Below are 57671 nucleotides of genomic sequence, written 5' to 3'. Positions count from 1 at the left end.
TTAACCACGTCAATAATAATATAACCAAAGTTACCAGGGAAGGCTCGCAGCGTTGGCTTAATGAATCACAAATTCCGAAATTCTGGATAATGAACTAAACCTACAATGGTGCCGCTGCAACCCGAACATGCTTCATGCGGTAATCAGCAGGAGACATGCCGGAATATTTTCTGAATACATTCCGGAAAGCATTGGTATCCGTATACCCTACGTCAAACATGATCTCATACACTGATTTGTGGCCGTTTTCTAACTCGCGCTTTGCACCTTCTACCTTTACCCGTTGAATGTATTCGACTACGGTGTTGGACGTAGCCTTCTTAAATCTTCGTTCCATTGTCCTTCGGACAAGGTTAAATCTTTCGCACAAGGCCTCTACCGTCATTTTATCCTGATAGTGAGATTCAATAAAATCCTGAACTTGTTTTATTTGCCGATCTCAATGATCTTTCTGCCCCGTAAAAATGATAAAGGGAGACTGAGAGTTCCTGCCCCTGTCTATTTGAAATATTTTGGAACAATATATTGCGGCTTCTTTTCCTACTTGTTTTTCTATTAAATATAAAATCAGGTTGGCAGATGAAAAGGCACCTCCACCGGTATAAATTCCATCTTCATCTGTAAGTATTTTGTCTGGAACCATATTTATTTCAGGAAATAGCTTTTTAAAATCCGGGGCTGCCCGCCAATGAGTTACACAACTCTTGCCATTAAGTAAGCCGGTGCATCCCAGTATAAATGCTCCTAGACATAAACTGGCCACCTGTGCGCCCTTGTCACGCTTATCCTTTATCCAGGGGAAAAAGCCCTGATTCTTTTTCAAAGCTTCCGAAGTTAAATCCTTTTGAACTGGCGGGATAAGGATCATATCTGTCTTCTGGACTTCATTCAATAACCTGTCAGCTTCGATGGTGTATAGACCACGGTCTATACTGACTTTACGATCCTGGCCCACAATCTCCACGTCAAACATGGGTGATTGACCTTGCTGCTCTAGAAAAACATTTGCCTCAAGGAAACCCTGACGTGCATTCTCCATTCCCGCCAGATTTACATGATGCAAAAGCAAGATTGAAACATGTTTCATCGGTTTATAGATTTATGATTGACTTTAAATTTCCACATAACTTGTCCAGATCCTTAACGGGTAGAATCCCGCATGATTCATAATTATCCTGCCTGCAGTTGGCAGGCTCGATCTCATGACGCAAAATAACTATATTCTGTCGCATTCATCCCTTTTCTTTGTCGTTTTTACACGCTATAATCCTAAAGGAGAAAACCTATTTTTGCATAGTTAGCGGGTAAAAATAATCTGTTATTAATTTCCTTAAATCCGCAGGCGGATTTAAGAGATCAAATAAAAAGTTGAAACCTAACGATTACTGTGAATATGAAAAATAAAATGCTTTTGATCATAAGTCTACTTTTCGGATTGATATTTATCAATTCAGGGCTCAATAAGTTTTTCTATTACATGCCCATACCGGAGGACCTGCCTGAAAAGGTCCTACAAACCATGGAAGCTTTCAACAGCATTGGATGGTTGAATCCATTGGTGGGAGTAGTAGAGATCCTAGGAGGGCTTTTCTTTATACCGAAGAAGTCGCGGGCACTCGGTGCTATTTTGATTTTTCCTGTAATGGTAGGAATTATTGTCCATCATCTGGTGGTGGCTCCTTCAGGACTTGCGGTACCACTCGTGTTGTTCGGCATTTTGCTTTGGGTAATCGTTGAAAACCGTGAGAGATACTTACCGATGGTAAGATGATGAGTTTCACTAAAACTTCCAAAAACACCAAATGGTAGAAGTCTTTAAAACCAATGTAAACAATCCAAAAAATGCCAAAGTGCTAGTCGGGATAATTCACCGGCATTTTCCTGCTTACAGCGCCAATTTTGACCTTGAAGATTGCGATAATATCCTCCGTGTGGAATGTACCGGAACGCAACCTGATGCCGTTTGTATTATTGAAGCACTTGAACGGAGAGGTTACCATGCCGAAGTGTTGGTGGATAACATGGGAAATCCTGAAGATGCCAATAATTTTGATGATCATTCTTATAGAAACAAAACGCTGTCCTAATCCCATAACCTATTATGAGAAAAATAATTGTTTTATCATTTGTTACCCTGGATGGCGTCATGCAAGCACCGTGCGGGCCTGAGGAAGACAGATCCGGTGGTTTTAGATATGGCGGTTGGATTGCGCCTTTTTTTGATGAAACCTATGCCCAGGTCATGGAAAAGCAGATGAGTCCCTCAGACCTTCTTCTGGGCAGAAAGACATTTGAAATTTTTGCCGCTTACTGGCCGGAGCGGAGCGATCAATGGCCGGGTATCAATGAGGTGACAAAATACGTGATGTCCACAACCCTGCAAAAGTCAGGTTGGCAAAACTCGGTTTTCCTCAGTAGCCTAAAGGACATCAAGCGGCTTAAAAACACCGAAGGACCTGATATACAGGTACACGGCAGCGGGGAGCTTACTCAGTTATTGTTAAAACACGAGCTGGTGGACGAACTCTGGCTCAAAATTCACCCCTTGACCCTTGGGCAGGGTAAAAAGTTATTTGGCAAGGGTGCGATCCCAGCCGCATTTAGACTAACAGGAAACACAGTCACACCCAGCGGGGTAATCATTGCCAATTACAAACGAGCTGGTGAAGTGGACACGGGTACGGTGGGAGCGTAGGTCATCATTGGTATATTCAAGAAGCCGTTGAAGTGGAAAAATCGGGCTTAAAGGTTGATTTCAAAAAGAAGCAAACACCTATTCCTGATGAACTTGAAAAGAAATTTGAAGAATTTCCTAAACTAAAGAAAGCATTTTATAAACTGACACCGGGCCGGCAAAGAGGGTATATGATTCACTTTTCTCAACCCAAACAATCCAAAACACGGGCATCAAGAATCGAAAAGTGTATGGATAAGATTCTCAATGGAGAAGGATTGAACGATCGAAACAAATGATTAGGATTAAAGTAGGACAGAAAACATTTGGTGCGGCTTCGCGGTTACATTAGCTGTTGAGTGGCAAAAGAAATAGACAAACGACTGGAAGTAACCTGGTGGGGGTAAGGTTCTCATTCTTTGGAAGCTTACATTCGGGTCTTTGCTTTTATTCCAATTTTTTCCACAGCACTTTCCTCCAACGAAATACTGGAGGAAATTCTTAAAGGCCATATGCTCAACTACAAAGACAAAGAATATCTGGTATTTGAAGTCGCCTCAATAAAAGAGCCGGACCAGTTTGGTAAAATCCATACCACCTATATCAGCAAAAAGGAAGCTTAAAAAATTTACAATTCTTTATCCGGAGAATCAATGGGATCAGGCAAATAGCGCAGCAACCAAAATGAGGCCACTGCTAAAATGGTTGAACCGATAAAAGTGGTGAGTGCAAAATTAAAATTTTCCCTCAGTGCATTGTTCAGGGCGCCAAACAAGAACCATATCTGTATGCTGACAAAGAGTATGAGCAGCACAAGAATTCCTGTCATCAGTGCATTGGTTTTATTGGGGTGCGCCTGGTTTTGTGATCTTCTGTAATTACTCATGGCTAAATGAATTTTTCCTGATCTTTAGCTTTTACGTAAATTTGTCCTTCTTTTACTACCACGGCCAGTTGTGGCAGTGGTCTTGGGGGGGGACCCTGAAGGACATCTCCTGTTCGGGGATTAAAATACCCTTTGTGGCAGGGGCATTCTATCTTATCTATATCCGCTCTATACCGTACGGCGCAAGCCAGGTGTGTGCATTTCTGTTCGAATGCCCTCCACTCATTATCCTCCAGGTGGATAAGGATATAGGGTACCACTGCAGTACCCTCTATTTCAAATTGAAACATTTCCCCTACAGGTACATCAGCCTGATTGCACACAAAATGTTCTCCTTTTAATTCTTCTTCCGGAAAGTAAAGGGATTTAATTACTATTGCTCCATTTCCTAAGGCAAGTGTGCCGGAAAACAGACCCAGGTATTTGGCAAATTCCCTGCGGCTCACATGAGTGGCCTTTTTTTTATCTATCGGAAAATCACTTTTCCAATTGGGAATTTTACCAGGTTTTTTTTCGTCCATTTTAATGAATTGTTTATTCAACGATTAATGTGTGGGTGCCTTTTGGCATCATCACATTTACTTTGGTTTTTACCTCCTGATTTCCAAATTTAAAGGAGTTGACGGGCACACTGTCAGGCCTCATTTCTTCTATTTCCTTTACCGTGCCATAAAAGAGGGCCTGGCTTGGGCATACGGTCGCACACATTGGTTTTTTACCCACGCTGGTTCTGTCATAACACATGTTACATTTCATCATCAATTCCGCTTGCTCTTCCTTTTTAGGCACTCCAAATGGACAGGCCAACACGCAGTTAGAGCATCCGATACACCTTGAAGTATTGGCGGTATGTACTACGCCAAAATCATCCTGATGGATGGCGTCAGCCGGACAGACATTGGCACAGGTGGGGTCCTCACAATGCATACAGACCTGAACGGTGGTCTGTGTGCTTACTGCACGGTTGACGTAATTTACATGGATCATGCTTTCCTGCCCATTGGTTTCACATTCAGCACAAGCCATTTCACAGGCATGACAACCAATACATCGTTGCATGTCAACAAAAAAAGCCATTTCGGGATTGTAGTTGGTTTCAGGCATAATTTCAGGTTTTAGAATTTCAAATTCGGTTTTTCTCAATGTTCGATTTTATCACTTTATACTTTATGAATAGCTTTGGTAAGCTGTGTCAGTAAGTTTTTGTGTCGATTTTTTTCCTGTAACGATTAGCTGACAGGCACATACCTTGAATTCTGGTATTTTTGAGACTGGATCCAGTGTGCCAATCGTAAGCTGATTAGCGGATTGTTTCCCGCCCCAATGGTAAGGAATAAAAACAGTATCCTCCCTGATCGTTTCTACAATTTGAGCAGGAAATTCCCCTTCACCTCTTCTGGTGATTACCTTTATCATGTCCCTATCCTTTATTCCATATTGGAATGCCAGTTTTGGGTGAATTTCCAGTAGAGGCTCAGGGTATTGGTCTACCAATTTTCCGATTCTGCGTGTTGAGGTTCCACTCAGGTATTGGGATACAACCCTTCCCGTCGTCAGTAAAATAGGATACTCTTCATCGGTTCTTTCAGCAGGAGGCCGGTAGGAAACCGGATTAAAATGGGCTTTGCCATCTGGCGTTTTAAATTTCCGGTCTTCCCAAAGGCGAGGCGTCCCCGGATGATCTTCTGATGGGCAGGGCCAAAAAATGCCCATATTATCGACAATCTTTTTATAAGTTATCCCAAAGTAATCAGCAGTACCTCCCTTTGAGGCCACCCTTAATTCATTGAATATGTCCTCGCTGGTAGGATAATTGAATTTGTCTCCGACGCCAAGGCGATCGGCGATCTCCATTAAAATCTGACCATCTCTACGCGTATTTCCTGGAGGAGAGACAGCTTCATTGATCCTTACCACTCTTCCTTCGGCAGTAGTTACCGTGCCGTCTTCTTCTTCATGAAGCGAACCGGCCATGACAATATCCGCATGCCGGGCAGTTTCAGAAAGAAAGGTATCTATGCAAATGTAAAATTCGAGCTTTTCTAAAGCTTCCCTTACAAAATTATTGTTAGGCAATGAAACCAGCGGGTTGAAGCAAATAGAAATCATACCCTTTATTTCACCTCTATGAATGGCTTCTATCTGCTCATAGGCCGTTAAACCCTTACCGGGCATGTCTTTTTCGTCAATTCCCCAGACTTCGGCAATGTATTTTCTATGTTCGGGATTGGTGATATCCCTATTCCCAGGCAGCTGATCACATTTATGGCCATGCTCTCTTCCTCCCTGTCCATTGCCCTGTCCGGTTATGGTACCATATCCACAGTAGGGTTTTCCTATTCGACCTGATGCCAATACTATATTGATACAGCTCAATACATTTTCTACACCCTTGGAGTGGTGCTCAATTCCTCTGGCGTGAAGTAAAAAGCTGGTTTTGGCTTTACCCCAAAGGGTGGCTGCGGCTAAAATCTGTTGCCTCGGAATTCCTGTTGTCTCTTCGGCCCATTCCAGATCATAGTCTTTTACTGCCTCAATGGCTTCTTCGAAGCCGGAAGTATGATTGTTGATAAAATCATGGTCAATCCAGTCATTGTCCACCATGATTTTGAGTATGGCACCAAAAAGAGCGGAATCACCTCCGGGTTTAACGGGTAAATGTATGTCGGCAGTTCTTGCCAGGGGGATAACCCTGGGGTCAACTACAATTAGTTTCGCTCCTTTATCCCTGGCCTGCCAAATATAATGGGTTAAAGTGGGGAAGGTTTCGCTGATGTTTGCCCCGGCGACCAGAATTACTTCAGCATGTTTTAAATCCGCCCAGCTATTGGACGCCCTGTCCAATCCAAATGCTTTTTTATTCCCTCCCCCCGCACTTACCATGCAAAGGCGTCCATTATAATCCAGATTGGCAGTCTTAAGGGCTACACGGGCAAACTTGCCAATCATGTAGCTCTTTTCATTGGTCAGCGACACACCGGACAACATGGCAAATGCATCATTGCCATATTTGGCTTGAATGCGTTTGATTTCGCTAACGGTTTTACTCATTGCCTGTTCCCAACTTATCGGCTCAAAACCGGCACCTTCTACTCGCTGTATCGGGTCCATCAGTCGGTCAGGATGGTTGTTTTGCATGTATCGTTGTACCCCTTTTGGGCAAAGCCGTCCTTCATTAAAGGGAAATTCCATCCAGGGTTCGAATCCTGCAATTTTATTATCTTTCACTTTAAGCTGAATCCCACATTGCATGCCGCAATAGCAACAATGCGTTTTTACCAATTTATCAGGCTCATGGCTACCTTCAAAGCCACTTTGTGGGGGATAAGCTTTGTGAGGTCCATATTTATCTATTATTTTATCAACTGATGCGGGTAGTTTCGCCATTCCTTTACCTCTTTATATTTTTATCCAAAGAATTTTCCTGATTCTTTTCTTGCCTCAAAATGGGCTTTTGCCAAAGCCGAACGCTTGCCTTCAGGGCTAAGGTCCAAATGATTTCTTCCATCCTTTTTATCATAATCAAATCCCAGATCCTTGGTAAGGGTCTTGAGGTCATTCACGTGCAATTGGGTGGCAAACTCCTTACCAGTGTGTTCACAGGTTGCCATTCCTCTGCGCTCCCCTTCATGCTTGTACAAGTTTGCACCCAGCTGGGCAAGGCGCTGGAAAATATGAAAAAACTTTCCAAAAGGAAGCCATACCAGCCATAAAATAACCACAATCGCATGCGTAACGGCCATAAACTGGTAGGTTTTGCCCTGCAGAAACGTATAATCGTAGGATATGCCAAGCCCTGTCACTGAAATAGCGATAAGTAAGATCAACGGAAGTAAATCTTCGGAAAATGATTGGGTAGCTATAAGGCCACCATCAGTAACCCTCCGCTTCATCATCATCACCGAACCGATGATGACTAAAATGGAGCACCAAACCAGCCCGTGGAATGCTACAAATGCCTGAACCGACCCCAAAGGAAAAGTTCCTGCTTCAAAACCAAAAACCTTGGCATAATAGGTTACGTCATCCCCTGGTCTTAGCTCAAAGTGAATCCATCCGAAGGTAAGTGGGATGGTAATAGCAAATGCCAATAAACAGCCAATGGCCATTAGAAAATGCCCGGCCCAACGGGTTTTACTCCGATGGGCAATGAATCGTTGAAAAATAATATTTTTAAAAAATAGCTTCAGGGATCGTAAGGCATAGGAAATGAAATCTTTGCTGAAGAGAAAATTCATACTCCTGCGCCAGTAAAGGCGGGTTGGAGGTCTTTGTAACCAAACCGAGTACCGGTAGGCAATGCCGAAAACTGCAAATAATGTACCTATCAGGTAGGCAATTAGTGCTGGATCAAAATTTTGAAGATCACGGGACCCCAGCAATACCAGAAAACCAACGATAACTACAGCAATTGTGGCTTTGATCACCGCCACTCGGTTTAGGGTTTGAAATAGTCTCAGCATAAGTTGGCGCTTATTTATTTCTCAATTTAGGTGAAGATACCAATATCATTTAGTTTTACCTTATGAAGCCAATTTTTTTTGATTAATTCTCAGGTATTTTCCACAAATATTTCCGGGAAAAGTATTTTAACTACATTATAATTATTTGTAACAGGATGATTACTTCCCAATAGATCAGCTTATTCTTGTTTTACGCAATTGCCCTTCTCTTTCATTTGGAGGTTACCAATCCTTGGAAAATATTTCGCAAGAAGCCCACAAATACTGCAAGCCAGGCTGAAACCGCTAAGTAAATAAAATACTGAGGGATGATTTGTAGGAAATCAAGCCCTAATGCTTGGCTAAGCCGGTACGTGCAAACAGTATACATTCCCAAGGGAAAAACCATGCCCCAATAGCTAGGATGATACCCTGACGATGAAGAAGGCACAGGCACTCTCATTTTAAGGTGTCTCCACGCTCCCAAGATAAGGAGTAGTGGGATCCACCAGGTTCCCCCTGCCCAATAAAAAAGGGTAAAGGCTTTTGTAAAAGGAAGGATCTCCTTTAAAAGCGGCATTTCGTTGGATTTCAAAATCAATAAACTTCCAGCAAGCGTGGTGATAGCCGTGGCGCCCATATTGATCCAATAAGGTGCGCCCAATTCATCCGCCTTAAGTTCAAAAAAAGATAATCTGTATACAATCAGAGACATAATGTATAAATACAATAAAGCGCCTGTGAAAAATAAACAAAGGGAAATAAACAAAAAGATTTCCGGGTTGAAATAGCTTAGGTCTGCTACCAATGTGAATAAAGTGGATAAAGCCTGTGTAGCTACTATGATGATGAGCCAGGTGCCACTGATTCCCTGTTCCAGGCCTTGTTTATTTTCAGTAACCGTTATGAAGTAAAAAAAACCATAAGTAATTAAAATCCAGGCAAATAGAGCCGTGATAAACAATGCAAGAACCCATTGATTCACATCGTAGAATAGTGCGATTTGATTAGCCAGGATGGCTGCTGCTGCAACAAATGTGAAAAATCCCGGCCCTTTTTGATACGATTTTAAATCACTTAAGACAGAGGGAAAATAAAAGATGATACGAGTCAGAAGTAAAATAAATAAAACCGAAAAGAATCCAACATTAAGCCAAAACAATCCCCTGGAAAAGCTTTCAAACTCTAATAGATGCAGGGCAATTGAGACAATTCCCGTAGCCATTACCAAAGCAAAATAGGTAGGCAACAAGTTTTTAATCATTGCTTTTCCGTTGGATATCATTTTTAATCATTTTTTCCCCCAAACATTATTTCCATAAAAGGTAACTGAAATCTGAAAAACGATCAGGTGTTTGTTTCTTTAATACCAATAACAAGCATTTTGCTGGGAAAACCTGATCTGGATTACATTTTTTTTACAGTTGACTATGAGATTTTAATCGGGATTTATGGAGAAAATGTGCCCCGATCATTCTTTTTTTGGGTATTTAATTTCAATGCATAAGCAATTATTGCACAAAGGACGCTGAGAATAGCAATGACAATGAAGCCCCTTGCATACCCAATCTGACCATAAATGTCGACAAATGCACCTAAAATCGGAATAATAAGAAGCGTACCAGCACCCCCAACACCTCCGATCCATCCTGAGGCACCACCCACGGCATCCGGTATATATTTGGGCACCAACTCAAAGATAGCTGCATTGGCGATGCCCATACCCGTACCGATAACGATCATGCCAAAAAAAGACACATAGGCATCTGATGTGATGGTCAATACCAATGCACCAAAAGCCATTGTTACAAAACTCAGGATCGCAACGTTTTCTCCACCAAATTTATCACTCCACTTGCCTCCCGGGATTCTAATCAGGGAACCATAAATGGTGAATACTGCAGCGATTAATCCTGCACTCATCAGCCCCATGCCGTGAAAAAGGGTCCAATATGTGGGAAACCATGCAGTTAATGCAGTGAATCCACCACCAAAAGAAATGGTATATAGAAATACCAGAATCCAGGTGCGATAGTTTGAAGCTGAATGTTTAAGCGAAATCCAGGTTCCCCCTGATGGAAATACATCTTGTCCTAGATCTTTAGCAATACTTTTTGCATTCTCATGATTTACATCCTTTTTAACAAGTTGAAAATAATAAGAGTCTACTGCAAAAATGGCGAATATGACCGATGCTGCTATTAGAAATACCAACCAACTTAAATAAGCTGCCGCTAAACCGATTGCTCCAATTAACAAGGGTATTACATAATTCAAAACACCAGGACCAATATTTCCCAGACCTGCATAAATGCCGAGGGCATGGCCTTGCTTTTCCTTAGGAAACCAATAAGAAGTTTTAGGTACGCCAACGGAAAATGTGGCACCCCCGGCACCTCCTAAAACACCAAATAAAAGAAACAACGGAAAAAGGCTTTCATCAAATTCATTTGGATAGTACAGATACAGCATTCCTGTAATGCCTGCTAATCCTAATATGCTACATCCTAGAAGAATCAAAAATGGTTTTTTCCCGCCCACCTCGTCCACCCAGGCACCAAAAGGTACTCTTAGAATTGCTTTACTAAGGTGGGGAGAGGAAATAAGTACGCCAAGCATTGCACCAGAGAGCCCTAGCGATTCTTTGAATTCAGGGCCGGCAACTCCATACAGCACAATAGTTGTCAGACCTGCAAAAAGCCCCAGTGTTGAAGTCCATAAACCTAGTTGAGGATAACCAGTTAATCCGTATTTATCTTTACTCGGTTGAAGCATCAATTTATATTCAAGTCCAAAAGTACTGATTATTTGATAAAATGGTTTAGGTTTCTCATTTCTATCACTCTGATGTTCCCCTTTAGTTTTATAAAAATAATAGAGACATTTTGAGGCCTAACATCAACAATTTAATTACCGATAATTTTGTCGTAAATAGAATTTCGCTTACTTTTGTTGAAAATAACTGACCAATATCATGTTTTCCAAATCCTGTGAATACGGCATCAAGGCCATTATCTATATCGCCACCAGATCGCTGGAGGGCGAAAGGGTTAAAATAAGAGAGGTGAGCAAAGGAATTAATGCTCCTGAGGCCTTCACGGCCAAAATCTTAACTTCCTTAATTAAAGAGAAAATCCTGGAGTCCAGAAAAGGACCCTATGGAGGTTTTATCATTGGCATACAAAGGATAGCAGAAATTAAAGTCAGTGATATTGTATCCGCAATTGATGGAGAGGATATTTACAAAGGCTGTGGCCTTGGTCTTGAGGAATGTAACAATAGTCAACCCTGTCCTATGCACGGTAAATTTGTCAAAATAAGGGAAGAACTTAGAGAGATGCTTGAAAGTACTACTATTCTTGAATTGGCCACTGGTTTAAAATCCGGCAAGGCCCTTTTGATCAGATAAAAAAATTTCAACCTATTTCCGATAATTTTATCCAAAATGTATATCAGAAAGTTTTATATCAGTCTATTAGCTGTTTTTTCCCATTTTCCAAAGGTGGTATTCGCTCAACCTACTCCAAACCCGGATACCTCGAACTGGCTGGCAAGCCCTGGAATAATAGGTACTATTTTGCTGATAGTAATAGTGCTTGTCATTGCCATATTCATCCTGACCGTGAAGGCTTCGGCATATTTCACCCAGCTTCAATCCAGGACAGAGAGAAATAAGAAAATTGAATTCGGTGAACGGCTTCTGAAAATGGACGAAACGGAGATTGACACCGTTTTGGAAAAACGCAAGAAAGCAGTTTCCTATCGATTGTCCGGAGATGAACTGGGAAGCAATCTGGAAGTGGATGACAGCAGGGGAATCATTGCAGCGATAACTCATGAGCCAAGCAATCCACTTGTAGATGAAAAGAAAAAGTCCCCCATCACCATTGATACACCCTTCCACCTAAAAAAAATGATTACCTGGTATATCGGAGCCGCTGTTTTTTGGTTGGTATTCGGTACGCTAATCGGTCAATATTTGGGGATGAAATTTATTTGGCCCGAAATGGATACCATTTCCTGGCTTTCATTTGGAAGGTTGAGGCCGGTACATACCAATGCGGTTTTTTGGGGTTGGGCTTCCCTTGCCATGATCGGATTGGGATATTTTGTGATCACAAGGACGTCCAATACCAAATTATACAGTTATAAACTTGCTTGGTATGCCTGGTGGTTGATGAACAGCAGTGTTGCAATAGGCACCCTGTTGTTAATGTCGGGCATTAATAACGGTGGAGGTGAATACAGAGAATATATATGGCCGGTGGCATTTCTTTTTGCCATTGGTATGGTTTTGACGTTCTACAATTTCTACCAAACGGTAGCCCATCGAAAAATAGATGAAATCTACGTGTCAAACTGGTACCTGTTGGGAGGATTGGGCTGGACGATAATTCTGGTTATAATCGGCTATCTACCCATGTATCAGGATGGATTGGGAGAGACTGTGATCCAGGGGTATTACATGCACCAGGGGGTGGGCATGTGGTTTATGACCTTTACCCTGGGCCTGATTTATTATTACCTCCCATCATCTCTTAATAAACCGATTTATTCCTATTCACTGGGCGTTCTGGCCTTTTGGACGCAGATGTTGTTTTATACCCTTATCGGTACCCATCATTTTGTTTTCAGTCCTTTGCCATGGTGGCTTCAGACAGTGGCCATTGTATTCAGTGCCGGCATGTTGATACCGGTAGTAGCCGGTACAACCAACTTTCTCATGACAATGAAAGGAAGCTGGAATGAAATTTCCAAGAGCTATGTCCTTCCCTTCTTTTTGGTGGGGGTGGTATTTTATTTTGTCGGTTCCGCTCAGGGAAGTCTCCAAGCCTTTCGGTTTACGAATTTCATATGGCATTTTACGGACTTTAATGTGGCCCATTCCCATATGACCATGTACGGCATCATCACCTTTATCCTTTGGGCTTGCGTGTACGCCATTCTTCCCAAAATAACAGGTAGAGAACCTAAGCAAATCATGGTAGGAATGCATTTCTGGATGGCATTTATTGGCCTTTTTGCGTACATGGTATCACTGATGGTAGGGGGCACCATGAAGGGACTCAGTTGGATAGAAGGTAAACCGTTTATTGAATCTGTCATCCTGATGACACCTTTCTGGCTTTGGAGGGCTATCGGTGGAACCCTCATGTTCATCTCTCACCTGCTTTTTGCCTATAATTTCTTCTATATGACCGGAGGTCAAAGGAAAACAATGTTAAATCCAAAAATAAACAGGCCAGATCCGGAAAATCGCGGAACAATTTACCAAGACGCAAGAAACGAAACAGTCACCTTTTAACTGAATTTGAAATGTTAGATTTTCATAAGAATCATAAACTTCTCGTTGGTACGGCGCTATTCGGATTTTTGATGCTGAGTACTTTTGTTGCACTGGTACCTGCCTTTCAGATCCAACAAACCCAGCCCCTCCCCAGTATGGAGACCTTCTCGGAGGAGGAATTGAAGGGCCTGCACATTTATGTTCAGGAAAATTGTATGTCATGCCACACCCAACAGGTAAGAAATATAGAAATGGACAATACCTGGGGAAACAGGCCTTCTATTCCATCAGATTATTACTATAGCAAGCAAAGACAGGATGTTTGGCGGCAATCTCCTTCACTTTTGGGAAGTGAAAGAACCGGTCCCGATCTCACTGAGGTAGGGCAAAGACAACCCGGAATGGAATGGCATTTACTTCACCTATACAATCCCAGGATTGTAGTCAAAGAATCCATCATGCCATCCTACCCCTGGCTATTTGAAGTTAAGGAGAAATCCAAAGTGAAAAATACCGACCATTTGGTTCCCGTTCCCGAGGAATTCCTGCATTCTTCTGGCAAACAGGTGGTGGCTTCCCAAGAAGCGCTGTATCTGGTAGCCTATCTTCAATCTCTTAAACAAGCTGAAATGCCTCAAAATCCTGCTGTCAGCTTTATTCCTTCGTCAAAGGAAAAGGAGCCTGTGGACAATTCAGTTGGAGAATTACTTCCGGATGGCCAGAATTTGTACATGAACAATTGTGCGGCCTGTCATCAGGCTGATGGAAGTGGTTTGTCAGGTGCCTTTCCTCCTCTGGCCGGGAGCCCCATTGTCAATGATGAAAATCCTGAAACGTTGATCAGAATCATTATGGAAGGCTACGATGCCAGAGCAGAATATGGGGTAATGGCCGGTTTTGAGTCCACCCTCTCTGATGAGGAAATTGCAGCGATTGTTAATCATGAACGCTCAAATTGGGGAAATTCCGCCAACGCTGTCACCGTCGACGAAGTAAAGGAAATCAGAACATTCGTTAACTCACAAAAATAAATATATCATGGAAAAGAAAGAAATCTATCTGGAATCATTGAAAACAGCTACTCCTCAGGAGGGCCGGGAACTGGCTATCAAACTGGCCCGTAAATCAGTGGCTGCCATCCAAACTGATGGTGAAATCAGGAAAAAACTCAGAAATGACTATGCTCAGGATACCGCACAGCTGATTGCGTCATCGCAAGTAATTGCCACGGAGTTTCAAACCATTGCCATGGCCAATAATTTCTGGAAATGATGCGGAAATTCAAAACCATACTCATTAGTCTTGTCCTGTTCAGCTATGCACCTTTTGGTTTTGCATGCGAGGTCTGTAAATCCAATCAGCCAAAAATGCTGGAAGACATTACCCACGGGCAAGGGCCCCAGGGTAATGTAGATTTCCTGATTACCTGGACAGCAGCGATTTTGGTTGGCTTTACTTTGATTTTCAGCGTCAAATTTCTGGTCATGCCCAAAGAAAACAGGCCTGACCATATCAAAAACATTATCCTGGAATAATAATCGTTAACACCATGGAAGATAACAGAACAGTAAAAATATTCCTTGATTCGGACTCAAAACCATTTGCCGAATTTGCGCCCCCGGTGAAATTTGTTTTGGACACCACCAAAATCCCTGACGGGAAGCACATGCTCAAAATCATCGCCAAATCCACTTCAGGGAAGGAGGGAGTCAAGACAATACCTTTTGAGGTGAGAAACGGACCGGATATTTCCGTTCTTGGTCTAAAGGAGGGAGAAGTTGTCAACCAACAAATTCCGATTACAGTAAATTCCTATGGAAGTGAGCGCAACGATTTCTTTATGATAAGAGGCTCGGAAACCCCCCAGGCTATCCCGGCCTGGGTTTGGGCACTCATCATTTCATTTGCAGGTTTTGCTGTATTTTATTTTACGATGTTCTGGAACCCGGAACTGTATAAATCCTTTTTCTGATGCAGAATAAAAGAGAAATTACCAGCATTGAAGACATTAAGCTAATGGTGGATATCTTCTATGAAAAAGTCCGAAATGATAATCTTCTTAAAGATATTTTCAACGAAAGAATCCAGGAAAGGTGGCCAGAACATTTGGAAAAAATGTACAGGTTTTGGCAAACTGTCTTATTGGAAGAACATACCTATTATGGAAGCCCCTTTGTTCCACATGCAAAGTTACCGGTAGACAAACAACATTTTAACCGCTGGGTCGGGCTATTCTCCGAAACTGTTGATGAGCGATTCTACGGTGAAAAAGCAGAAAGGGCCAAATGGCAGGGCGAAAGAATGGCGGATTTATTCCATTCCAAAATCAAATACTATCAAAATAATCCGGCTCGACCGATTTTATGATTAGAGACAAGGGTAAAAATATTCCGGGCCATTTCTGCAATTTAAATAAAGGTAACTTGAGGTTTTTCATTAGGGAAAAGGCCTAAAAACCATTAGAAATAGTAAGCCATGAATATCATCGATAAATTGATTGAGCACATCAATAAACCTGAAGTAGAAACAAAAAACAAAGCTCCTGAAGGTCTATGCCCGGTTTGCTGGGGAATTCAGGAATATGATGGAAAAGTCAGGGTCCTGGTAAAGGACAGGCAAATTGAAATCAACAACCAGCAAAAAAAGGACATGCGTTTAAAGGCTTTTGTAAAAGAACATATTGAGGGTATACGATTGCAAGAGGGTGAGGTCCTTACCTGTCCAAATTGTTCAGAAAGAATGAAAAGGACTGAATAAGAGGTATAAAATAATAAAGGATAAATTTGTCCTTTATTATTTTATACCTACCTTTGTATTCATAAATAAAGGGTTTGAGGTCGAACCAACTCATACCTGAGAATGGAAAAATGTATGAATAGTTTTTAGGGTATTAATATATTAAAGTACCTATAGAAGCGACAATAGAATTAGAGGATGGAAACGGCGCAAAAAATTACAATCGGAGAGTTGGTGGCCAGAGATTATAGGGCTGCCACGGTGTTTGAATCATTTGGTATTGATTTCTGCTGCAAGGGCAACCGCACAATCGAAGAAGCCTGTGAAACAAAGAAGGTCAATGTGTCTGAAGTGAAGATAGCATTGGATAATTTGCTGGACAATGCTACAGATGATCGTCATGATTTCAACTTCTGGCCTTTGGATATTTTGGCAGATTATATTGAGAAGAAACATCACCGCTATGTAGAGGAAAGAATCCCTCTTTTGTTACAATACCTTAACAAACTTTGTAAGGTACATGGAGAATCACATCCTGAGCTTTTCGAGATTACCCGGCTTTTCAGTACAAGTGCAAGTGAACTGAGCGCCCATATGAAAAAAGAGGAATTGATTTTATTTCCATACCTTAGAAAAATGGTGAAAAAACCCATTCGAAGCAGTGGTGTAAAGGCTTCTAATTTCAGGTCTGTGAAACTTCCGATCCACATGATGATGGAAGAACATGAGACAGAAGGGGATAGGTTTAAAAAAATAGCTGAGCTGACCAATAATTATAATCCTCCTGCCGATGCTTGTAATACCTATAAGGTTACCTATTCGCTGTTGGAAGAGTTTGAGGGTGATTTGCATAAGCACATCCATTTGGAGAATAACGTTTTGTTTCCCAGATCAATAGCTCATGAGGCTAAAATACAGCAATTGGAATTAAAGTAAACCAGGTGAATGGTTACTTGCTTACTTAGCCAGCAATGATAAAAAAGTTATGGCCGGTCACGGCTTTTGCCCGAAAATAATTCGCGGCAGCTCGGGGCATTTGTCCACCACTTCTGTGCCGTCCGCTGCAGTTCCGGCTGCGATAGTCTGCACCTTCAGGCCATTGGAAAATGAAAAGTCAACTTCCCTGAACAAACTATATCTCATCAATGCTTCCCGCGATAGCTTGATCCCAATTTCCTGAAATACCGGGATGCTGGAGCATTCCTCCGGCGAAGAAACGTACATTTCACTGGTTTCAAGAACAGTTTTCAACAATTGGGGTGGCAGCGAATGCGGCTCAAATTCGTTTGCCCCGGCTTTGTACAGCGTGTTGTTGCTGCCGTTGCCATTATTGCTCACTTCTACTTTTACTACCATATCCACGCCTTCCTGATTGCTGCCGGAAACGATCTGATGGCTGTTCAGTCCAGTACTCACCTTATTATCTACATCCAGTAGCACCCAGTAATCGGTCTTTCGCTCGTTAAAGAGGCCGTTCGTTCCTATCAGCACCTCCAAATGGCCTTTTTCGGGAAGGTGGTTGAATACCAATGTTTTGTACAGGTCAATGGATTTATCTGCTGGTGCATAATTTTCGCCTCCTTCGTCCAAAATAGAAGCAATGCTGGTATAGGTGCGATCGTGCGGAAAGAATAGATGGGGGTAACGGGTACGCGCAATATCACACTGCTCAACTTCGAGCGTTCGACTGTTGACCGAACTTCCGGCACCGGACATCAGGTTATCAAAGGTATTGAAATCGAGAAAGCCGCTGTTGCAGGCCACGCCCTCATCACCATTGGCATGGCACAGGCCCAGAACATGTCCCAGCTCGTGGGCCAACACTCTCTCGGTATTGCTGTGCAACGCTCCACCGGTGGAAGGAAAGAACTCCAGATCGCCAATAAACAAAAAAGGCCGGGTGCCGGAATTGGCAAATGCAATACCATTGATCGGACTGTCTGTCCCATCAGTATTGATAAATTCCCGGATAGCGATTGCGGTTATGCCGTTGGGCTGCATATTCCAGTGGTTGTCACAGGGGTTGGCTAGCTCTTCCATTTCCTGCGTTAGAGAAGTATTATTGACCACTAAGTCCCCTGGAGCACCAATAGAGAGGTTAGGGTCGTCGAACAAACCGTAGTTAGCGGTCGGGCCGAAAATGGTGCCTACAAGGATTTTACACTGGGTCCAATTACATGTTCCTGCGCGCAGGTGCCTGTTCAGTAGCACCTCTTCAACGTTATCCTCGCAAACCAGCGAAGGATCCTCAACGGAGGGTACTCCATTTAGCGCGCACCATTTCATTTCCAGAGAATTGAATGGAGTGTCTCCCGGTAAAATTGACGATAGCTGTAAATCTTCAGCACAATGCGGACAACCCGGAGAGGGGGTGCCGCAATTATTGGTGAGCAGAATGGCCATGGCACAAATCCAAGACCTGATGATCCAAAAGGTGTTGCGTATCATGGTATGACAAAGTTAGATGAGAGATGTCATGTGTTTGTAATTTCCTTTCAGTGGTCATATTTTATTCCGTACAGAAGGTTGGAATACCCAATGCGAGCCTGCCTGAAATCATCCATATACTGCATTTTGTGGAGTATGTCACAGGAGTAAACATTTAAACGATTGGTTATCAGTTCTGAAGAATCAATTTAGTAATAAAATATCCAAAATTTAATAGAAATTTCCTTTTCTGATTTTATGGTTTAAAAAATCTAAAAATAGACAGGGACATCCATCAAATGATAATAACGCTCAATGATTTATTATTTTAAAGTACTCCTTTCCAGGGCTGTAAAATTACCATTTCAATGAATCCGGGATAAATACTACGTGACTTAATTTAAGACAAAAAAGTATGATTTAAATCACCAAATAAAATAGAAGATAAAATTGTCTTTTATTACCCCTGTGGGTAGTTTGCCACTGTTTAAACCTTAAAGATCCCGATCTCTCAACTCATGGAACACTACGTAATCAAAAGAAATGGTGAATTTGAACCTTTCAAGCCTTATAAAATTGAAGATGCCTTAAAGAAGGGTTTCAAAAGTGTTGACGCACCCTATACCACTTCTCTATTCGAAAAAATTTTATTTCGATTGCAAGCCAAAACCACCTGGGCCGTAGAGGAGATTCAGGACATCATCGAGCAGGAGCTTTTTGAAGCTGGGCTATTTGAAGTCATGCGGTCTTTTATGCTTTACCGGCATACCCGAAAAATGCAGCGGGAGCATGTAGCAGGCCTCAATGAAGATACTACCTTCGTGGACAGTACACAAACAATCGAGGAATATGTCATGCAAACCGATTGGCGCATCAATGCCAACGCCAATACTTCATACTCCAATGCCGGTTTGGTCAATAATGTAGCGGGAAAAATTATTGCAAATTATTGGCTTGACAGGGTGTACAGCAAAGAAGAAGGGTATGCCCATAGGAATGGTGATCTCCACATCCATGATCTGGATTGCCTTACCGGATACTGTGCCGGCTGGAGCCTCCGGGTATTGCTCAATGAAGGTTTTAATGGAGTTCGTGGCCGGGTAGAAAGCAAAGCTCCATCGCATTTCCGTGAGGCATTGGGACAGATGGCCAATTTTCTTGGCATCTTACAAAGTGAATGGGCTGGTGCCCAGGCATTTTCCTCTTTTGATACTTATCTCGCTCCCTATGTGTTTAAGGATGGTCTTTCTTTCGAAGATGTGGAAAAAGCCATTAGGTCTTTTGTGTATAACCTCAATGTACCAGCCAGGTGGGGGCAGTCCCCATTTACCAATATTACATTGGATTGGGTGGTACCTGAAGACTTAAAAGAGCAAATCCCCACCAAAAATGATCTCCATTTTTTCACGGGCATCAACGAGCCGGAATTATTGCAAAGAGCAAAAGAAAGGGGCGTCCAATCCCTTGATGCTCTCAGCTATAAACATTTCCAAAAGGAAATGAACATGATCAACAAGGCCTACTATACGGTCATGACCCAGGGAGATGCCAATGCACAACCGTTTACATTCCCCATCCCTACAGTCAATATTACAGAGGACTTCGATTGGTATGGAGAAAATACTGACCTGCTGTTTGAAAATACCGCCAAAATTGGCTCTTCCTATTTTCAGAATTTTATAGGAAGCCAATACAGCTATGATGAAAATGGGAATAGGGTAGAAAACCCAATGGCCTATAAACCTAATGCAGTCCGGAGTATGTGCTGTCGCTTGCAATTGGATCTACGTGAACTTCTAAAAAGAGGAAATGGCCTCTTCGGTTCTGCTGAGATGACTGGAAGCATTGGGGTAGTCACCGTCAACATGGCAAGACTTGGGTACCTCTTCAGAGGCAACAAAGCTGGATTATACCAAAGGCTGGACCAGTTGATGGAAATGGCCAAATCTACCTTGGAGAAAAAAAGAGTTTTTATACAGGAGATGTACGATAGGGGGCTTTATCCCTATACCAAGCGCTATCTGCAGCATTTTCGTAATCATTTCTCTACTATCGGTGTCAATGGGATGAACGAAATGATCCTCAATTTTACCGACAGCAAGGAGGACCTTACAGGCCATTTAGGTCAAACCTTTGCGGCTGATATCCTGGAACATATCAGAAACCGGATGAAGGAATTTCAGGAAGAAACAGGCAATCTTTACAATCTAGAAGCGACTCCCGCAGAAGGCACCACTTACAGATTCGCAAAGGAAGATGCCAAAAGATTTCCTAACATCATTCAGGCAGGAATGGAGGAGAATATCTATTACACCAATAGTTCCCAAATACCTGTGGATTTTACAGATGATCCTTTTGAAGCGTTGATGTTGCAGGACGATTTACAATGCAAATATACCGGCGGCACAGTCCTGCACCTGTACATGCGGGAAAAAATATCTTCTCCAGAAGCTTGCAGAAACCTGGTCAAGAAGGTCTTGTCTAACTTCAAGCTCCCCTATATCACGGTAACTCCAGTATTCAGTATTTGTCCTATTCATGGCTACCTCAATGGAGAACACGAATTTTGTCCTAAATGTGATGAAATATTAATCGATAAATTAAACCAAAACTTCAATGATTATGCAAAACACCCTTGAAACTCAAAGGCTGCCTGAAAACCAAATTCTGCTGGAAAAGCACCAGGAAACAAGAACAAAATGCCTCGTTTATACCCGGGTCATGGGCTATCATAGACCTGTAGAAAGTTTTAATATCGGAAAGAAAGGTGAACACAAACAAAGACAGCATTTTAACGAAAAGCTTTAATTCGGTAAGACCGATATACAACATCAGTCCATTTACATTACTGGATTTTCCGGATACTGTTGCCTGCATTCTATGGTTTGCAGGTTGCAATATGCGTTGTGGTTATTGCTACAATCCTGAAATTGTGGAGGGAAAAGGAAGGGTTTCCTATGAGGAAGCCCTTTCCTTTTTGGATAAAAGGAAAAATCTCCTGGATGGAGTAGTATTTAGTGGAGGAGAATGCACCCTGCATCAGGGCCTGCCATGGTTGGCCAGTCAAGTCAAAAGGAAAGGCATGAAAGTCAAAATCGACACCAATGGCAGCAGGCCTTTTGTGCTCCAAAATCTGATTGCAGAAAGATTGGTGGACTACCTGGCATTGGATTTCAAGTCGCTGCCGGAAAATTTCCAGTCCGTTACCAAATCAAATCTTTTTGCGGCTTTTGAGGAAAGTCTGGAATTATTGGTGTACAGCAAGGTCCCTTTTGAAGTCAGAACCACCCTACATTCACACTTATTTACCCCAAAGGATATTACCGAAATGGTCAAGTTTCTTAAGGCCTCTGGCTACCAGGGCAATTATTATTTACAGCATTTTGTAGGGAATACAAAAACTCTGGAGGAGCTTCCACCTAGCGAGAAAAGGAAAATTGAAAAAGATTACTCTGTGCCAGGGATCAAGGTAATCTGGAGAAAATGACATTATGAATTTGTTTTTTCTTGATTTAGCCTTCCCTAGAGCAATTTTCTGTCGCCCAGCTTTTTAAAAAATTCTTCCCTGTAATTCCGGCTGATGGGATAAAGATCTTCTCCTATCAACACTTCATTGGATTGGACTTCGTCAATATGCCGCATGTTGATAATAAAGGAGCGGTGAATCCGAACAAACTCACCCGGCAAGGCATTGGCTATACTGGTAAGGGACAGTAGCGACAAGATCTTTCTGGTCGGGGTGATGATCTTGATATATTCTCTCTGCACCTCAGAGTAAAAAATTTGACGATCCGGATGTCGGTTTTTATAAAAAAATAATCGGGTTTCTCCGTTAGATCTTCAGCCGACACTTGTACGGAAAGGTATCCCACTACCTTACCCAGCAGAGATAGGGCTGAGAAAGCGTTTAAAACAAAAAAGCCCGGGAAACCCCGGGCTTTTAGCGGAATGGACAGCCTGTCCCGTTTTTACGGGAGGAATCGAACCCGCGACCTTCCCGACGCGTCGGGACAGGCATTCTATTATTTTGTCACTCTTTCAATCAAAGAAATGACCAATTTTCTACTTTTCAATTTTTTTAAATATTTTTCCCTTGAGATGGCCTCGGCTTTGGTTTCAAAAGCTTCAGTATGTACCAATTTCCATGGCTGTTTTCTTGCCGTATATCCCTTATGAGGTCTGTTATGTTTGCTTAGTCTTTCTACAGGGTCTTGGGAAGAACCTATATAAAAAGAGCCATCACTTTCTGATTCTAATATGTAGATATAATGGGTCATAAACAAAAAAGCCCTGGTATCCCAGGGCTTTTAGCGGAATGGACGGGAATCGAACCTAATGATTTTCGTGAACCAAAAATATTCATAAATGGCTTATATACATATATATGGATATATTTGCCAAAATGTAATGACCAGTAAAAACCTGTTTTGATTCATATTTTAGCCCCACAATTAGCCCCACAAAATTTTTTTGTTTAAATTAATGCTTTCAAAACTAAATGATAATGGAAGCAACATTAAGATTCGAGCTAAGGTTGGATACGGTTAACAAAAATGGAGAGCACCCTTTGATTTTTATTATTCGCATTGCCGGGCAGCGCAGGAAAGTTTCTACTGGCATTAAGCTATTTCCTGAACTCTGGGAAAACCAAAGTCAACAAATAGTTGGACTAACTCAAAGAGTGAAAATGCTTTTGAGTAAAAAGTACGGAGAGAACATTCCGACTAAAAGCAAGCTGATCCAATATCAGGATCAAATGTCAGCATTGATATCTGAGGTGAGGTCCATAGAATCAAGGTTTATTTTTGAAAAGACGCCTTATAGTGCAGATATGATTGCCGAGGAGATTAAATTGAAACAAAAGCAAGCCACGAAAAAGGAAAACCCTTCCTCGATTGTCTACGATTTTATTGATCAATATATCGAAGAACATAAGCATATAAGAGAAAAGGGTAGCCTTTCAGTTTATAAGTCACTTAAAAAACACCTCACCAATTATCAAAACCACACCCGAATAAAAGTTCGGTTTGATCAGATCGATTATAACTTCCTGCAGGGATTTCAGCGCTTTTTGATTGATTGGGAGGAGGTAAACGAGAACACCAAAAGAGTAAGCACGCTAAACAATACAACCATTTCCAAACAGCTGAGGACTTTGAAAACCTTTCTTAGCTATGCAAAGAAGAAGGGAATCGAAGTCAATCCAGGGCATAAGGACTTTTCCATAAAAGAATACAAAATGGAAGTCATTGCACTGACCCAATCCGAGCTTGACCTTTTATTCGAATTGAATCTTCAAAATAATAAACGATTGGACCAGGTACGGGATGTATTTTGCTTCAGTTGTGTAACCGGCTTCCGGTACTCCGACCTGGAGCAGCTTCACCGGGGCCATATTAAAAATGACGAAATTAGGTTGACGGTGAAAAAAACAAAAAAGCCATTAATTGTGCCACTTAACAGGTATTCCAAAACAATCCTGGAAAAATACAAAGACCTGGCAAGCCCCATCCCCATGATTTCTAATCAGAAGTTCAACAAATACGTCAAGGAGCTCTGCAAGCTGGCGGGAATCGATGATCCTATAGAAATAATCCGGTACAAGGGTGCCACCAAGCAATCTACCATTTACAAAAAACACGAAATTATCAGTGCCCACACCGGAAGAAAAACCTTTGCGACCTTATCCCTGGAAAAGGGAATTCCTGCAGAGACGGTGATGAAGATTACTGGCCATGCCGATTACAAGAGCTTTCAACGGTATGTGAAAGTGACGGAAGAAAGAAAAAGAAACGAGATGCAGAAAGCCTGGGGAGCACCTGTGTAAAAAATTAACACTTGAACCATGAAAAAGTTCGATCCAAAAAGGCCCCTCTGGCTGTACAAACTCCGGGAGTATCTACTGCTTTTTGACGGCAGTTCTGAAGAAGAAAGGATGCTGGCTTACCGGTACGGTTGGCATACTTTTTCCAGTAACCGCCAACACTTTGAGGATTTCGCTCGTTTCATCCGGCGGAGAAAATGGTTTATTTACCTGTCCTTAATCTACCCCATTATCCTTACTTTTCTTAGCCTTTTGCTAGCGGTTTCGGTTTTGACGATTGACGTTACATTAAAAGTACCCATGTCCCTTATTTTCTCAGGGATTACAGCAGGGATTATTTATAATCTGATTGGCAATACCCTTAAGAACATTCGGGAGACCGGCATTTTTCTAAAGTATGTCGACCCTACGGAGAAATTGGCCAATTTCCGGGAATTTGAAACCCTGGATTTTCTAGACAGGGAGGCTGCACTCCAATTTTATGAAAATATGCGTGCAAAAAGAAATTATACCCAAATCGAAACCTCAGAAAACAAACTCGATAAAACAGAGAAATTGCTAGCTATCGATTTTTTATTGGGCGAACCAGGAACCTTGAATGAACTGATCAATAAACTGTGCCTTGACCAAAATTGCAGCTTGTCTAAAGAAGGGGTTTACCGGGTTTTGGGTGAAGTACTGACCGCATCTTCGGATAATATAAAGAAAGACATTACAAAAAGGGTAATTGAAATTCGATCCGGAGAATGCCTGTCTCTGAAAAGGATCGATCAGCTTAGAAATGTCAAAGCAATATTCAATCAGGCAAAATTGGGATCGAAGGCCAGTGAAATTGATAGACTCATTGACACACTTGAAAGACCAACGGTTGAAATAAAAAATGGGGTTAATTAATCCTGGAGGCCTCCTTTTGATGTGCTATTGGAAGATATTGAGTATACTAAGGTTCATACTATATGGAGGATGCAGGGTGTACCCTTCTACACCTATTACAAAGTGTCTATGGAAACCATTATTTATCGAACATCTCTGATTGATATGGAACACCGTGTTTTTGCAATAATTTCCTCCTAAATTCAATCCATGATTTACTTTCCTTCATTAGAGCAATGGCTTCATCCCGAAATTGATTTAACTTGTTTTGGCCTTCTTCAGTCAAAAACTGAAAATGCTTGAATTTTCTAATACCACTTGGTAGGGAGGGATTTAAGATTCTTAATGCTGGCAATACTTCTTTTGAATATCTACTATAAATTATTTCATTGATCCAAGTACCAACAATAGGAGGTTTAATGTAATCGTTGGGGTTTAAATCAGTCCACTCATTAAGTCTGTAAATTTCACTAAAAAAAGGTTGAGTATTTGGAAAATGGGATTTATATGGCTGTAGATTAGCTGTAATAATTTCTCTTAGCTCTGCAATAGAAATGAAGGTTCCATTGCGAAGTTCAAATTTCTCCTCCTCTTTTTCTCTTTTTCTACGTTTTGCCTCTTCTACTAGATCCTCCGTTTTCTGAATAAGCATTCCAGAAAGAAATTTTCTCTCTTGTTCTGCTTCCTTAGTGATCTCAACTTTTTTTGATACTTCCTCAGAGACTGGTTTCTTTGTTAATTCATCCTTTTTCATAATTTTTGTTGGTATCTATTTGTAAATGCTTGGTTTAATTAATTTCAAAGATTCTTCTACTGGCTTCTCCCAGGGTATGCCTATTGATTTAATACTATTTTCCACTTTAGGGCTGAATTTTCTCGCCCATGCCCAAGCATTTCTATTATTTTTTTGAAGATCAAATGCATTAAAGACATATATAAAACTTTGATGAATATTATTTTCAGCTGCAAATTCTGTCACATAGGAAAGATCATTTAAATAAGGACGGATTTTTATAATTTTTTCTTTTGATAATAAATACTCACGGGCAAAATGATCTGCTTCATCTTCCCGTTCCCTAACGGACAACTGTTCATTAGAATCATCAGTCAAATGGTACTTGTTCAATTTAATTTCTTCCCAATCAAAAAGAACATGATATAATTCATGAATCAATGCAAACCATAAAGTTGAATAAAAACCCAAGTAATTAGTTAAAACGATGCAAGGTTTGTTATTATAGTTAAAAGTGGCTCCTCTCAATTGAAGCTTTTGCATTGGAGGTTGAAAAATAACTGTTACGCCAATTTTATATAGAGCCTTAATTATTTCCTCCAATCCACGTTCTACATTCATGGTGTGCCATCTAAAGCTGGGAAATATTTTCACCAATTCATGCCTATTATAAGGATAAGGATTGTCAATCTCTTCAAAACATACTAATGCAGATTTAATCCAAAAGGCCCGCGTATTGTCATTTTCTGGTTTAAATAAACCAGAGCTAAACGCTACATCAATTGATGGTTTTTTATACTCATATATGGATTTCAACCCTAATCTTGCAACAATTCTTTTTTCTATATGCTCAAAGTCTGTAATATTATTTATTAGTCCCGCCTTCCTTAAAACAGCCAAGTCAAAATTCTTTTTAATAAAATCAATTTTTTCTAGTGAAATATTATAAGTTGGAAAATTTTCATCTACTGCATCAAGGTATAATTCAACCACCCTATCTTTTGGTATTTGTAAGAAATTGGCAATTTTTATCAGGTTAGTTATATCGATTTTTTTCTGGCTTCCATTTAAAATTCCTTTTATTGTCCGAGATTGAATGTCAATAATTTTGTAAGCTGCTGTCGGAGAAATTTTAAATTCCCGCAGCTTATTCTCAAAAAGCTGCTTTAGAGTAGTCCTTTCAGGCTTTACGATGCCTTTTAGCAGATCATCTATATCTTTAAATTTATCACTCATATTTTAGGATACAATAAAAATGTATGTTTACAACACCAAAAGTACATCAAAATTCTATCATAACAATCTTTTTACAAAAAAAATGTATAAATACAGTATTTGTTTTGAGGTTTAAATTGATTTAAGTTGGCAATTTCACTTCAACTAATTCCAGGTACTTTTGGGGCTACTATTCGGTATACTATTCTTCATTAACTCAATATTAAAGCACAAAATGGCATCAGGTACTCGATTTCGTTGGGAACCCTGTTTCTGAAACTCAAATTTTTTATTTGTCTGAAATTATGCTTTATCTTTCACTCGGCTATTTTTTAATACCAAGTTAGGAACTTGGCTCTACTCTGTAGGCAAATCCTATTGAGGGTCTGCCACCATCTTGGTATCACATCCCAATCAGTTTGTAACATTTGATTTTAAATTGATTAGGTTAGAGATATTTCGGTTTTAATGATCTATTTCTACTTTGGTTATTCCTCAAATCCCCCAATCCAAACTCCAGCCTCCAATTTTTTTTCTTTAAATCGTCCATCCCCGACAATTATGACGGTTTTTGAAAACTTGGGGTACTACCCCAGCTAACTACCCCTGCCAACTTCTGACCATATTCGGCCATCAAACAAACACAAACCGAATATGAACAACATGATCTTTTCCCCCATCGACAAAAGGCAACTCATTCAGGAGATTGCTGAAGAAGTGGCCTCCAGGATAATTCCCGAACTGCAGCCACCGGTACAGGAAGACGAACTGATACAGATCCCCGAAGCCATGAAGCTGCTGGGCCGCTCTCGTACCACCATCAATAACTGGCGCAGGGAAGGTTTCCTCAAAGAGCAGGTGATCAACACCAGGGTATATTTCAAAAAATCGGATATACTCAATGCCGGCCACCAGAAAAACGGCCGGAAAAAATAAAAGCGGATCATGCCCGATCCGCTTACTATAATTTCATTAGGAAATGGTATCCCTCTTTGAATGAGACAAATATACCATTTCTGTGTGGATTTACCAACCTAAACCTACAGAATAATGGACGAGGAAAACCCTATCAGGAAGATAGATGAGAAGTCTTCCAGCCCTACCATTCGGATGATCAGGTTCCTGATGTCAAAATACGACTTTAAGAACAACCTGGTACTAAACGAAGTCTTTGCCAGAGAAAAACAAGGAGACAACTTTCATCCGGTCAATCCCAATACCCTTTACATAGAATGCCGGCAGGCCGGGTACCGCACGTCGGTAGGTGAAATCAACACCTTCCTGTGTTCGGACTTTATTCCCAAAACCAACCCTTTTTGGAGTATTTTAGACAGGTCCGGAACAAATGGGATGACACCCTCCATGGAGACTATATCCAAAAATTCAGCGGCTATGTCCAGGTATATGGGCAGGAACGTTTTGAGCTGCAGTTCAAAAAATGGCTGGTCCGCTGTGTGGCCTGTTGCCTCAGGGATGACTTCTTTAATAAGCAGGCTTTAATCTTTGTCCAAGAGCAACAGAACAGCGGCAAGACTACCTTGACCCGTTTCCTGATCCCGGATCAACTGATGGCCTACCATGCAGAAAATATCTCTGTAGACAAGGACAGCCTGATCGCCCTGAGCCAGAATTTCGGGGTGATCCAGGATGAGCTTTCCACACTTTCCAGAACAGAAATCAACGCACAGAAAACCCTGATGAGCAAATCGCATGTCAAGGTCAGGCACCCCTATGACAAAAAACCCAAAATGGAACCCAGGCGAGCGTCGATATGGGGATCTACCAATAAGGCCGAGTTCCTGACCGATGTGACTGGAAGTGTCCGCTGGCTCTGCTTTACGGTAAGAGCGATCAACTGGGATTATAAACGTGACATTGATATCGACCGGGTTTGGGCTCAAGCCTATCAATTGTATCATTCGGATTTCCAATACGAGATGACGGCTGCTGAAATTCAGGAAAATGAACTGATGAACAATCAGTACAAAACTATTTCCCCGGAAGTGGAACTGGTGCAGAAGTTCTTTTCCCCTGGTACCAGGGAGGACCATGACAAATTCATGACTGCCACAGAGATCTGCCACCAGCTGACCTTAAACCTTTCCGGAAACCTAAGGATCAGCCCGGTAGAAATCGGCAAGGCACTGAAACTACTCGGCCACATTCAGACCCAGGTGCGGAGAAGCGAAGCCCAAACCTTCCCCGAAAAGGGATATTACATTAAACACAATCAACCTACTACTTACTACAAATAGCATTTAAACAATTGATAATCAATTAAATAAAGTGTAGTAAGATAAAATAAATCAAGTTACTACAACCTACTACAAAAAGGGTTTTTGTAGTAAGATGCCCTTTAATTTCTAATAGTCATAAATGACTGAATATCAATTTGTAAACAGCGAAATGTAGTAAGGTAGTAGGTGTAGTAGGTGGTTTTTTAAAAAAATTAAACTTTAAGACCATGAATGCCAAAGAAGCCAATAAAATTTCCATCGTTACCTATCTGGATCAGCTGGGTATCAGACCCAGTAAAGTAAAAGCAGGCTATTGCTTTTACTACTCCCCCTACAGGGAGGAAAGGACGCCTTCATTTAAAGTTCACCCCATCAAGAATCTCTGGGTAGATTTCGGCGATGGCAATGCAGGTGGTACGCTGGTTGACCTGGTTTTGAAAATGAACCCAAATTTCACCATTTCGGAGGCCATCCAGGAAATCGCCACCATAAGCGGATCCTCTTTTTTTCTTCATCCGCCAATTCTATTCAACGCGAAGCCTTCCGAAAAGGAACCACCTGGGATTACCATCTTTAAAACCAAGCCTCTTGGAAACAATCGTGCCATTACGGATTACCTGCACTCCAGGGGCATATCATTGGAGACGGCAAGCGACTTCTGCCGGGAGGTATATTACCGAATTGGGAACAAAAGGTATTTCGGGCTGGGCAACGCAAATGAAAACGGCTGGTCCATACGGAACAAATACTGGAAGGGTTGCACGGCTCAGGGGATTTCGCATTACCGGAACAATGCAGCCGATCTCAGCCTGTTCGAGGGCATATTCGACCTGATGAGCTATGCGGAAATGAGGAAGGCGGAACGGTACCGAATGGATTTTATGGTGCTTAACTCCCTGGCCAGTTTAAAATCGGCCATGCCTGAAATACAGAAATACCGGCAGGTAAATCTGTTTCTGGACAGGGATCAGGCGGGAAGGGCAGCAACGGAGAAATTGACGCAATCCCTTCCCCAAAGCCAGGATTGTTCCGGGATCATTGGTTCGTTTAAGGACCTAAATGAGTACTGGATGAGTAGGGAAAATCATGGTCCAAAAAGATGATGAAACCAGGTAAATTCTGAAGAAAATTTGCCCGCTTTCCTAAATGGCTGCTTTTTCTTTTAACAGCAACCTTTCCTGGCCGGGTTCTGGCTTAACGTAGAGGGGGGCTTAAAAGAGGGTGGCATTTGTTCGATTTCCAAAGCAATTAGTTCTATAGGTGGATATATAGTTATTTGATTAGCAATTAATACGGATATACCAATATTCAATAAAACATTGTGATCCATTGGACCTGTCAGATGGTTGCTTCAAATGCTATCGGTAGCTGTATTTTCCTGTATGCGGCTATTCAAATAGCCGGATTTATAGCTATTCCTGTATCCGTATATATGAAAAAATAGTTAAATATATTTGCTTTTATTTAGATATAAATTTATATTAGTTGGTAAAAATAGGATTATTCATTTAATCTACTATAGTAAAACCGTTCTTATTTACATCCCTGTAGGATGAAAGAACGTCCAAAAACGCACTTTGAATTAACCCTAAAACCCGCTGTGCGCGGTCCTTGCAAGTTGTGTCTTTGTCCGACAAAAAACCTCCTGGTTTTTTTCTGCCAAAAACGAATTTGCCCCTCCTTTTTCCATACGGTTTTGTGGTGGGAGGAGGGGAGGGAAATCCTCGCAACTCGGATTTAAAAATTAAAATTATGAGAAGAGCAACCCAAAATGACCGGGAGAAAGTAGTAACCATCCTGCTGGAAGCATTCAAAAAAAACAAGAGTGTCAACTACATTGCCGGAAAGCAAGAGAAGAAGATCCGCTATTTGATGGAGTATTCCTTTGACAACTGCATGGATACCGGCGAGGTATTTATTTCGGATGATGGCGAAGCTTGCGCCATGATCCAGTTTCAGGATCGGAAAAAGTTCTCCTGGAAAAGCACCTATCTGGATATACAGTTGATACTTAAAACCATCGGCCTGGGAAACATTCCCAAAGCTTTGGCCAGGGAGTCCTTTATCAAAAAGCATTACCCCAGCGAACCGTTTACCTACCTCTGGTTTATTGGTGTAAATCCGGAGCGGCAGGGGAATGGCTTTGGGACGGCCGTTCTGAAGCATGTATTGGATTACTCCAGGACGCTCAACCGGCCGGTCTATCTCGAAACTTCTACCCAGCGAAACCTGCCCTGGTACCAAAAACACGGCATGGAGATTTATACCGTTTCAGAGCGGTTTGGGTTTCCGTTCTATTTTCTTAAAACTGCCTGAACGCCATGACCGTTCTCAATACTGAAATACATATTGTAACCCTTCTGTTTGTAATTCTGGAGACGTTAATGTTTTCCCACCAACTGGTCTTTTACCTGCAAAAGCCCAAAGAGAAAAAGAGAAAATATTACCTGATCCTGCTATTCTTACTGATCATTTACAATATTGCCGGAGGTCTCTTTCCCGACGAAAACCTTCCCATGTCGGTTGTGTTTCAATACATCCTGGCCTATGGGGCCGGTTTTTCCATGGGGGCCTATTTTCCCTATTATTTTTACCAGGCCTACAACATCACCCATCTTGAATTTCATGCCAAATATGGCGTGCTGATCTTCCTGATTTTGCCCTTTATCATTTTCTTCTGCATACTCTATCCACTTGGGTTGGATTTGATGACGGTCATCTATGTGGGAATGATTATTCCGTTTGTCTATGCGTTTTACATGGTTTACAACATCCTTTGGGGCATTCGGCAGCGATACAAAAACAGAAAAGCCTCTTTCGATGCCATTTTATCCTACATTGCCGTAGCCCCCTGGGCCCTGATGCCCTTATTGGCCTACTTGCAGGTAACCCAACTTACAGAGGTACTCTTTACCAACGGCGGATTCCTGATCATCACCTTTCTTTTTTTCCGGAATATGATTGAGGAAAACCGCAAGGACCTAGAAACCCTGGACCTGATCCAAACCAAAAATGAGGAGGAGATTTTCGCCATCCGATGCAAAGGCTTGGGGCTTACCAAAAGGGAAACGGAGATCTGCCAATTGGTCAGGGATGGCTACATCTACAAAGAAATCGGCGATGCCCTGAATATCTCCGAAAGGACCGTCAACAAGCACATACAGAATATTTTCAAGAAGGCTGGAAGTAATAATAAGCTTGACCTGTTGAATAAAATTAGCAGAAGGGTGAAGTCGGCTTGAAGTAGCTTTAGAATTTGAGCATTAATTTTTTGATAATCCTTTAAAGCATGGTTTATTAAGGGTTTTGAAGAATAAACTCGCAACCTGCTCGGTACAGCCCTGAATAATAACATCCTAAAGCCTCCAAAAGCCAATTTCTTTCTGGGGTTCGCAGTCAGGCTATATCTATACCTCCGAGGCATAAAACTTCAGATAATACCACCCTCGCCGACATAAAATTGATTTACTTTTGGCATCCTTAAAGTGGTTAATCCCCTTTCTTATGCTTGTGGGGCTTCAGGGATGGCTTATTTCCGGGAGTGTCCTTATTATCTCGTTGACGCTTGTCTGGTTTTCCCGTTGATACAGCAGTTCTTTTTGGACCTGGTTTAATTCCCATAATGTACCTCCTTTGTTAATTTGACTTTTTATAATGGATAAGGTAATGAAAATGAACAAAAATTTCTACTAAAATCCGGGATTTTTTCCTTTATAGGTTGCGGCAATGAGCAGTAAAAACCCAAATATTACCTGATTTTTCAGTTGATTTGGTTTAACTTTGGTCCATTTTTATCCTTATTTACCTTTTTAAGCCAACGCCTATGATGATAGTATAACCCAAAACCTAGCGCAAACCCTGGAGGCGCAACCTCTCCCCATTCAATCCCAGTCAACCAAACAATCAGGCCCAACGTAAAACCAGCGACCAATGCGGCCAGTAATCCTGAAATCGCACGTTTAAATTCCTTTCTCATAATTTTAAAAATGAATGATTAGAAGGTGCATGTTAAGTTACAACTTTATTTTTGTATGAAAACAAGAGGAGTGTAGGAAATTAGTGACGGCTAAATGATTGAGGAGTTCTTGAGCTGCTTATCTTGAGTGCCAGATTCTGATTTGGTTTATTATCTACTGATACCTCACCGGAAACGGGTTCATTTTTAGTAAAACCAAAAGTAAAATCAACAGGATTGTCGCCGGTACAGCAATGAAATTGATGAACTTTTGCGCCTTAATTCCATTATGGAATGCCCTTTCCAGGCCTGAAAATACCAGTAACCCAATGACTCCGCCTAAAGTGTTGGTCATTAGATCAGTCACATCAAAAGCCCCAATACGGAAGAGGTATTGAAGGTCTTCAACCAGCAAACTAAGCAGGAAAAGGAAGAAATTTTTTTTACCGAAAATCCATCTTGTGAATAAGGCACCGATATAGATGCCAAGCGGCACAAAAACTAACACGTTCAAAATGTTTTCACCGGTAAATATTACCGGTTCATTAAATGGAATGAAGTTGGTACTTTTGATTCCCATAAAAAAAATTGTACTCCTAACTTTAAAATGAAGCAGACCTGGAAATATAACTTACCTCATAATGGTGGTATGCATCCGGATAAACATTAGGTTTCCTCATGAATATCATGGTGTCTAGCAACCTGTAATCCTTTATAGGGTTAATAAATTTTATTACCCCACTAAGAAAGTAAAGTTCACATTATTTCTATTTTTTGGTCCTTCTTAACCTTTCATATGCGGTTCACTCCCGAAGTCCCAAATTATACAAACCAAAAATTTGCTAATTTTTATTTTTTGGTTTTTTCAATCATGTGAGTAATCACATGACTGTGCTCTTTTTGGGGGCTGAACATGATGATTTCCGCATCAGCATTGACCTTAACATTATGCCCGGCCGGCCAAAAGAATAAATCGTTCGCATTAACAGTTTCCTGGTTGCCTCTGGCATCCGTGGTGGTTATTTGACCTCTTAAAACATAGCCCCAGTGCGGACACTGGCATTGGTTTCCTTCAAGTCCTATGAACAGCGGGGTAGTATCAACTCCTGCTGAAAGACTGAAATACTCACCGCTAATTTTACCCAAGCCGGTTGCATCTCCGAAATCTGTTCTCTGGCGGATAACAGCGCCAGGAATTTTCATTTTTACTTCAATGTTTTCTTTTGCAATTTTCATCTTTGTTATTTTAGGTGTGTATGCCATTTTAACGTAATTTCTGCATCCATTTGAAGCAATAAGCGTTTAATATTCATCATTACTTATATTTCCTGGAAGTCATTAGAAATGATAAGCTTATTCAGCAGGTAAAATATTTTGGTTAACCCTGAAAAAATTATTTGGATCGTACTTGTTTTTAATTTTTGCTAGCCTTTCATAATTATCCTGATAACTAGCCTTAATGCGTTCCTGTCCTTCATCCATAATGAAGTTTAAATAAGCACCTCCGGCAGAGTAGGGATGAAGCGCATTCCAATATGCTTTACTCCAACTTGTAATTTTTTCTGCATTTTCAGGATCCGGGTCAACGCCCACAAATACACCCGCATACTTGGCGTCACGGTAAGCCCATGGCGTATCATTTTTACCTACCCGGCTGACTGCACCGCTTATGGGGTACATGTGCATCTGTGAGAGTGGTGTAGGAATTTCGGAGCCGAATTTTTTATGAATTAGGGCCGCTTCCGGTTGAATGTGATTAAAGAAGTCGGCTTTCCAATACCATTGTAATCCCGGGGGCATCATTCCATCAAACAAGGTTTGTACAGACGGATATGGAATTTCTCCCACATGTTCAAACAGTGGATTCATTTCCATTACTGGTTTAAATATTTCCGGGCCATTTTTAACATCACCCGAATAGCACCATATAATTCCACAAAACTTCTGATTATGCAAATGTGGGGGAAATGGAGGGCCGGGAATAATTAAAGTCGCAATAAATCCATTCAATTCATCAGGTGCATTATTTATAAAACCATGGTACCATTCCATTATATCCACTGTTTTTTCAATTGGCCAAAGCGTAGGGCCTGCATATACTGTCTTTACAGGATGAGCTTGGAATTTAAAGGAAGTTACTACCCCAAAATTTCCCCCGCCTCCCCGGATTGCCCAGAAAAGATCAGTATGCTGGTTTTGATTCACAGTAACAAAACTACCATCTGCCAAAACCATATCGGCTTCAAGGAGGTTATCGATGGTTAATCCGTATTTCCGCGAGAGGTGGCCGATACCTCCGCCTAATGTTAAACCTCCAACACCTGTGGTTGAGATTATCCCGGAGGGAACGGCCAGGCTAAAAGGATAGGTAGCATGGTCCACTTCCCCCCAAATATTTCCGCCACCAACACGTACTGTATTATCCGCTGGATTTACCCGAATATATTTAATGCCAGATAAATCAATAACCAGACCATCCTCGCAAATTCCCAAGCCTCCGGCATTGTGCCCACCCCCGCGAACAGCAGTTAATTGGTTGGCATCCCGGCCATAATTAACTGCAGCAATAACATCAGCAACATCAACACATTTTACGATCAGCCTTGGTTTTTTATCTATCATCCCGTTATATACTTTTCGTGTATTTTCATATGCGGGGTTTTGGGGGGAAATTAATTCTCCTTTGAATTTTTCGGAAAACTCATCCAAGATTTCCTTTTGAGATATTTCTATACTATTGGACACAGGATTTTTTTTTAAAATGATCAACTATTTCGACATTATTGCCTCTTTTAACGACCAGAGTATTGCTAGCACATCTTTTTTTGAGGCATCATCAATACTGTGCTTTTCTAACACCTCCATTATATCATCGACTGCATGCATGTAGTCAGCAGCGCTAATATTCATTCCCTGATGGGTATCGGACATATCCCTGCCTTTATAATTAGCGGGTCCACCACTGCCGGCGCTAAAAAAATCAATGGTGTGTTGCCTTATTTTGGGTAGACGTTCAGGTTGATCCCGGTACGGTTTAAAACGCGCACTTCTTGCCGGATTTATCATGTGGGCTTCAAATACATCGTCAACAATTGCTGTAATTCCAGATGTTCCTCCCAATCTCTCAAAAAGTGTCTTTGGTACCGAAGGTAGGGTTTGCGCACCTATTATATGAGTTATAATTAAAAGCAAAACTATGCTTGTTAATGATTTTTTCATGCTGTTGGTTTTATTGGTTTGACACCAAAATTACATCAACCCGAAGTCATTCAATAGCACATATGGTTCTTCTGCAAGCACATTTAGATTAGTGCAATAAATACATGGGTTAACTCCGGTTTGGTGCTTTTGGAGAAATGCAGAAGTCATCACCCTTCCAGGGCGGAATACTATCGAGGGGTAAATTCAAATATTAAAAAATTATAGGATTTATGACAATAATAATTCTGAAGGCATTATCCCATATTTTTTCCGGAAACATTTCGCATAATAGGAAGGGCTGTTAAATCCTGAATCGAAAGCAATTTCAGATACATTACCCTCTTTCTTTCGTAAAAGTTGTAAAGATTTTCGAAGCCTGAAATGGAGTAAAAAAACATTCGGTGATTTGCCGGTTAACCGAATCATTTCCCGGTATAGTTTTGATTTACTGATTCCAATACTTTTCTCGAAATCGTCAACTTTCAATTCTGTATTCTTCCACTCTTTTTCAATGAACTGCATAATGCCAGAAATGAATTTTTCTTCTGTCGGGGTCAGCGTATGTATCAAGTTTCTGTTTAAACCTTTGCCCAGATTCTCGCTTTCGTACAGATACTGTACTTCTGTTGAAATAACAATCTCAGCTATTGATATATACCCCATGTGTTCTGCTGTATGGATGGTATCCTCAAAAATGGATCTTTTTTCGGTTACCGGTATACCAGCATGTAATCCAATACTTAATTCGGTGAAATTAATGTGATACTGGGTCTTGAAAGTCTTAAATTTCTCCTGAATCTCTAAAGCACAAAGAACCGCATGGGTTATAGTCCTGAATGATATTAAAAAGCCATCCTCGCTTTGCTTTACAATGTTACCCTTAAACGACTTTATAACTGCAATCATTTGAAAGCAAACCTGTTGTACATTAATAATACTCAAAAAAGGATTGTATTTTGGAAATGCGTGATGCTCAATACACACCACCATAATGGTCCTAAAGGCCGGATCGTTGATGATATTTAAGTCTGTGTTTAGTGATTTCTCCGGGTCTTCAATTCTGCCTAGAAATGATTCAACAATAACTGGATCCACTTCAATGATTTGATGAGGCACCTCACCATGGGCATGTTTGTGCATTTCAATTATTGCATTTTTATTGGGTGCCTCTACCAAACAAAAGGCCGTATTCCTTGCATCGTCAAACCAATAAGTTAACCCCCTACAGTGAAAAATATGCTGGATTTTTAAGTCTTCCTGGTGAAGTTGAGCAACAATTTCAGCGGTAACAGCTTCAGAAACATCGTGGCGATCCATATATATCGGCATTCCTTAGTCATTTAGTATTAAAATAAATTGACCTTATATTCTATGATTCGGCATACAATACTGCAAAAGTCATAAACAACAGGCTAGTAGCTGCCGGCAGAGCTGTGCTTCTGAATGTAATGAAGTTTTCCATACGATAATGGTCCTTTTTCAATGGCCCTAATTTTTGTCTGAATTGTCTTTCTCCTTTGGGTTTGTCATTTCTTTTTAATTTCTCGTTTACTACATTACCGATTGTATTTATATCTAACAGCGTGTGGAGTTGTATAGCCAATAGGTGGATAGACCTCATTAAATGGATTTTCTATCCACGTTTAATATTAATGATTATTTTTTGAAAATCAATATTCATTTTTAGGACTTTGAATGATTCCAGGAATAAACTACTGAAAATGACATTTCCAATTTCTACTGCGAGGTGAATAGCACTAATAAATCCTGTTGAATCTGTTAAAACGGAGTTGGATGAAAGGAGAGGTAACCCAGCTTACAATCGTATTACTTACATTGGAAGGATTTCTGATAATTACCAGCTATAGAAGACCTGTAATCCAAACACCTCAATCATAAAATTTCAATCAAAAACAATTTTGCTTACCTTTAAGCGATGAAAGGATGGGTATTTCCCTTAGTGTTATTAATCGGCTGGCTCTCCATCGTACCCTGTTGCGACGCAGCAGAGCATGAGAAAGCAGTGGTTGATAGTTGTACAGTTGAATACCGGACAGAAGGCGAGGAATGCCCTGACGAACTCCCTTGCTCTCCTTTTTACAGCTGTGGGGTCTGTGTGGGGTGTATTTTCCCAAAAACCTTACTATTGGATTTAAAGGCTGGTAATCAGCGGGTTTCCTTGTTATTTTTTGACTATTCTTTTAAACTACCAATTGGTGATTTATTTCTTCCTTTGAAGCCTCCTCGAACTTTTTTCAGCTAGACTGATTAACCGTACTCTACCTTGTTTTATTCACCTTAATGCTATCCAAAAAATGAAATATTTATTTGGGCTTATGTTGGTTTTGCTATGGACCAATGAAGCCTTTACCCAATCCGCAGTTGACTACCAGGTTCAGATAATTGATAAGGAGTCAGGACAGCCCCTTCCAGGAGCTACGCTTCAGTTTTTAAATACTACTCTGGCTGCGGTAGCCGATGAAGGGGGAAAGGTCAGTTTCGATTCGATTCCTTCAGGTACATATAACATTGAAGTAAGATTTTTGGGATACCGAACAGCCAAATTGGAACGCAAATTTCCTCAGCAGCAGACGCAACCTGAACTGGTTCCCCTTCACCCACAAGAGAGTGAAATGGAAGCTATCGTTGTCCAGTCTATGCGTTCCAGTCGGGTGATCGAGGATATACCTACTCGTGTGGAAGTCATTGCCGGTGAGGAACTTGCCGAGAAAGGCAATATGAAACCCGGCGATATTCGAATGCTGCTCAATGAAAGTACTGGAATACAGACGCAGCAAACCTCCGCGACAAGCTATAATTCCAGTATTCGTATTCAAGGTCTAGACGGAAAGTATACACAGCTATTGCGGGACGGCCTGCCACTTTATGCGGGTTATTCCGGTGGACTGAGTTTAATGCAGATTCCTCCTTTGGATTTGGCACAGGTGGAAGTTATCAAAGGTTCCGCTTCGACGCTCTATGGAGGAGGTGCCATCGCAGGTCTGGTGAATTTAATATCAAAGCGGCCACAAGAAGATGGAGGCGTAGATCTTATGGTTAATGGTACCTCGGCTTTGGGGCTAGATGCCAGCGCTTTTTATTCTGAACAATTTGAAAGCCTAGGGACCACACTTTTTGTTTCCTATAATAAGGGGAATGCCTATGATCCTTCTTCAGTGGGATTGACGGCGATACCGGAGTTTGAACGATTCACTGTCAATCCCAAGGTGTTTTGGAATCCGAATGAGGACGCTGAGTGGATACTGGGCCTTAACTGGACCAGGGAGGATCGATTGGGAGGTAATTTGGACTACATCGAAGGGGATTCCGTGAACGATCCGTATTTTGAGCGAAATGAAACGGACCGATTTTCTACCCAATTGAGTTTCCAAAAGAAATGGGAAGGGAATAGGGTATTGGAATTTAAAAACAGCCTGAACTTTTTTGATCGAAAGATCTCTTTGCACGATTATCAGTTTGGCGGTAAGCAGTTTTCCTCTTTTTCCGAACTGAATTTCCAAATGCAAAGCGGCAAAACTGAATGGATATCCGGAGTCAATCTATGGACCGAAAATTTTGATCAAAATAGGGGAGACCTGCCCGATCCGTTGGATTATCAGTTGAATACGGTGGGGGCATTTGTACAGAATATTTGGAATATGGCTGAAGTGTGGACATTGGAATCCGGGTTTAGGCTGGATTATCAGAATGACTACGGGCTTTTTCCCTTACCAAGGCTTTCTCTGATGGTGGAGCCTTCTGAGCGATTGACTTTCCGCCTGGGAGGAGGGCTTGGGTACAAATCCCCGACGGTATTTTCAGAAGAAGCAGAACGGATTTCCTTTAGAAACGTTCAGCCTATCGATCCTTCCCAGTTTGACGCAGAACGATCTGCCGGAACCAATCTGGACATCAATTATAAATTAGCATTGGGTGAAGAGCTAACCCTGAATACCAATACCCTGTTTTTTTATACCCAGATTCAGGATCCACTATTATTGGTTTCGGAGGGATCGGAATTTAAATTTCGTCAGCCTGAGGGTCAGGTTCAGACCCAGGGATTGGAACTCAATTTGAAGTGGAACTACCGGGAATGGAAGCTGTTTTTTGGATATACCTTTTCGGATGTCGAGGAACGGCAAGGTGGCATTAGCAAGGAATACCCACTGGTGGCCAAACACAGACTCAATAATGTGCTGATGTATGAAAAGCATGAGGAATTTTGGATTGGACTGGAGGCCTATTATTTCAGCCCACAGCTCTTGAATGATGGTCAGACAGGACAGTCCTATTGGATTTTGGGATTGATGTCTGAGAAGAAGTTTGGGGAGAATATATCTATTTTCCTAAACTTTGAAAATTTTCTGGATACCCGTCAGACAGCTTTTGATACTATCTATACGGGCTCGATCAGCAACCCCCAGTTTAGAGATATCTATGCCCCGGTGGATGGGTTTGTGATTAATGGAGGGGTTAAGTTACATTTATAAATCGGATCAATTAAATTCAGCTTTGTGGTCATAACTGTAAATTATTTTCGAACCGTGAACGAAGGGTGATAATTTGAACTATGGTTATTTATTGCTAGAGGTTATATTGAATTATTACTGATACATCACTCGAAGCATGTTCAATTTTAGTAAAATTAAACTTATGAATATTTGAGTTTTTAAAATTATTATTGCTTTTGAAGCCATTTATCTTTTTAGGAAAACGGTGTTTGTAAAAAATTAATTAGTTTTGATATCTTTCTTCGGAATAACGCTGTATGCCCCATACAATGGTTAATTTGTGATCTAAGAATATATTCGGTATTATTAAATGATTTTGTTTGTTATCCATAAATTAAATAGTATGAGAAATTTTCTATTTTCTTTTCAGGCCCTCTTTTTGGTGGGGTTATTATTCTCTTTTTCAGATCCTGATAGCAATGTCATAGCAACAGGAAAGCAGCCGCAACTTAGTATAGATATTAACGGTGTGGTTAGAACTGTTTTTGGTAGAAACGACAGTATATTTTGTTCTACTTCAAAAGATGATGGAACTTCTTTTTCAAAACCCGTATTAGTGGGTATGGTGTCCCAAATGCACCTGGGGATGACCAGGGGACCTCAACTTGCCAGCTCAAAAAATTACTCGATAATTACTGCCATGGACAAACCGGGAAATATCCATTATTTTCAATTGGATCATTCTAAAGGTATATGGAGCAAAAAGGGCCTAGTAAATGACATTCCTTCCCCTGCACCCGAAGGTCTAATGAGTATTGCAGCAGATAAGCAAAACAACTTTTACGCGGTATGGTTAGATTTACGGAATGACAGAAAAAATAAAATAGGTTTTTCCTCTTTATCTGCAAAGGAAGGCAAATGGGAAGATAATTCAATAATTTATACCTCACCGGACGGGACTGTATGTGAATGTTGTAAGCCAAACATTGCTGTAGCGGGTTCTCAGGTAGTGATTATGTTCAGAAACTGGTTTGACAAATCAAGGGATCTTTATTTTATTCAATCTGCTGATAGGGGTAAAACCTTTGGGTTAGCTCAAAAATTGGGAAATGGCACCTGGAAACTCAAAGGTTGCCCAATGGATGGAGGAGCTATAACTTTGGGTAAAAACTCGGCGATTCATACTGTTTGGCAGCGGGAGGGAAAGATTTTTTATGCACAACCTCTAAAGAACGAGATTCAAGTTGGAAATGGACGTGCTTGCTATATAACAGGCAACAATCATCCTGTAATGACATGGCAGGAAGGTAAAAAATTGAATGTGCAAGAATTGGGTTCTGCAAGTCCCGTTACAATCGGCGAAGGCAGCTTTTTAGTGGCGATCAGAACAACAGATAATAAAATAGTTTATGTGTGGGAAAAAGAGGATACCATAGTTTTTAAAAAAAGCCAGGGAAGTGTTTTATAGGAAACACCAGTTCATTTCTTTTTCCTCGGGCAAAAGCCGGCCTATAGGAGCGATACAGAAAAGCTATAAGAGAATCTATCCTTTTTGAAAGGGCAACTTGTATAAAAATTCAGCAACAAGAGAGGTTTATTATTAAGATAAAACTTTTAGGGGCCGGTCGGTTGCTTCCACAATCTTTTTTCTGATCACAAAATCCCCAAAGTGTTCCTCTTTTTTCCGCTCCTTTGCATAGCTTGCAATGATGGGTTCCAGCTCTTGCAATATGGCATCTTCCGAAAGCATTTCTTTATATAAGGTGTTCAAACGATCGCCGTTATGGCTCGCACCCATATAGAGATTGTACCTTCCAATAGCACGGCCTACAAAGCCGATTTCTCCCAAAGATGATCGGGCACAATTATTAGGGCAGCCGGTCATTCGAATGTTGATTTCATCCTCTTCAAGACCATTTTTCCTCATAATTTCATCCAGCTTGTCAATCAAGGAAGGCAAGTAACGTTCAGCTTCCGCGAAAGCAAGTCCACAGGTATTTAAGGCAACACAGGCCATTGAATTTTTGCGCAGCCCGGTAAGCTTTGGGTTATTGAAAACCCCGCTATCTACCAAAATGGCTTCAATGGATTTTTTATCTTTTCCCTCTACGTTGGCAATAATTAGGTTCTGGTTTCCGGTAAGTCGAAAATCTCCCTTTAGTATTTTGGCTATTTCCCTTAATGCTTTTTTAAGTTGGTAACCTTCCTCATCTTTTATCCTCCCATGTTCTACAAATAACGTGTAAAACCATTTGCCATTTATTCCTTTAACCCATCCATATTTATCACCATTGGTATCAAATTTAAAGCTCCGTGGACTTTCAATTTCCCAACCGAGTCGTGTATGCAATTCATTTACCAACCAATCCAATCCCCTGGTATCGATGGTATACTTGAACCGGGCATTTTTCCTGTCTTCCCGGTTACCAAAATCCCTCTGGATAGCGATAATTGTTTCGGCAACTTCAATAATTTTATCTTTTTTGACAAATCCTATTACGTCTGCCAGACGCGGATAAGTAGTTTTGTCACCAAAAGTACTTCCAAGTCCACCGCCTACACATACATTAAATCCCTTTAATTCATTATTTTCTTTAATGGCAATCAGACCTATATCGTTGGCAAATACATCAATATCATTATTGGGGGGGATAGCTATGGCAATCTTAAATTTTCGGGGTAGATAATGTTTATGATATAAAGGCTCCACATCGGGGCTTCCGGCCACTTTTTCCTTATCCAACCAGATTTCATGGTAAGCGGTAGTTTTAGGAAGAAAGGCCTCGCTTAAATGGCCAGCCATTTCATACACTTCCTCATGGATGGGCGACTGATAAGGATTTGGACTGCACATCACGTTCCTGTTAACGTCACCGCAGGTTGCGATAGTGGTTAACAACGTCTCGTTTACAGCTTTGATTGTTGGTTTAAGGCTGCGTTTTAGGATCCCATGGAACTGAAACGACTGTCTGGTGGTAAGTTTCATGGTGCCATTGCCATTCTTATCTGAAAGTTCATCCAAAACAAGCCATTGTTCAGGAGTGGTAATTCCACCCGCTGCCCTCACCCTTACCATAAATTGGTAAAGGGGTTCCAGTTTCTGCTGTTTACGCTCACTATCCAGGTCCCGGTCATACTGCTGATAGGATCCGTGGTATTTAATAAGCTTCGTATCGTCCGGATCTAGGGCACCCGTCAGGGAATTGCTTAAGCTCTCCCTAATGGTTCCCCGCAGGAAATCACTTTTATCTTTTATGAATTCATCTTCTGATAGTTTCGGATTATCCAATCGCTCTTCCATAAACAATTTTATTCTTTTCTGTAAAATACATTTATCCGCTGTTAACGCAAAATCAGGTTGTGCTTCTATTAATGGAATTTCAACCATTGGGAAATTATCAACCCGAAAGATCTCTGCGGTTGAAGCAATGTGCATTTTCAGTTTAAGTTAACTGTGTGTTATCTAATAGACATCTGACTGATAACGTTTTGATACCTGAAGATACTTTACATATTCTTCCGCTTTTTCAGGGGTTACCCCCCCTTGTTGCTGAATAATTTCCCTTAACGCCAAATCCACATCTTTGGCCATTTTTTTGGCATCGCCACAAACATAGAAATGGGCTCCTTTTTCCAGCCAGTCATAGAGCTCTTTTCCTTTTTCCATCATCCTGTGCTGCACATAATACCTTTGCTCCTGGTCCCGGGAAAAGGCTACATCTGCTTTTGTGAGTATACCTTCTCTAAGGTACTGCTGCCATTCGGTTTGATAAAGAAAATCGGTAGTGAAATTGCGATCTCCAAAAAAGAGCCATGAGGGACCTTTTTTCTCCGAAACCTCACGATGTTGCATAAAGGCCCTGAAAGGGGCAACTCCTGTACCGGGACCTACCATGATTACCGGAGTCTCGGGATCTGTAGGAAGCTTAAACCTACTGTTTTTATCGACAAAAACTTTGACTTTATCATCTACCTGAAGCCTGTCGGCAAGGGTCGCAGAACAATGTCCTTCTTTCTGCCTGCCAAAGGCGGAATAACGCACTACAGATACACACAGGTGCACTTCATCTTCCACAGCATCCTGCGAAGAGGCTATGGAATACATACGGGGTGTATTTTTTCTTAATACAGAAAGCAACTCGTTTGCCTCGAATGTATGAGGCTCCTCTTCCAGTAAATCTAAAAAATCACGTCCAGGCAGGTATTCCAGAATTTTCATATTATCTGACAGAACCTCCTTTAGCATACTGCTCCCTGTTAATTCCTCATATTTTGATAAGTTTACCCTCGAAAGCGGGGTAAGCTCATAATCATAAGTGAGCGCTTCTTTCAGGCTTTTTTCGCCCTTATGACTTTGTACTTTTTCATTTCCTGAAAGGTTGGCAGCACCTAACACCTTCTCTATAAGCAAAGGAGGATTGGCTCCATAAACCCCCAACGCATCACCTGGCTCATATTGCAATCCTGAACCTTCCAGATCCAGCTCCAGGTGTATGTTTTCCTTGGATGATCCCCGCCCATTCAGTCTCACCTTTTCCAGAATGGTTGCCTCAAACGGATTGTTTCTGGAGTATTTTTGTTCCCTAACCGGGACGGCAGTATTGATTTGTGTCTCTCCGGTAGAACCTGCATCTACAGATTTTGAAAGCACCTGGAGAAAAGTCTGTTGCCATGCCTGGGCATCTTCTTCATAATCCACATCACAATCCTGGCGGTCGATTACGCACTGAGCACCGAGTTTCCCTAATGCATTATCAAAATCTTTCCCTGTCTGGCAAAAATCAACATAGCTGCTGTCGCCAAGGGCCAGTACCGAAAATCGCACATGTGAAAGATCAGGCGCTTTTTTGCTGTGCAAAAAATGATACAGATCCTCTGCCTGTACTGGAGGTTCTCCCAAACCGTGGGTACTTACAATAACCGCAAGATTAGTGATCTTCTTAAGGTTCCGGGGTTTAAAGGAAGCCATATCAGAAACTTCCGTTTCTATGCCCATCTCTTTCGCCTTTGAGGCGAGGCTATATGCCAAACCCTCGCTATTTCCCGTGTGGCTTCCAAACAAAATGTTGAGCTTTTCAGCCTGGCTTTCAGAGGCAGCATTTTTAGAAGCAACAGGTGGTTGATCAACCGTTTCCATTGTTGCAGTAGAACCCTGGCCGATACCTGAAAAATATCCGCTCAGCCACTGAAGCTGTCCGGAATCCAATCCCGACAGTGCTTCATTTAATTTTTCTGCCTGCGTATCATTGAACGGCCCTCTTTCCAATCCTTTCTTTATATTCATGGTAACAAAATTAGCGTGCAAGAAATTAATATACCAATTGTAAATATTAATATTGGATAACCATTGGTTATAGGGAGAGCAATGTAAAATGATAACTGAAGGATCCAGCGACCTCAAATCTGGCTCATTTTCAAAAGGAAATATCCTAAATTAAAATTCTTCCAAAATAGGCAATGGACTGATTATCCTGTTATTTCTCTTACCCTTCTATAATCAAAAATTATGGTTCCTAATTAAAAATTGGATGATTAATGCGGGGAGTCCCCCTTCGGGTCCCTGAGGCGTTATAAAGTAGAAATCCCGGTGGATTTGCAATTTCTTTATCTCGATAATCTTCAGGGTTCCATTTTTCAGCTCGTCGAGGATTGCATGTAAAGACACAAAAGCCATACAATCAGAATGCTGCATATAGGATTTAATAGCTTCAGTACTTCCCAGCTGCATTTCGACCTGCAGTTCAGCCAAGCTAATTCCCTTTTGCTTTAACGCATCAGCAGTTACTTCCAGCGTTCCCGAGCCTGGTTCTCTCAATAAGAGAGGAATTTTTTTTAGCTCTTCCGGCATGATTTCGTCTTTTTTTGCCAACGTATTTTTACTGCTGCACACCAGTACAATTTCGTCTTTTAGGAATGGCGTATAGTGAATTTCCCGGCGTTTGGATTTACCTTCAATCACCCCAACTTCAATTTTTTTATTAAGCAGGGCCTGCTCAATCTGCTCAGAGTTTCCACTGAACAGTTCTACCCGTACATCCTGGTGAATCTTGTGAAACCGGGCCAGTAAAGGGGGTAAAATATATTGTGTAATAGATGTACTCGATCCTATATGGAGGATACCTTTATAGGTTTGATTGATTTGATTTAGATCGAATTCTATCTGTCTGTATATTTCCTGTATCTCTTCGGTATGTTTTAGAAGCACCTCTCCGGCAGGAGAAAGCTGAACCTTATTGCCTCTTCTGTCGAAAAAGGCAAGATCAAATTGGTTTTCCAGTTCCTTTATATGCTTGGTCACCGCCGGTTGCGTTATATGTAATTCTTCGGCAGCTTTCGTGAAACTTAACCTTCTGGCGACAGTATTGAATACTTTAAGACGGAAATCGAACATATATAAAAATACCCATAAATGTTATTAGCGGCTAATTTTAATAAGGTTTTTGTGAAAGGTATTTGGCCTTCAAAACTTCCTGATTCCTGAATTTAATCCAACCAGACCTTAACTGTGAACCCGAAATGCTTAAAACGTATCAAAGGATACTTGAACAATTGAGAGGTTCACAACTTGTCCCGCCAAGTGGGATCCGGCCGTGCATTAATCCTGTGGAAGCCTTCTGTGAGAGGTGATATTCCCCTTTGCCTTCTCAACTGGGGCATCGTGCTTTTCATCCTTTGTATTTTGTTCTCACATTGCCAACAGGTTAAAAACTATATATTTATCCGGGTCTTCATCTTACATTCCGTGTCCGCCTTTGCTTGCGGGTGACCTTAACTGAGAGCAATGTGTATGATTTATTATCTGTAAATTACCAACCGATACTTAAAGAAGCATAGGCTCCAATTATTAAAATTGGCAATAATTCGTTAAACTTGTAAGTTGATGAAATTATTTACTCAAATAAAGGCCTATTTAGTGATTGTTATCATGCTATTCGGTATGATGCACAATGCCTTTCCACACGTTCATCATGAGCATGACCTTGATGAGCATACGGTACTGGTTGGAGAATCACATCATCATCATCATTCAGACCACCATCCTCATTCAGATGAAGAGGAAAATGATGACGAGGAAAAGGCCTTCTTTGATTTTCTTTTTAAGAATCATTCTCACACCAAACACACGCATCAACATACCCCTTCCCCTGTTGAGCATGTTAAAACAGTAAAGCAGGTTTTGGCTAAGTTTTTTGGGGCTAATGATTCATGGGAGTTTTCTGCAATTGAAACTGATATTGGATTGCACAGCTATGTGCTTTTCAATGATATTGGATTAGAAGCTCCCAATTTAAATTCCAACTCACTTCGGGGGCCCCCTTCTTTAGGATAATTGTTTCTGGCAAGTATGGACCTGTTACGGAGAGACGTAATTGTGTGCTCCGCGTCATTAGATGAATCCTAAAAATCAATTTACATGTATAAAAATATTGTGTTCGCTCTTAGCGGATGCTTGTTGGCATTTGTGGGCTTTGCTCAATCGCCATCCATAGAAAGCATTCTGAAACGGGTCGAACAAAACAACCAGGAATTAAAAGCAATGTCCGAATATGTGGAGAGCAAAAGACTTGAGTTGAAATCAGGCAATAATCTACCCGATCCCCAATTAGGAGCTTATTATCTTCCTTTTGGGGAGCACAATAGGGGTGATTACACTGAGTTTCAGATTAGTCAATCTTTTGAGTTTCCAACAGTTTACAGTGCCCGTGGTAGTCTTATTGACCAACAATCGGCTCAATTGGAATTGGAGTACCAAGTGAAAAGGCAGGGTATACTGGCAGAAGCCAAAAATTACTGTCTGAATCTTATCTACCTGAATAAACGAATGGATACCGAAACGCTTCGAGTGGAGCAAGCCAGGCAAGTGTTTGATCAGGTGCAGGAGCTTTATGAAAAGGAACAGGTCGGTATCCTCGAACTGAATAAAGCTAGAGTGGCCTGGATGCAGGAGCAGTTCAAAATTCAACAGATTGAGAGTGACGTAAAGAACACGCTTTTGCAGTTGAACAACCTGAATGGTGGTAATGAACTGAGCTTCACGCAAGACGAGTACAGTGAATCATTGGTTTTGGCGGCAAAAGATGCTTTATGGCAGGAAAAGCAGGTAATAGACCCTGTTCTGACCCAGTTGAAACAACAAGAGGCTATTGCTCAGCAGTCATTGAGTCTGGCTAAAAACAAATCCTTCCCAAATCTAACTGCTGGCTACAATAGTCAGGGTGTTGCCGGAGAGCGGTTTTCCGGTATTTATGCTGGCGTTACCATTCCCTTATGGAGTAACCGAAATAAAGTGAAAGCAGCTCAATCACAGTTGGAATTTCAGCAGTCCTTTAATTCATCAAAGACGCTTCAAGCCCACACGTCTTTTGAGAAGCAGTACAATGCTTATGAAATCATGCTTTCAAAATTTCAGGATTATGAGGCTACTCTTTCCGGCCTAAATAGTGATAAATTGTTGCTGCAATCCTATCTGTTGGGTGAGCTTTCATTCATTGAATACTATATGGAGCTTCAATTTTACCGACAGGCTTATGATGCCATGCTGGACATGCAATACCAACTTTATATATCGCAAAATCAACTCTTAAAACATCAATTGTAAATCCTTTAAAACGTATCAAAAATGAAAATTTCAAATATTCTTATCGCATTAACTTTTGTATTCGCCGTTGCCTGTAAGGACAAAAAAAACAATGATGAGCATGGACATTCTCATGACACAGAATCACCTGCACACCAGCATGATGAAGCTAGTGAAGATCATGGACACAGTCATGGTGATGGTGAACATGAACACGAACATAATGAGCAGGAAGAGTTTACTGTTGGCAGTGACTCCACTCAAGAAGAGGAGGAAGGCACACATACGCATGAGGATGGTAGCACCCATCACGATCATTAATCTTTAAAATAGAAGTGGATATGCGATATATAATAGTAACACTTTCTTTGCTGGTGTTTTCATGCCAATCAACGGAAGATCATGGACATCCACATGGTGAAGATGGCAGTCATTTGCATGAAAGTGATGGGAAGCCCGCAATGGATTTTACAGTTTGGACAGAACAAACGGAATTATTTGTGGAGTTTCCTGCACTGGTGGTGGGTGAAACAAGTCGATTTGCAGCGCACTTTACGTTGCTGGATGGGCATCAGCCTGTGAGAGAAGGGAGTGTAACTGTAAGTTTAATCAAGGGAGATAAAGGCATTCGCCATTCGGTGGATGCCCCTTCTTCTCCGGGAATTTTCGGACCGTCACTTCAGCCCAAAGTAGCAGGAGGTTATCGGTTGGTTTTTGAATTGAAAACTCCTACCTATTCTGATAGGATTACACTAAAAGACATTACTGTTTTTGCGACTGTAGAGGAAGCTGAGGTGGCTTTGGCTGGTGAGGAAGAAAACGGCAATGCCATTACCTTCCTGAAAGAGCAAGCCTGGAAGATGGAGTTTCAAACAGCTCCTGTATTGAAAAAAGAAGTGTTTCAGACGATTCCAACATCGGGTGTTTGGAAGGTAGCTCCTTCCGATTATCAAACGCTGGTAGCTCCTGCAGCCGGACGAGTGAGCTTTGGTTCAGGAATATTGACAGCGGGCAGTCCGGTGAAGAAAGGTCAGGAATTGATGACGATTAGTAGTACAGGGCTTACAACCAACAATCTGAGTGCGGAGATTCAGAAAGCCAGGGCAGATTATGAACAAGTCGAATCTGAATATGAGCGAAAGAAGGAATTGTTCGAATCGAAGATTGTACCCAAATCAGAATTTGAGCAGGTTAAGCAAAGGTATCTGGTAGCAAAAACCAACTACGAAACATTGAGTAGTGGATATAGTGCAGGTGGCAAACAGCTGACCGCTCCAATGGATGGATTTATTAAATCCATTCAGGCGGTAAATGGTGGTTTTGCCAATCAGGGCGATGCGTTAGTTACAGTGACCAGCCATAAGAGTAGCTTGCTCGAGGTACAGGTTAGTGCTAAATACAGTGCCGGCCTTCAAAACATCCAAAACATTTGGTATCAACCCAAGCAAGACACATGGTCGAGCCTGAATGAAAAGGGTGGGAAAATACTTTCTGTTGGTAAAGAGGTGGAAGCCGATCAACCATTGATTTCTGTTTATGCCGAGGTAAACGAAGGCGTGGAAATGCCGGAAGGCAGTTTCACAGAAGCACAACTGGCTATTGGCAATGGAGGTGAAAGTCTGGTAGTTCCAATTTCTTGTTTGATGGAAGATTACGGCAACTACTCCGTGATTGTCCAACTGTCCGGAGAAAGTTTTGAAAGAAGAAATGTCTCTATCGGCAAACGAAATGGTAGTGAAGTAGAGATTATCAAAGGTTTGTCCGAGGGAGAAGTGGTTGTCACCAATGGGGCTTATCAGGTAAAAATGGCATCCTTGTCCGGTCAGGCACCTGCACATGGGCATGCTCATTAGTTTAAATCATTTAAATCATAAACATCATGGAACGTAGAAAATTTATTCAAAACTCAATGATTATCGGTGGGGCATCTATCCTGCCAACCTCAAGTGTCCTCGCTCAAAGTGTAGAGCAAGGGGTAATTGATAAACTTATGGATGAAAATGGGAATTTTGTTCAGGCTGCTTTGCCTTATGCAAATAACTTCCTGGAACCCTGCATGGATGAAGAAACACTTTATTTACACCATACTTTTCATCATGGCGGTGCGGTAAAAGGAGCTAATAAGGATTTGGAAATGATCAACAAAGCTATGGAAGAAGGAAATTATGATCTGGTGGAACACTGGACGGGTAAATTGTCTTACCACTTTTCCAGCCATATCCTGCACTCCATCTTCTGGACTAACCTCACCAATAAAAAGAATGACCCCAAAGGGACCTTATTGAAATACATCGAGAAAAGTTTCGGGACACTTGATAATCTCAAGGCCCTGCTTGGGAAAGTTTCAAAATCAGTGGAGTCAAGTGGGTGGGGAATTCTGGCTTATCAACCATTCACAGACAGGTTGACTGTTTTGGGTTGTGCAGATCATCAAAAATTGACTCAGTGGGGGTGTATTCCCATATTGGTTATTGATGTTTGGGAACATGCCTATTATCTGACTTATCGCAATCGAAGAGGCGAATTTGTTGATTGTGTGATGGATATTATCAATTGGGACAATGTAGCACAGCGATTGGACATAGCGCTAAAAATTCGATAACATGCTGAATAAGATATTATCGATTTCACTTCAAAATCGATTGATGGTGCTGTTGGCTGCTGTGGTGTTGAGCGTGACGGGATTGTATATCGCCCGAAACATGAACGTGGACGTATTTCCTGACCTTACGGCTCCTACAGTGACCATTTTGACGGAAGCTCATGGCATGGAATCCGAGGAGGTAGAAAAGTTGGTGACTTACCAATTGGAAACGGCCATGAACGGCTCACCCAATGTGCGAAGAATCCGTTCATCTTCTGCTTCCGGAATATCCATTGTGTGGGTAGAGTTTGAATGGGGTACGGATATATACAGGGCCAGGCAAATTGTAAGTGAACGCATCCCGATGGTGCGTGAGAATCTGCCTTCCGGTGTAGGTTCGCCTACTATGGCTCCCATTTCTTCCATCATGGGTGAAGTGATGTTATTGGGTGTTCGGTCGGATAGTTTATCTCCGATGGAACTACGAACACTTGCTGACTGGACGATCCGGCCAAGACTCAAATCCATTGGCGGTATTGCCAATGTGATTGTCATTGGTGGCGATTACAAACAGTATCAAGTCTTAGCCAATCCCGAGAAGCTGAAATATTATGATGTGACACTTGGCGAATTAATGGAAAAAGTACAGGAAAGCAATGTGAATGCTCCCGGTGGTTTTCTGAATCAATACGGCAATCAGTACATCATCAAAGGAAGTGGCAGAGCTTACTCTGTGGAACAGCTGGAAGAGGCGGTAGTAAAAAGTGTGAATGGACAGTCCATCAAGATTACGGATGTTGCAACAGTACAAGTCGGTGCTGCGGACAAGATCGGTGATGGGTCGTTGAATACCGATCCTGCCATAATCCTGACTATTTCTAAGCAGCCGGATGTCAACACACTGGAATTGACTGAAAGACTTGATGAAGCGATTGCGGATTTAAATACTACTTTGCCCGAAAGTGTGGAAATAAAAAGCCATATTTTTCGTCAGGCAAATTTTATAGAAGCTTCTATTGACAATCTGAACCAGACCTTATTGGAAGGAGCATTCTTTGTGCTGGTGGTGTTGTTTATTTTTTTGATGAACTGGCGAACGACTGTCATTTCGTTGGTAGCCATTCCGGTATCCTTGTTAGTCTCCATTATCGTGTTAAAGCTGTTGGGCTATACCATCAATACCATGAGCTTGGGCGGAATGGCCATTGCCATAGGTGCGTTAGTTGATGATGCGATTATTGATGTGGAGAATGTCTTCAAGCGATTGCGGGAAAACATCCGCAAACCAAAGGCTGAACAGTTACCCGTTCTTAACGTGGTAAAAGATGCTTCCGTGGAAATTCGTAGCTCTATTATCATTGCTACGCTTATTATCATAGTATCGTTTGTGCCTTTGTTTTTTTTGACTGGAATGGAAGGTCGATTGCTTCAACCGCTTGGAATTGCCTTTATTACTTCGGTATTGACTTCCCTGATTGTAGCGGTGACTGTGACCCCTGTGCTTTGTTCCTATTTGCTTAAAAGCGAAAAGGTTCTCAGCAAGCAAGCAGAAGGAACGAAGGTAGAGCGCTGGCTGCAAGTTCGATATGCAGGAACATTGGAAAAGGTGTTGAAATTTCCCAAGACAGTGATTGGCTTGACCGTTGGAGCATTTATTATCAGTTTGATTCTTTGGACCCAATTAGGCCGTAGTTTCCTTCCTGAGTTCAATGAAGGTTCTTTGGTAATCAGTGCAGTAGGCGTGCCTGGTATGTCCCTGGAAGAGAGCAACAAAAACGGCAAGCTGATTGAACAGCTACTTTTAGAAATGCCTGAGGTAGAAGTAGTCACTCGTAGAACCGGACGTGCCGAACTGGATGAACATGCACAGGGCGTGAATGCAGCTGAAATAGATGTGCCCTTTACCCTTGATGGAAAATCCAAAGAGCAACTCTTTGAAGAAGTACGAACAAAGTTGAGTGTAGTGCCTGGTGTGAATATTACTTTGGGACAACCTATTGCACATCGTATTGATCACATGCTTTCGGGTACACGTGCCAATATTGCCATTAAGGTATTTGGGGATGACTTGCAGCGACTTTTTGAGTTGGGCAAAAGTGTGGAAACCAATATCAAGTCTATTGAAGGGATTGCAGATGTGGCAGTAGATCAACAAGTAGAAGTACCTCAAATCCGTATTAGTCCTAAACGGCAGATGTTGGCCGCTTATGGGATGACCGTCGGTGATCTGATGGAGCAAGTGGATGTGGCTTTTGCCGGAGAAAAGGCAGGAGAAATCTACGAAGGGCAACAATATTTTGACCTGATTGTCCGCTTTCAAAAAGAGTCTAGAAACAGTATCGAAGCCCTACAGTCTGCTTTGATCGCTTTGCCGAATGGAGGTGAAATCACTTTAGATCAATTGGCAGTAGTAAGCTCTGTAAGTTCTCCTAATACCATTTCACGAGAGAATGTAAAGCGAAAGATTGTGGTAGCAGCCAATGTACAGGGCCGTGACTTACGAGGGGTAGTCAATGAAATTCAACAAATTGTTGGGTCGAATATTGATTTACCCCAGGGCTATCGGGTGGAGTATGGCGGTCAGTTTGAGAGTGAAGCAAAGGCTTCTCAATTGCTGCTCATTACTGCGGTGGTAGCTATTCTCATCATCTTTCTTTTGCTCTATTATGAGTTTCAGGACGTCAAGCTTTCCTTCATTGTCTTGATCAACCTGCCATTAGCGCTGATTGGTGGGATTTTTATTGTGTACTTCACTTCCGGTATCATTAGCATTGCGGCTACCATTGGCTTTATCAGTTTGTTTGGTATTGCTACCCGAAATGGTATTTTGCTCGTTTCCCGCTATGAGGATTTAAGGAAAGAAGGAATGCAAGGTTTTGAATTACTTAAAACAGGAGCATTGGACAGATTAAATCCAATTCTCATGACAGCCTTTACCACGGGGCTTGCCTTGATTCCGCTTGCATTGAAAGGAGGCGAACCAGGCAATGAAATTCAAAGTCCCATGGCCGTGGTGATTTTAGGAGGCTTGCTTTCTGCTACTTTGCTTAATCTGCTGGTGATTCCCTGTGTGTATGAGCTGGTGACGAAGCGGAAATAATTAGAACGTTTAAAGGTCAGGCAACTGTTCGGTAGTTCCGAATGGCTGCTTTTTATTTAAGAACCTTAGTATTCCTACACAGGTGGAGTACCCCTGGCTGAGCCGGGCCAGGCTGTTCCGCAGCCAAGCAATTGGCAAATCCTGTCATTCCTAATCCCAGAGGAGGTATGCGGCGGGAATGGCGGAAGTTAAGAAAATACCTGTGAACCTGAGCTCGACGATAGAAAAGTACGAGTTGTTTGTAGAGATGCCTCCCAAAGAAAAGGGGAAATTACCTGATAAAACAAAACCATCATCTAGTCAAACCAAATCTAATTTTCAGCCAGTCCCCCTTAATCAAGAGGGCAGCGCCTGTCCCGACCAAAGTCTGGAGGGATTTCAATAGGAATAACAAAGTTTGACAAAACATTCAGTATTCGGGTTGAACCCAAAATATGCAATAGGACTTCTATTGATTCCATAAAAAAAGGCTGATTCTATTACCAAACCAGCCTCCTTAATGAACCAAACTTATTTTAGTTGATGGTGATGTCCCAGGTGATATCAATGTCGCTTTCTCCGTCTATTGAAGTTGAGGAAGCTGATTTAATATCCGGTTGGTGTTTGAGTATAACTCTGAAAACACCAGAGGCTGTATCTCCCGTCGTCCAGGTAGTTTCCAGTCCAAGTGGTTGACTGTTGGTGTCCGAATCTTCATAATTCACCGGATTATCCCTGTTCCCACTGCCAATGTTCCCATCACCAGTAGGGTCTGAAAATAGCCCGCTCGTCCAACCAAAAAAGAACATGTGTTCATCCGCTTCTTCTTCTACTTCTTCAGAAATAGATTCACCCTCTATGCTATTTTCTAAATCCAATTCCAGGGCATAGGTGGTATTTGAGGCCAGAATAATGTTACTTATTATTTCAAGTTCTTCAGGGCCCTCTCCGTCAGGATCCTGGGCAACGGCAATAATAGCTGACCCACCTCCAATTGGCGTAAAAGTTAATGTCACATCCGTTATAATTTCTTCTTCGTTTTCAATTTCAGGTGGTTCGTCATCGGTACATCCTGACATTGTCACTAAACCAAATAGCAATCCCAGGCCAAATAAATAATTCAATTTTCTCATACTGTTTTTTCTTATTGTTTCAACATTAGTTTGCAATTTTAATAAATTTGCAATAATGTTGCAAATTTTAGAATTTATATTTAACAGATAAGCTAAAATTAATTCCCAGGTCGTCTGCAAAGTACCTTAACCTATCCGTATAAGTCCTATAAGAAGAGTTAAGAAGGTTTTCTACTTTAAAAAGAAATGAAAGTGGTTTATAATCCGCTGACCATACTAAGCTCGCCAGCAGGTAGTCGTCAGGCGGAGGGAGAAAATCAAAGTTCGACCCATCTTCAGCAAATAAGTTCTCCTCATTTAGCTTGGCGTCCAGTAAATCCCGGACGCTTATAACCCGCGGGGCACGTCCCTGCTCGAAGAAATAATTGAGCATTATGCCAGATTCTATCGACGATAATGGTCCCCACTTCCTTTTCTTGAAATTAATACCATAACTAATGTTGGTTGGAGGTATCCCAATTAGGTAATCACCATTCCCCACGTCCCTGGCCCATAAATAATTGGCACGTATTTCAGAATACCAATTTTTGTTATGATTAACGTGGGCACTGAAATCGGCCCCTGCGAAAAGGGCGTCTAATTGCTCGAATAAAAAGAAAGGGAAAGCTCCCCTTACGGTGGTAGTAATTCCACCAGGTCTCGAATAGATGTAATTGGCTACATAGTTTACATAGCCTGTAAGCTCGGCATCCCAGACAGGGCTTCTCCATTGATAGCTACTTACCCATTTTAAACCCATTTCAGAAGGAGCTGGTTTTTCCTTTTCAGTCAGGATATTATTGGTAATTATATTATTGTTCTCATCCAATTCAAATCTCAACAGGCCATACTCAATGGTAGACTGATGGCGGCCAAAAAAATATAATTCAGAAATATTGGGAGGTCTCCAGGCCGTACCAATATTGGTTCTGAAAGTTTGGTCTGGAGTGATCTCACTTCTGTAGCCAAACGTTACTGAAGCGTTTTGATAATTGATATCATTATTGTAGATATCGTTGTCTGGTTCACGGCCAATCACGGATGAAAATTGATAATCGTATCTAATACCTAACTCTATCCAATCTTTTTGGCTAAGTTGTCGGTTTTCAATCATGTAAACCCCAATACGAGAATTATTATAGTTGGGTACGAAGGGCACCGTGTTGGTGCCAGGAATATTATTATTGTCCTGATAAAGTGTCTGTACGCCCAAACTACCCGTCCAGTTGCCAATTTGCGGATGCTTCCAATCTATATCCAGTGTATGGCTGAATAATTCCAGGTCAATGGCTGGTCGTGAATTATTGGTACCCCTTCTTACATCAAACTCCTGCCGTTGATTGATTTGAAAGGCATATTGCATTTCCAGCAATTGGT

The 57671-nt window shown here is 41.4% G+C and carries 59 protein-coding genes (1 of these 59 only partly in view); 33 read left to right on the top strand and 26 right to left on the bottom strand.

What is annotated here, in order from left to right; genetic code table 11:
- Window positions 1–100 precede the first annotated feature (100 nt).
- Both G9Q97_RS25280 and G9Q97_RS06775 read right to left on the bottom strand, forming a co-directional pair.
- Window positions 101–385, bottom strand: a complete 285-nt coding sequence (locus tag G9Q97_RS25280; protein WP_317168731.1) for a helix-turn-helix transcriptional regulator — start codon at window positions 383–385, stop codon at window positions 101–103.
- A 54-nt stretch (window positions 386–439) separates the two neighbouring features.
- Window positions 440–1087 (bottom strand): GlxA family transcriptional regulator, encoded by a 648-nt coding sequence (locus G9Q97_RS06775; RefSeq protein ID WP_317168730.1) that lies wholly within the window; start codon window positions 1085–1087, stop codon window positions 440–442.
- 306 nt (window positions 1088–1393) lie between these two features.
- On the opposite strand from G9Q97_RS06775, the gene G9Q97_RS06770 reads away from it, so the two are divergent.
- From G9Q97_RS06770 to G9Q97_RS06750, 5 genes are all read left to right on the top strand, one after another.
- Window positions 1394–1771, top strand: coding sequence for a DoxX family protein (locus G9Q97_RS06770; RefSeq protein ID WP_166144453.1), 378 nt, complete (start codon window positions 1394–1396; stop codon window positions 1769–1771).
- Between the two features lie 31 nt (window positions 1772–1802).
- Window positions 1803–2087, top strand: a complete 285-nt coding sequence (locus G9Q97_RS06765; protein WP_166144450.1) for a hypothetical protein — start codon at window positions 1803–1805, stop codon at window positions 2085–2087.
- A 14-nt stretch (window positions 2088–2101) separates the two neighbouring features.
- Window positions 2102–2695, top strand: coding sequence for a dihydrofolate reductase family protein (locus tag G9Q97_RS06760; protein WP_166144447.1), 594 nt, complete (start codon window positions 2102–2104; stop codon window positions 2693–2695).
- Between the two features lie 32 nt (window positions 2696–2727).
- Window positions 2728–2973, top strand: coding sequence for a YdeI/OmpD-associated family protein (locus G9Q97_RS06755; protein WP_317168729.1), 246 nt, complete (start codon window positions 2728–2730; stop codon window positions 2971–2973).
- Between the two features lie 120 nt (window positions 2974–3093).
- Window positions 3094–3297, top strand: a complete 204-nt coding sequence (locus G9Q97_RS06750; RefSeq protein ID WP_166144444.1) for a hypothetical protein — start codon at window positions 3094–3096, stop codon at window positions 3295–3297.
- Between the two features lie 5 nt (window positions 3298–3302).
- Here G9Q97_RS06750 and G9Q97_RS06745 read toward each other — a convergent pair whose 3' ends face one another.
- From G9Q97_RS06745 to G9Q97_RS06715, 7 genes are all read right to left on the bottom strand, one after another.
- Window positions 3303–3560, bottom strand: coding sequence for a DUF6755 family protein (locus tag G9Q97_RS06745; protein WP_166144441.1), 258 nt, complete (start codon window positions 3558–3560; stop codon window positions 3303–3305).
- Between the two features lie 2 nt (window positions 3561–3562).
- Window positions 3563–4081 carry a QcrA and Rieske domain-containing protein gene (locus G9Q97_RS06740; protein ID WP_166144438.1) on the bottom strand — a complete coding sequence of 173 codons (519 nt, stop codon included), beginning with the start codon at window positions 4079–4081 and terminating at the stop codon, window positions 3563–3565.
- A gap of 13 nt (window positions 4082–4094) precedes the next feature.
- Window positions 4095–4664 carry a 4Fe-4S dicluster domain-containing protein gene (locus G9Q97_RS06735; RefSeq protein ID WP_166144435.1) on the bottom strand — a complete coding sequence of 190 codons (570 nt, stop codon included), beginning with the start codon at window positions 4662–4664 and terminating at the stop codon, window positions 4095–4097.
- A gap of 63 nt (window positions 4665–4727) precedes the next feature.
- Window positions 4728–6947 (bottom strand): molybdopterin oxidoreductase family protein, encoded by a 2220-nt coding sequence (locus G9Q97_RS06730; RefSeq protein ID WP_166144432.1) that lies wholly within the window; start codon window positions 6945–6947, stop codon window positions 4728–4730.
- Between the two features lie 20 nt (window positions 6948–6967).
- The gene (locus G9Q97_RS06725; RefSeq protein WP_166144430.1) at window positions 6968–8023 is read right to left on the bottom strand and encodes an MFS transporter; all 1056 of its coding nucleotides are present in this window, start codon (window positions 8021–8023) and stop codon (window positions 6968–6970) included.
- A 211-nt stretch (window positions 8024–8234) separates the two neighbouring features.
- Entirely contained in the window at window positions 8235–9287 is a 1053-nt protein-coding gene (locus tag G9Q97_RS06720; protein ID WP_166144427.1) for a tellurite resistance/C4-dicarboxylate transporter family protein, read from the bottom strand.
- 164 nt (window positions 9288–9451) lie between these two features.
- A complete protein-coding gene (locus G9Q97_RS06715) occupies window positions 9452–10777 on the bottom strand; it encodes an MFS transporter (protein WP_166144424.1) in 1326 nt (441 codons plus the stop codon).
- Window positions 10778–10976: 199 nt separating this feature from the next.
- Between G9Q97_RS06715 and G9Q97_RS06710 the strand changes: the two genes are divergently transcribed.
- The 9 genes from G9Q97_RS06710 to ric all read left to right on the top strand — a co-directional run bounded on the left by G9Q97_RS06710 (window position 10977) and on the right by ric (window position 16961).
- Window positions 10977–11411 carry an RrF2 family transcriptional regulator gene (locus tag G9Q97_RS06710; RefSeq protein WP_166144421.1) on the top strand — a complete coding sequence of 145 codons (435 nt, stop codon included), beginning with the start codon at window positions 10977–10979 and terminating at the stop codon, window positions 11409–11411.
- A 36-nt stretch (window positions 11412–11447) separates the two neighbouring features.
- Entirely contained in the window at window positions 11448–13307 is a 1860-nt protein-coding gene (locus tag G9Q97_RS06705) for a cbb3-type cytochrome c oxidase subunit I (protein WP_166144418.1), read from the top strand.
- Between the two features lie 11 nt (window positions 13308–13318).
- Entirely contained in the window at window positions 13319–14320 is a 1002-nt protein-coding gene (locus tag G9Q97_RS06700; RefSeq protein ID WP_166144415.1) for a cbb3-type cytochrome c oxidase subunit II, read from the top strand.
- 7 nt (window positions 14321–14327) lie between these two features.
- Window positions 14328–14561 (top strand): hexameric tyrosine-coordinated heme protein, encoded by a 234-nt coding sequence (locus G9Q97_RS06695; RefSeq protein ID WP_166144412.1) that lies wholly within the window; start codon window positions 14328–14330, stop codon window positions 14559–14561.
- Window positions 14558–14824, top strand: coding sequence for a hypothetical protein (locus G9Q97_RS06690; protein ID WP_222851932.1), 267 nt, complete (start codon window positions 14558–14560; stop codon window positions 14822–14824). The genes G9Q97_RS06695 and G9Q97_RS06690 overlap by 4 nt, the downstream gene beginning before the upstream one ends.
- A gap of 14 nt (window positions 14825–14838) precedes the next feature.
- Window positions 14839–15261: a cytochrome C gene (locus G9Q97_RS06685; protein ID WP_166144409.1), complete on the top strand. Its 423-nt coding sequence runs from the start codon at window positions 14839–14841 to the stop codon at window positions 15259–15261.
- Window positions 15261–15656, top strand: coding sequence for a group III truncated hemoglobin (locus tag G9Q97_RS06680; RefSeq protein ID WP_166144406.1), 396 nt, complete (start codon window positions 15261–15263; stop codon window positions 15654–15656). The genes G9Q97_RS06685 and G9Q97_RS06680 overlap by 1 nt, the downstream gene beginning before the upstream one ends.
- A 108-nt stretch (window positions 15657–15764) precedes the next feature.
- Entirely contained in the window at window positions 15765–16046 is a 282-nt protein-coding gene (locus tag G9Q97_RS06675) for a hypothetical protein (protein ID WP_222851931.1), read from the top strand.
- 177 nt (window positions 16047–16223) lie between these two features.
- Entirely contained in the window at window positions 16224–16961 is a 738-nt protein-coding gene (gene ric, locus G9Q97_RS06670) for an iron-sulfur cluster repair di-iron protein (RefSeq protein ID WP_166144403.1), read from the top strand.
- Window positions 16962–17018: 57 nt separating this feature from the next.
- Here ric and G9Q97_RS06665 read toward each other — a convergent pair whose 3' ends face one another.
- On the bottom strand, window positions 17019–18473 hold the full coding sequence (locus G9Q97_RS06665; RefSeq protein WP_166144400.1) for a zinc metalloprotease: 1455 nt from the start codon (window positions 18471–18473) through the stop codon (window positions 17019–17021).
- A 497-nt stretch (window positions 18474–18970) separates the two neighbouring features.
- Between G9Q97_RS06665 and G9Q97_RS06660 the strand changes: the two genes are divergently transcribed.
- Genes G9Q97_RS06660 through G9Q97_RS06650 form a run of 3 tightly spaced genes read left to right on the top strand, consistent with a single transcriptional unit; the run spans window position 18971 to window position 21939 of the window.
- The gene (locus G9Q97_RS06660; RefSeq protein ID WP_166144397.1) at window positions 18971–21091 is read left to right on the top strand and encodes a ribonucleoside triphosphate reductase; all 2121 of its coding nucleotides are present in this window, start codon (window positions 18971–18973) and stop codon (window positions 21089–21091) included.
- Window positions 21069–21260 carry an anaerobic ribonucleoside-triphosphate reductase gene (gene nrdD / locus G9Q97_RS25275; RefSeq protein ID WP_317168728.1) on the top strand — a complete coding sequence of 64 codons (192 nt, stop codon included), beginning with the start codon at window positions 21069–21071 and terminating at the stop codon, window positions 21258–21260. The genes G9Q97_RS06660 and nrdD overlap by 23 nt, the downstream gene beginning before the upstream one ends.
- Window positions 21220–21939 carry an anaerobic ribonucleoside-triphosphate reductase activating protein gene (locus tag G9Q97_RS06650; RefSeq protein ID WP_317168727.1) on the top strand — a complete coding sequence of 240 codons (720 nt, stop codon included), beginning with the start codon at window positions 21220–21222 and terminating at the stop codon, window positions 21937–21939. Before nrdD ends, G9Q97_RS06650 begins: the two co-directional genes overlap by 41 nt.
- A gap of 35 nt (window positions 21940–21974) precedes the next feature.
- On the opposite strand, the gene G9Q97_RS24975 is transcribed toward G9Q97_RS06650, so the two are convergent.
- Entirely contained in the window at window positions 21975–22220 is a 246-nt protein-coding gene (locus G9Q97_RS24975) for a LytR/AlgR family response regulator transcription factor (RefSeq protein ID WP_317168726.1), read from the bottom strand.
- A gap of 254 nt (window positions 22221–22474) precedes the next feature.
- Complete coding sequence (locus G9Q97_RS06640) at window positions 22475–22729, bottom strand: GIY-YIG nuclease family protein (RefSeq protein ID WP_166144391.1); 255 nt, start codon at window positions 22727–22729, stop codon at window positions 22475–22477.
- Window positions 22730–22956: 227 nt separating this feature from the next.
- On the opposite strand from G9Q97_RS06640, the gene G9Q97_RS06635 reads away from it, so the two are divergent.
- Window positions 22957–24279, top strand: coding sequence for a site-specific integrase (locus G9Q97_RS06635; protein WP_166144388.1), 1323 nt, complete (start codon window positions 22957–22959; stop codon window positions 24277–24279).
- 18 nt (window positions 24280–24297) lie between these two features.
- Window positions 24298–25170, top strand: a complete 873-nt coding sequence (locus G9Q97_RS06630) for a hypothetical protein (protein WP_166144385.1) — start codon at window positions 24298–24300, stop codon at window positions 25168–25170.
- A gap of 118 nt (window positions 25171–25288) precedes the next feature.
- Here the strand turns inward: G9Q97_RS06630 and G9Q97_RS06625 are convergent, their stop codons facing one another.
- Together G9Q97_RS06625 and G9Q97_RS06620 are read right to left on the bottom strand one after the other, a co-directional pair.
- On the bottom strand, window positions 25289–25903 hold the full coding sequence (locus G9Q97_RS06625; protein ID WP_166144382.1) for a P63C domain-containing protein: 615 nt from the start codon (window positions 25901–25903) through the stop codon (window positions 25289–25291).
- Window positions 25904–25918: 15 nt separating this feature from the next.
- The gene (locus G9Q97_RS06620; RefSeq protein ID WP_166144379.1) at window positions 25919–27118 is read right to left on the bottom strand and encodes an ImmA/IrrE family metallo-endopeptidase; all 1200 of its coding nucleotides are present in this window, start codon (window positions 27116–27118) and stop codon (window positions 25919–25921) included.
- A gap of 633 nt (window positions 27119–27751) precedes the next feature.
- Here G9Q97_RS06620 and G9Q97_RS06615 point away from each other — a divergent pair.
- From G9Q97_RS06615 to G9Q97_RS06595, 6 genes are all read left to right on the top strand, one after another.
- A complete protein-coding gene (locus G9Q97_RS06615; RefSeq protein WP_166144376.1) occupies window positions 27752–28033 on the top strand; it encodes a helix-turn-helix domain-containing protein in 282 nt (93 codons plus the stop codon).
- Between the two features lie 114 nt (window positions 28034–28147).
- Complete coding sequence (locus tag G9Q97_RS24970; protein WP_246255461.1) at window positions 28148–28597, top strand: hypothetical protein; 450 nt, start codon at window positions 28148–28150, stop codon at window positions 28595–28597.
- Entirely contained in the window at window positions 28522–29352 is an 831-nt protein-coding gene (locus tag G9Q97_RS06610) for a virulence-associated E family protein (protein WP_246255516.1), read from the top strand. Before G9Q97_RS24970 ends, G9Q97_RS06610 begins: the two co-directional genes overlap by 76 nt.
- A gap of 209 nt (window positions 29353–29561) precedes the next feature.
- Window positions 29562–30437, top strand: coding sequence for a toprim domain-containing protein (locus tag G9Q97_RS06605; protein ID WP_166144373.1), 876 nt, complete (start codon window positions 29562–29564; stop codon window positions 30435–30437).
- Between the two features lie 649 nt (window positions 30438–31086).
- Window positions 31087–31650, top strand: a complete 564-nt coding sequence (locus G9Q97_RS06600) for a GNAT family N-acetyltransferase (RefSeq protein ID WP_162342694.1) — start codon at window positions 31087–31089, stop codon at window positions 31648–31650.
- Window positions 31651–31655: 5 nt separating this feature from the next.
- On the top strand, window positions 31656–32576 hold the full coding sequence (locus tag G9Q97_RS06595; RefSeq protein WP_166144370.1) for a helix-turn-helix transcriptional regulator: 921 nt from the start codon (window positions 31656–31658) through the stop codon (window positions 32574–32576).
- Between the two features lie 518 nt (window positions 32577–33094).
- Here the strand turns inward: G9Q97_RS06595 and G9Q97_RS06590 are convergent.
- The 7 genes from G9Q97_RS06590 to G9Q97_RS06560 form a co-directional block, all read right to left on the bottom strand.
- Window positions 33095–33310: a hypothetical protein gene (locus G9Q97_RS06590; protein WP_166144367.1), complete on the bottom strand. Its 216-nt coding sequence runs from the start codon at window positions 33308–33310 to the stop codon at window positions 33095–33097.
- Between the two features lie 154 nt (window positions 33311–33464).
- Complete coding sequence (locus G9Q97_RS06585; RefSeq protein WP_166144364.1) at window positions 33465–33869, bottom strand: VanZ family protein; 405 nt, start codon at window positions 33867–33869, stop codon at window positions 33465–33467.
- A 269-nt stretch (window positions 33870–34138) separates the two neighbouring features.
- The gene (locus G9Q97_RS06580) at window positions 34139–34525 is read right to left on the bottom strand and encodes a cupin domain-containing protein (RefSeq protein ID WP_166144360.1); all 387 of its coding nucleotides are present in this window, start codon (window positions 34523–34525) and stop codon (window positions 34139–34141) included.
- Window positions 34526–34642: 117 nt separating this feature from the next.
- A complete protein-coding gene (locus G9Q97_RS06575; RefSeq protein WP_317168725.1) occupies window positions 34643–36034 on the bottom strand; it encodes an FAD-binding oxidoreductase in 1392 nt (463 codons plus the stop codon).
- A 24-nt stretch (window positions 36035–36058) separates the two neighbouring features.
- Window positions 36059–36508 (bottom strand): group I truncated hemoglobin, encoded by a 450-nt coding sequence (locus G9Q97_RS06570; RefSeq protein ID WP_166144357.1) that lies wholly within the window; start codon window positions 36506–36508, stop codon window positions 36059–36061.
- Window positions 36509–36718: 210 nt separating this feature from the next.
- Window positions 36719–37819 carry a nickel-binding protein gene (locus tag G9Q97_RS06565; protein WP_166144354.1) on the bottom strand — a complete coding sequence of 367 codons (1101 nt, stop codon included), beginning with the start codon at window positions 37817–37819 and terminating at the stop codon, window positions 36719–36721.
- Between the two features lie 40 nt (window positions 37820–37859).
- Window positions 37860–38111, bottom strand: coding sequence for a hypothetical protein (locus tag G9Q97_RS06560; protein ID WP_166144351.1), 252 nt, complete (start codon window positions 38109–38111; stop codon window positions 37860–37862).
- A gap of 694 nt (window positions 38112–38805) precedes the next feature.
- On the opposite strand from G9Q97_RS06560, the gene G9Q97_RS06555 reads away from it, so the two are divergent.
- Both G9Q97_RS06555 and G9Q97_RS06550 read left to right on the top strand, forming a co-directional pair.
- Entirely contained in the window at window positions 38806–40980 is a 2175-nt protein-coding gene (locus G9Q97_RS06555; RefSeq protein ID WP_166144348.1) for a TonB-dependent receptor, read from the top strand.
- Between the two features lie 364 nt (window positions 40981–41344).
- Window positions 41345–42409: a hypothetical protein gene (locus tag G9Q97_RS06550; RefSeq protein ID WP_222851930.1), complete on the top strand. Its 1065-nt coding sequence runs from the start codon at window positions 41345–41347 to the stop codon at window positions 42407–42409.
- Between the two features lie 132 nt (window positions 42410–42541).
- On the opposite strand, the gene cysI is transcribed toward G9Q97_RS06550, so the two are convergent.
- From cysI to G9Q97_RS06535, 3 genes are all read right to left on the bottom strand, one after another.
- Window positions 42542–44377, bottom strand: coding sequence for an assimilatory sulfite reductase (NADPH) hemoprotein subunit (gene cysI / locus G9Q97_RS06545; protein WP_222851929.1), 1836 nt, complete (start codon window positions 44375–44377; stop codon window positions 42542–42544).
- A 27-nt stretch (window positions 44378–44404) separates the two neighbouring features.
- Window positions 44405–46225 carry an assimilatory sulfite reductase (NADPH) flavoprotein subunit gene (locus G9Q97_RS06540; RefSeq protein WP_166144345.1) on the bottom strand — a complete coding sequence of 607 codons (1821 nt, stop codon included), beginning with the start codon at window positions 46223–46225 and terminating at the stop codon, window positions 44405–44407.
- A gap of 213 nt (window positions 46226–46438) precedes the next feature.
- Window positions 46439–47332 (bottom strand): LysR family transcriptional regulator, encoded by an 894-nt coding sequence (locus G9Q97_RS06535; RefSeq protein WP_166144342.1) that lies wholly within the window; start codon window positions 47330–47332, stop codon window positions 46439–46441.
- A 489-nt stretch (window positions 47333–47821) separates the two neighbouring features.
- Between G9Q97_RS06535 and G9Q97_RS06530 the strand changes: the two genes are divergently transcribed.
- The 6 genes from G9Q97_RS06530 (at window position 47822) to G9Q97_RS06505 (ending at window position 55203) form a co-directional block, all read left to right on the top strand.
- On the top strand, window positions 47822–48271 hold the full coding sequence (locus G9Q97_RS06530) for a hypothetical protein (protein ID WP_166144340.1): 450 nt from the start codon (window positions 47822–47824) through the stop codon (window positions 48269–48271).
- Window positions 48272–48355: 84 nt separating this feature from the next.
- The gene (locus G9Q97_RS06525; RefSeq protein WP_166144337.1) at window positions 48356–49540 is read left to right on the top strand and encodes a TolC family protein; all 1185 of its coding nucleotides are present in this window, start codon (window positions 48356–48358) and stop codon (window positions 49538–49540) included.
- A gap of 21 nt (window positions 49541–49561) precedes the next feature.
- Entirely contained in the window at window positions 49562–49840 is a 279-nt protein-coding gene (locus tag G9Q97_RS06520; RefSeq protein WP_166144334.1) for a hypothetical protein, read from the top strand.
- Between the two features lie 20 nt (window positions 49841–49860).
- Entirely contained in the window at window positions 49861–51372 is a 1512-nt protein-coding gene (locus G9Q97_RS06515) for an efflux RND transporter periplasmic adaptor subunit (RefSeq protein ID WP_166144331.1), read from the top strand.
- A 26-nt stretch (window positions 51373–51398) separates the two neighbouring features.
- On the top strand, window positions 51399–52121 hold the full coding sequence (locus G9Q97_RS06510; RefSeq protein ID WP_166144328.1) for a superoxide dismutase: 723 nt from the start codon (window positions 51399–51401) through the stop codon (window positions 52119–52121).
- 1 nt (window position 52122) lies between these two features.
- Complete coding sequence (locus tag G9Q97_RS06505; RefSeq protein ID WP_166144325.1) at window positions 52123–55203, top strand: efflux RND transporter permease subunit; 3081 nt, start codon at window positions 52123–52125, stop codon at window positions 55201–55203.
- 515 nt (window positions 55204–55718) lie between these two features.
- Here the strand turns inward: G9Q97_RS06505 and G9Q97_RS06500 are convergent.
- Both G9Q97_RS06500 and G9Q97_RS06495 read right to left on the bottom strand, forming a co-directional pair.
- Entirely contained in the window at window positions 55719–56315 is a 597-nt protein-coding gene (locus tag G9Q97_RS06500; RefSeq protein WP_166144322.1) for a hypothetical protein, read from the bottom strand.
- A gap of 67 nt (window positions 56316–56382) precedes the next feature.
- Window positions 56383–57671: the 3' portion of a TonB-dependent receptor gene (locus G9Q97_RS06495; RefSeq protein WP_166144319.1), read on the bottom strand. The gene runs 1156 nt beyond the window's last position; the window shows 1289 of its 2445 coding nt (coding positions 1157–2445); its start codon lies off the right edge, out of view — the gene reads right to left on this strand; the stop codon is at window positions 56383–56385.

Origin of the sequence: Cyclobacterium plantarum (genome assembly GCF_011290685.1) — a bacterium.
In the GTDB taxonomy this organism is placed as follows: Bacteria; Bacteroidota; Bacteroidia; order Cytophagales; family Cyclobacteriaceae; genus Cyclobacterium; species Cyclobacterium plantarum.
Note: the sequence above shows the minus strand (reverse complement) of the source record. Positions and strands in the feature narration are given on the sequence as shown.

Coding starts and splice junctions, on each gene's coding strand:
- G9Q97_RS06665 (WP_166144400.1), bottom strand. CDS start 18,473: ATGATACGCAACACCTTTTGGATCATCAGGTCTTGGATTTGTGCCATG.
- G9Q97_RS06695 (WP_166144412.1), top strand. CDS start 14,328: ATGGAAAAGAAAGAAATCTATCTGGAATCATTGAAAACAGCTACTCCT.
- G9Q97_RS06660 (WP_166144397.1), top strand. CDS start 18,971: ATGGAACACTACGTAATCAAAAGAAATGGTGAATTTGAACCTTTCAAG.
- G9Q97_RS06700 (WP_166144415.1), top strand. CDS start 13,319: ATGTTAGATTTTCATAAGAATCATAAACTTCTCGTTGGTACGGCGCTA.
- G9Q97_RS06600 (WP_162342694.1), top strand. CDS start 31,087: ATGAGAAGAGCAACCCAAAATGACCGGGAGAAAGTAGTAACCATCCTG.
- G9Q97_RS06625 (WP_166144382.1), bottom strand. CDS start 25,903: ATGAAAAAGGATGAATTAACAAAGAAACCAGTCTCTGAGGAAGTATCA.
- G9Q97_RS06535 (WP_166144342.1), bottom strand. CDS start 47,332: ATGTTCGATTTCCGTCTTAAAGTATTCAATACTGTCGCCAGAAGGTTA.
- G9Q97_RS06770 (WP_166144453.1), top strand. CDS start 1,394: ATGAAAAATAAAATGCTTTTGATCATAAGTCTACTTTTCGGATTGATA.
- G9Q97_RS06720 (WP_166144427.1), bottom strand. CDS start 9,287: ATGATATCCAACGGAAAAGCAATGATTAAAAACTTGTTGCCTACCTAT.
- G9Q97_RS06730 (WP_166144432.1), bottom strand. CDS start 6,947: ATGGCGAAACTACCCGCATCAGTTGATAAAATAATAGATAAATATGGA.
- G9Q97_RS06775 (WP_317168730.1), bottom strand. CDS start 1,087: ATGAAACATGTTTCAATCTTGCTTTTGCATCATGTAAATCTGGCGGGA.
- G9Q97_RS06555 (WP_166144348.1), top strand. CDS start 38,806: ATGAAATATTTATTTGGGCTTATGTTGGTTTTGCTATGGACCAATGAA.
- G9Q97_RS06540 (WP_166144345.1), bottom strand. CDS start 46,225: ATGAATATAAAGAAAGGATTGGAAAGAGGGCCGTTCAATGATACGCAG.
- G9Q97_RS06500 (WP_166144322.1), bottom strand. CDS start 56,315: ATGAGAAAATTGAATTATTTATTTGGCCTGGGATTGCTATTTGGTTTA.
- G9Q97_RS06760 (WP_166144447.1), top strand. CDS start 2,102: ATGAGAAAAATAATTGTTTTATCATTTGTTACCCTGGATGGCGTCATG.
- nrdD (WP_317168728.1), top strand. CDS start 21,069: ATGATTATGCAAAACACCCTTGAAACTCAAAGGCTGCCTGAAAACCAA.
- G9Q97_RS06735 (WP_166144435.1), bottom strand. CDS start 4,664: ATGCCTGAAACCAACTACAATCCCGAAATGGCTTTTTTTGTTGACATG.
- G9Q97_RS06565 (WP_166144354.1), bottom strand. CDS start 37,819: ATGCCGATATATATGGATCGCCACGATGTTTCTGAAGCTGTTACCGCT.
- G9Q97_RS06525 (WP_166144337.1), top strand. CDS start 48,356: ATGTATAAAAATATTGTGTTCGCTCTTAGCGGATGCTTGTTGGCATTT.
- G9Q97_RS06515 (WP_166144331.1), top strand. CDS start 49,861: ATGCGATATATAATAGTAACACTTTCTTTGCTGGTGTTTTCATGCCAA.
- G9Q97_RS25280 (WP_317168731.1), bottom strand. CDS start 385: ATGACGGTAGAGGCCTTGTGCGAAAGATTTAACCTTGTCCGAAGGACA.
- G9Q97_RS06685 (WP_166144409.1), top strand. CDS start 14,839: ATGGAAGATAACAGAACAGTAAAAATATTCCTTGATTCGGACTCAAAA.
- G9Q97_RS06680 (WP_166144406.1), top strand. CDS start 15,261: ATGCAGAATAAAAGAGAAATTACCAGCATTGAAGACATTAAGCTAATG.
- G9Q97_RS06520 (WP_166144334.1), top strand. CDS start 49,562: ATGAAAATTTCAAATATTCTTATCGCATTAACTTTTGTATTCGCCGTT.
- G9Q97_RS06580 (WP_166144360.1), bottom strand. CDS start 34,525: ATGAAAATTGCAAAAGAAAACATTGAAGTAAAAATGAAAATTCCTGGC.
- G9Q97_RS06595 (WP_166144370.1), top strand. CDS start 31,656: ATGACCGTTCTCAATACTGAAATACATATTGTAACCCTTCTGTTTGTA.
- G9Q97_RS06510 (WP_166144328.1), top strand. CDS start 51,399: ATGGAACGTAGAAAATTTATTCAAAACTCAATGATTATCGGTGGGGCA.
- G9Q97_RS06635 (WP_166144388.1), top strand. CDS start 22,957: ATGGAAGCAACATTAAGATTCGAGCTAAGGTTGGATACGGTTAACAAA.
- G9Q97_RS06765 (WP_166144450.1), top strand. CDS start 1,803: ATGGTAGAAGTCTTTAAAACCAATGTAAACAATCCAAAAAATGCCAAA.
- G9Q97_RS06530 (WP_166144340.1), top strand. CDS start 47,822: ATGAAATTATTTACTCAAATAAAGGCCTATTTAGTGATTGTTATCATG.
- G9Q97_RS06615 (WP_166144376.1), top strand. CDS start 27,752: ATGAACAACATGATCTTTTCCCCCATCGACAAAAGGCAACTCATTCAG.
- G9Q97_RS06550 (WP_222851930.1), top strand. CDS start 41,345: ATGAGAAATTTTCTATTTTCTTTTCAGGCCCTCTTTTTGGTGGGGTTA.
- G9Q97_RS06505 (WP_166144325.1), top strand. CDS start 52,123: ATGCTGAATAAGATATTATCGATTTCACTTCAAAATCGATTGATGGTG.
- ric (WP_166144403.1), top strand. CDS start 16,224: ATGGAAACGGCGCAAAAAATTACAATCGGAGAGTTGGTGGCCAGAGAT.
- G9Q97_RS06725 (WP_166144430.1), bottom strand. CDS start 8,023: ATGCTGAGACTATTTCAAACCCTAAACCGAGTGGCGGTGATCAAAGCC.
- G9Q97_RS24970 (WP_246255461.1), top strand. CDS start 28,148: ATGGACGAGGAAAACCCTATCAGGAAGATAGATGAGAAGTCTTCCAGC.
- G9Q97_RS06710 (WP_166144421.1), top strand. CDS start 10,977: ATGTTTTCCAAATCCTGTGAATACGGCATCAAGGCCATTATCTATATC.
- cysI (WP_222851929.1), bottom strand. CDS start 44,377: ATGCACATTGCTTCAACCGCAGAGATCTTTCGGGTTGATAATTTCCCA.
- G9Q97_RS06745 (WP_166144441.1), bottom strand. CDS start 3,560: ATGAGTAATTACAGAAGATCACAAAACCAGGCGCACCCCAATAAAACC.
- G9Q97_RS06620 (WP_166144379.1), bottom strand. CDS start 27,118: ATGAGTGATAAATTTAAAGATATAGATGATCTGCTAAAAGGCATCGTA.
- G9Q97_RS06585 (WP_166144364.1), bottom strand. CDS start 33,869: ATGGGAATCAAAAGTACCAACTTCATTCCATTTAATGAACCGGTAATA.
- G9Q97_RS06690 (WP_222851932.1), top strand. CDS start 14,558: ATGATGCGGAAATTCAAAACCATACTCATTAGTCTTGTCCTGTTCAGC.
- G9Q97_RS06705 (WP_166144418.1), top strand. CDS start 11,448: ATGTATATCAGAAAGTTTTATATCAGTCTATTAGCTGTTTTTTCCCAT.
- G9Q97_RS06715 (WP_166144424.1), bottom strand. CDS start 10,777: ATGCTTCAACCGAGTAAAGATAAATACGGATTAACTGGTTATCCTCAA.
- G9Q97_RS06675 (WP_222851931.1), top strand. CDS start 15,765: ATGAATATCATCGATAAATTGATTGAGCACATCAATAAACCTGAAGTA.
- G9Q97_RS06640 (WP_166144391.1), bottom strand. CDS start 22,729: ATGACCCATTATATCTACATATTAGAATCAGAAAGTGATGGCTCTTTT.
- G9Q97_RS06630 (WP_166144385.1), top strand. CDS start 24,298: ATGAAAAAGTTCGATCCAAAAAGGCCCCTCTGGCTGTACAAACTCCGG.
- G9Q97_RS06590 (WP_166144367.1), bottom strand. CDS start 33,310: ATGAGAAAGGAATTTAAACGTGCGATTTCAGGATTACTGGCCGCATTG.
- G9Q97_RS06570 (WP_166144357.1), bottom strand. CDS start 36,508: ATGAAAAAATCATTAACAAGCATAGTTTTGCTTTTAATTATAACTCAT.
- G9Q97_RS06740 (WP_166144438.1), bottom strand. CDS start 4,081: ATGGACGAAAAAAAACCTGGTAAAATTCCCAATTGGAAAAGTGATTTT.
- G9Q97_RS06605 (WP_166144373.1), top strand. CDS start 29,562: ATGAATGCCAAAGAAGCCAATAAAATTTCCATCGTTACCTATCTGGAT.
- G9Q97_RS06560 (WP_166144351.1), bottom strand. CDS start 38,111: ATGAGGTCTATCCACCTATTGGCTATACAACTCCACACGCTGTTAGAT.